Genomic DNA, 42,520 nt, shown 5'->3' on the forward strand with positions numbered 1-42,520 from the left:
CCCCCACTGCTTCCGATGGACGCCTGTCATGCCGTAGTTCGCGCGCTGTTGCCCCGCTGCCATCCTCATTGATCCGTGAGGACGCGACATGAATCAAAAAAACACCTCCGATGCCATGGCCACGCTTTACCAGGAAGGCCGCCATACGTTTGTCGAACTCGTACCCGATGGCGGGGCCAGGCTCGACGCCCTGTTCCAAACCGTTCCCGCATTGGGCCAACTGGCCGTCGGCGTGGTGTACGGACATTTACACTCGCGGCCTGGTCTTGATCCGCGATTGCGTGAAGCGGTGTCCTTTGCCGCCATTGTCGCCTCGGGCATGGTCGGACCTCCGTTGAGCGTGCACCTCAAAACCGGTCTGGCATCGGGCCTCGCATCAGGTGAACTGGCTGAAATACTGCTGCAAACTTCGGCCTTCGCCGGTTTCCCCCGAGCGGTCAGTGCGGCGGAGCAACTCAATCATCTGTTTGCAGACGCGGGCCTTGAATCACCACCGCCCCCCACCCCGAGAGAAGTCACTTTGAGATTTTGCGCAGACGTTCGCGCGGGCCATCCACCGATTCCGCTGAGTGCCGCAGTGAAACGCCAGTTACGTCAGGCAGACCGTTTGGCGCTGCAAGCCTGCACAGCGCAGGCTGTAATCGTCGAGTGTTTTCAAAGCCCCGAGACGCAACCCAAAGCCCTGCTGTATGCGACGGTGGTCGATGACACTGTTGTCGCCGTGAAACTGTTCAAGGGCCAATGAACGGTTTCATGGTTATGGATCGGGGCGGTTTTATCGCAAAACGATAGCGCCGACCTGTCAGATCTGACAGGCGACAAGCGCTGCGCGCAGGCCCACAGTAAGCCCCAAGGGATCCATCGTTCCCGGGGGGACGATCATGAAAGGGACTTCACTCATTCACCTCATTTTCGCTATCTGTCTGGCCATCGCCACGGCGACAGCGGCGATGGCCGGCGTTCGCAACGGCAGCGGCACAGAGATCATGCTGCAAGGCTTTCACTGGAATTCCAGCCGCAATCAAACGCCCTGGTATTCAGTGCTGGCACAACAGGCGCCAACTATTGGCAAAGACGGATTTACCCTTGCCTGGTTACCGCCAGCCTGGACGGACAACTCAAGCTGGACCGACAGCCAGGCCCAGACCTCAGGTGGTGGCGAAGGCTACTTCTGGAGCAGCTTCGACAAGAACAGTCGTTACGGCAGTGATCAGCAACTCAAACAAGCAGTGCTGGCGCTCAACAACGCAGGTGTGAAAGTCGTCTACGACGTGGTGCCCAATCACATGAACGATAAAGCGGTCTATTCGATGTTCCCGAGAGGGAGCAACGAGTGGCGGCAAGACTGCGCGCAATGTGACGAAGGTGACGCATTCATGGATGGCTCAGCGGATCTGAACACCGACAGTGCGCGAGTCTTCGACACCTTCAAAAAAGAATTCATCAATCTGCGCGACAACTACGGTGCTCAAGGCCTGCGCTTTGACTTCGTCCGAGGCTACGCTCCGGAAACCGTGGATCGCTGGATGAACGCCTTCGGCAACCTGAAATTCTGCGTCGGCGAAAACTGGAAAGGCCCCAACGAATACCCGCCGGGCGACTGGCGACACAATGCGAGCTGGCAGGATGTGCTCAAGGACTGGTCGGATCGCTCGCACTGCACGGTGTTTGATTTTGCCCTCAAGGAGCGTATGCAAAATGGCTCGCTCGCCGAGTGGCGCCACGGCTTGAATGGCAATCCGGATCCTGCCTGGCGCGCAATCGCAGTGACCTTCGTCGACAATCATGACACCGGTTATTCGCCTGGGGCCTATGGTGGCCAACATCACTGGGCGTTGCCCGATCCACTGGTCAATCTGGCTTACGCCTACATCCTCAGCAGTCCCGGCACGCCGACCGTGTACTGGCCGCACATGTATGACTGGCAGCGCGATCAACTGATCCGGCAATTGATCAAACTGCGCAAGGGCGCTGGTATCCGCGCCGATTCGCCGATTCGCTTCAACACCGCCTATTCGGGCTTGGTTGCCACCACCTCGGGCGTGAGCGGGACATTGGTGATTGCGCTGAAATCCGATCTGCAACAGTTGCCGCAGGGCCTGGGCACGCCGACCTTGAGCTGGGACAACGGCGATATCCGGATCTGGAGCACAGCGGTCGAACCGGCAGCACTCAACGTCAATGTCCACTGCGACAATGCCAATCCACAATCCGGTGAACGCGTCTATGCCGTCGGATCGTCGCTGGAGTTCGGCGCCTGGGATCCACAACATGCAATTGCGCTGACGCTGAACAATAACCGCTGGAGCGCAACGGTCGAGGTGCCGGGCCAGCAAAGACTGGAGTGGAAATGCATCGTCCGTGGCCAGACTCCGGCAGCGGTGTACTGGCAGGCGGGTGCGAACAACGTATTCACCAGCGGAGCCGTGAGCGATACGGTCGGGCGCTTCTGACCCTCAGCTATGTTTCATTTCGCATTGCCGTGCCGAACAGGCGCACGCCGGCCAACTCGCCATCGCGCTCCTCCAGCAAAATCGGCGCGGTACCGCCCGGCATCACCACCTGCACCTCTCCCGCCGACACCCAACCCACCCGCCACGCCGCACTCGCCACCGCACTGGCGCTGGTGCCTGAGGAAGCGGTCGGCCCCTCGCCCCGTTCGAACACCCGCGCCACGATGCGCTGATCCCCGGCGCGCGTCGCCCATTGCAGGTTGACCCCGGCCGGGCACGGCTTGCCGGCGCCGGTGGGCATGGCGTAGGCGATAGCGGTCAGACTGTCCGCCAGCGGCGGTTCAAGCATCTGCGCGTTGCTCGGCAATGCGGCTTCATCCTGCACCAGCGTCACGCAATGTGGATTACCGATCCGCACGAACTGGCTGTGCGCCCAGGCGGGATCGAGTTGCGCCAACGGCCGAACACGGTTGACCTCCACACCGTTGAACGGCACCGGTTCAACCCCGAGCGCACCGACGGCCACCGGGCCGAAACCGGGCTGGCCGAGGTCCAGCCAAAAGCCGTGCACGCCCGCTACTTGCGCCGGTTTCACCGAGGTCGGCACTGGCGATTGCGAGTCCTGTTTATCGTGATGCACCCGCAGCGTCGCGCCCTCCTCCGGCATCAGCCCTTGTTCAAGCAGCGCCCGGGAGAAAATCGTCAGGCCGTTGCCGCTGCGCTCGGCCAGCGTACCGTCGGTGTTGACGATCAGCAGGTCGAAGGGTGGCAAGGCCTGAAACGGGCCGATCAACAAGCCATCGCTGCGGTGGGATTTGCTGCCGACGGGACGTTGACCGTCGGGCCAATCGCAACACTGCGCGATGGCTGCGGTACTCCACGTCTGGCGCGACGACGCGCACTGTGCGGCGCTGGTCGGTAAATCGATACCGGCATCGCGTAGCGCCCGAGGCGAAACGACCCCGTAGATATTGCCCCGTGCATCGTAGAACTGCGTCATGAACCCGCCCTTGTTTTTCCCGTCGACAGGGACGCCACTGTAAATCGCAACGCCCTGCAGACGCGAGCGGGCTCGCTCCATCGAAAGAGCTGTGCAAGGATGTCCGCTGCTGAAACGTTTTTTGCCAAGGATCGTTATGACCAGCCTCACCCCTCAAGACACGTTCGTTCCCGGACGCCTCGAACAGATGTCCACGCGCATCGCCTTCTTCATCGCCGGGCTCGGCATCGCCGCGTGGGCGCCGCTGGTGCCCTACGCCAAGGCGCGGGCCGGGCTCGATGAAGGGACGCTGGGGTTGCTGTTGCTGTGCCTGGGCGTCGGTTCGATTCTGGCAATGCCGCTGGCGGGTATTCTGGCCACCCGGTTCGGCTGTCGGAAGGTGGCCACCGGCGGCACGCTGCTGATCTGCGCGGCATTGCCGTTGCTGGCGACGGTGTCGTCGATTCCGGCGTTGATTGCCACGTTGTTCATGTTTGGCGCCGGGCTCGGTACGGTGGATTCGACGGTGAACCTGCAAGCGGTGATCGTCGAGCGGGCCAGCGGCAAGAACATGATGTCGGGGTTCCACGGCCTGTTCAGCCTCGGCGGGATCGTAGGTGCAGCGGGCGTGAGCGCCCTGCTCGGTCTCGGGCTGTCGCCATTGGCGGCGATGCTGGTGGTGGTCGTGGTGCTGATCGCGGCGCTGTTCAAGGCGGTGCCGCACATGTTGCCTTACGGCAGTGAAAGCTCGGGCCCGGCGTTCGCGGTGCCCCACGGGATCGTGCTGTTCATCGGCGGCATGTGCTTCATCGTGTTCCTCACCGAAGGCGCAGCGCTGGACTGGAGCGCGGTGTTTCTGGCGCAGGAGCGCGGAATCGACACGGCCTATGCGGGATTGGGTTACGCAGCGTTCGCATTGACCATGACGGCCGGTCGTTTGACCGGTGACCGGATTGTCCGGGCATTGGGTGCGACCCGGATCATTCTGTTTGGCGGTCTGCTGGCGGCGGCGGGATTGTTTCTGGCGACCTTCGCCCCGAGCTGGCAAGCCGCGCTGCTCGGTTATGCGCTGGTCGGTGCTGGCTGTTCGAATATCGTGCCAGTGCTGTACACGGCGGTGGGCAAGCAGACGGTGATGCCGGAAAGCATCGCGGTGCCGGCAATCACTACGCTGGGTTATGCGGGGATTCTGGCGGGGCCGGCGGTGATCGGGTTTGTCGCCCATGCCAGCAGCCTGAGTTTTGCCTTCGGGTTGATGGCGACGTTGCTGGTGGCGGTGGCGATTGGCGGGAAAGCTCTGAAGGTCTGAGGCGGATTGTTCCCACGTCGGGACGTGGGAACAATCAGTGCAGATCAGAAACCGACGCTGGCCTGCACGAAGAACGTCCGTGGCGTACCCACGTAGATCCCCGAGTTGTTGTCGCTGGAGCGGGTGAAGTACTGCTTGTCGAAGATGTTCTTCACCCCGGCGCCGAGCTTCAGGTTCGACAGCTGCGAACCGAAGTCATAGCCGCCGCGCACGTTCCAGGTCACGTAGCCCGGAATGTCGCCGTACTGCCCGTCTGCCGTGCCTTCGGTGATGTAGTTGCCATTGAAGCTGCCGTCAGCATTTACGCCGGTGCCCGGCGAGCGCTGTTTGGACTGGGCGAAACCGTCGATGTTGTAAGTCCAGCGGTTGATGTCGTAACGCAGGCCGACGGTCGCCACCTGGCGCGAGTAGAACGGCAGGTCGCGGCCCTTGAAGCCCGGAATCTCGCCTTCATAGGTGGCGCGGGTGTAGGTGAAACCGGCGTTGGCGGTCAGGCCATCAAGGCGCGGATCAAGCGCCGCCATGTCGTAGTGCACCGACGCTTCGATACCCTGGTGCTTGGTCGCGCCGAGGTTGGTCCAGCCCACGTCGTTGCTGATGTATTGCAGTTCGTCATCGAAGTCGATGTAGAACAGCGTCACTTCCCCGCCCCACACGTCATCGTTGTAGCGCGTGCCGATTTCGTAGGTCTTGGCTTTCTCCGGCTCCAGGCCATTGGCGGTCTGGTCACCCGAGCCGCCCTGGCCGAGCTGGAAGTACTGCAGGCTGCCGAACGACGTCTCGTAGTTGGCGAACAGTTTCCACGCGTCGGACAGGTGATACATCACGCTCAGGGCCGGCAGCGGCTCATTGCTTTCGATGCTGCGGTTTTTTTCCGGCACGCGTTTGCCTGCGGTATCGAGCACGGCGCGATCATGCCAGTCGGTGCTGATGTGTTCAAAGCGAATGCCCGGGGTCACGGTCCAGCTGCCGACGTCGATCTTGTTGTCGATGTACACCGAGTTGGCCTCGGTGCCGCCAGTGCGATCCTGGAACACATGCCCGTCGGAGGTCTTGGTGACCACTGGCACATTGTTGACCAGCGCCAGACGGCTCGACTGCTCGTGCATCGCCTCTTTCAGATAACGGTAACCGACGCTGACTTCCTGGGTGGTCGGGCCGACGTCGAACACACGCGAGACACGCGGTTCGATGCCCAGCGTGTAGTAGGAACGCGGGAACGAGCTGAGGGTTTTCTGATCGCGAGCGGCGATGGTGCTGCCGCGAAAGCTGTCGGAGTAATAGGTCAGCACTTCTGCCTGAGTGCGCTCATCGATCTGCCGGATCCACTTGAACGACACGTCCTTGCGGCGGCCGCTGAAGCCGTCGTAGTCGCGGTCGGACTGGAACGGTTTGTCGTCGTACTGCTTCTGCGTCAGGCCGCCGGGCATGTCGGCGCTGGCGTCGTAGTAGTGGAAGTTGAGGCTGAAATCGTCCTGCTCGGTCGGCGCCCAGTGGGTCTTGAGGATCACGTCGTCGATGTCGTTGCCATTGTTGCGCTCGCGGTAACCGTTGCCGTTGACGCCCGAGTACAACAGCGCCATGCCGATGCCGTTGTCGGCAGTGCCGCCGAGGAACGCGGTGTCGATATGTTTCCAGCCACCGTGCTGCGAAGTTTCCAGGGTCGTGCCGATTTCACCGGTGGTTTTTTCCGGGATCGCGCGGGTCACGAAGTTGATCACACCGCCGACGTTCTGCGGCCCGTAACGCACGGAGCCGGCACCACGGACCACGTCGATGCTGTCGAGGTTGCCGGAAGAGATCGGCGCCATCGACAGTTGTGGCTGGCCATACGGGGCGAACGCGGCCGGCACGCCGTCGATCAACACCGTGGAGCGTGGCGACAGGCGCGACGTCAAACCCCGCACGCCGACGTTCAGCGAAATATCGCTGCCGCCGGTGCCGTTGGCTTCCTGCACCTGCACGCCCGGTACGCGGCGCAGCACATCGCCGACGTTCATCGCGCCCTGCTCGACCATCGCTTCGCGGCGGATCACGGTACGCGCGCCGGGGTGGTTCTGCACCACGGCGGCGTCGGCGTCACCAAGCCAGTCGCCGACAACCTTGATGTCGGTCACGCCCAACTCCAGCGGGCCGTTGGCGGCGGAAGTCGGGGCCGGTGACAAGGTCACCGAGCCTTCATTGATCTGATAATCCAGACCGCTGCCTTGCAGCAATTGGCGCAGGGCCTGCTCCGGAGAAAGGTTGCCGTCCACGGCCGGCGCCTGTTTGCCGGCGACCAGGTCCGGGCTGAAAAACACCTGCAACGAGGTTTGCTGACCCAGTTCGCTCAGGGCCTGGCCCAGCGGCTGGGCGCGGATGTGAATGGCTTCGGCGGCAAAAGCCAACGGCACGGCGGCGTTGACCGCCAGCGCAAGCGCCAGCGGTAACCAAGGGGATTTATTGTTTTTGGCGGTGGAGTTTTTCACGTCGAACGGAGTCCTGTGGATCGCAAGAGTGTGCGGCTGTTAATGCAAACCAGTTGCAGTTGAACAGGAAGACGACGAACTCGAAAAAAACCTGAATTTTATTTTGAAATTATTTCCTGGCTGCCGTCGGCAAGGGTGCGCACGGCCACCGGAAGGATGCTTGGCAACGCCTTGAGCAAGGCCTCGGTGTTGTCGGATTTGAACACGCTGGTCAGGCGCAAACTGGCCACCGCCGGATTGGCGACTCTCAGCGGCTTGTCGCGATAACGCGACACTTCCTCGGCGACTTCGCTGAGGCTGGCGTTGTTGAACACCAGTTTGCCGCTGCGCCAGGCCGTCAGTTCCGCCGGGTTGACCGCATAGGCCGGCGCCACTTTTCCCTGGGCATCGATCCGCGTGCCGAGGCCGGCAGTGAGGCTGATGAAATCGGCATCGGCCGCATCCCGGCCCTGCACCTTGACGGTGCCTTGCTCCACCGCGACCCGAGTCTGGGTCACGTCGCGCCGCACATCGAAACGGGTGCCGGTGACCGTGACCTTGCCGCTGCCGGCCTCGACCACGAACGGGCGAGAAGTATCGTGCTCGACGCTGAACATCGCCTCGCCTTCAGTCAATTCGATGAGCCGCCGATCCTTCTCGAAACGCACCTGCAAGCGGCTGCGGCTGTTGAGGTCGATCACCGAACCGTCCGGCAGCGCCACATGCTTGCGCTCGCCCAGCGCGGTGGCGAATTCGGCGCTGTAACCCGCCGGGTGATTCAGACCGCTGAACAGACCGAGCCCGAGGGCCACCGCGACCACGCTGGCCGCCACGGCATAACGCAACAACGGACGGCGCTCGCGCCTCGCCGGCGGGGTTTCGCACAGGGCCTTGAGCCGTGGCGCCGGCAGCAGATCCGCCGCCGTCCACAAGCCTTGCAGCAACTGGAATTCGTCACGGTGCTGCGGATGTTCGTTCAGCCACGCATCGAAGCGCTGCTGATCGTCGACACTGACGGCCGGCTCCTGCAAACGCACAAACCAGCGTGCCGCGTCATCGCGCACCGTTGTTTGCCCGCACGCGCAATCACGAGTATCCGTCATGGAATGTCCTGTTTGGCTGGGGGTGAAAAGATGCCGCGGCTCATGATTGCGCCCCGTCCAGGCGATCACGCAGATGCCGCAGGGTGCGGATCATATACTTTTCCACCATGTTCCTGGACAGGCCCAGGCGTTCGGCGATTTCCGCCTGGGTCAGGCCTTCGATCTTCTGCCAGACGAAGATTCGTCGGCAGTTGACCGGCAGCTCCGTGAGCGCACGTTCGATCGAATCGGCCAGCTGGATCGCATGCATGTAATGCTCCGGGTCGCCGGTCGGCGACTCACTGAGATTGATTGCCTCCGACTCCATGGCGCCCCGCCGGTCCTCACGCCGATAGCCGTCCACCGCGATGTTGCGCGCGGTCTGGTGCAAATACGCCCGAGGTTGCTGCACCGCCGACGAATCGGATTCGAGCACTCGCACAAAGGTGTCGTGCGCCAGATCCTCGGCCTGCGAGCGATTGCGCAGGCGACGGGTCCAGGTGCCGATCAACTCTTCGTAATGCTCGAGAAAGCCGGGTCTGCGGGGCAGCATGGGGGTCATTGCGGCGTGCTGAGGAAAGGGGCGTGAATAGTAATGCTTCCTATTAAGCCGAAGCAATGGATTCCTCGGGTGTGCCGACGAAGCTGTTTTCCTCTATCCCTTCGGCGCTCTAATTCGCGGCAATCCCTGCCTTGCGTGGGCAGAACCACCCGCGTACCAAGCCCCCTGGTATTCACCATCCATGGTTCTAATGAAAAGCACCGCGACAGTCGCGGTGCAGTTTCCATCCCGCCAGGCTGCCAAGCCGCTCTGGCTGAACAGCCCTTAATGCATGGCGGCTCAGCCTTTTTCGTCAATACCCGCTTGAGTTGCCTGGCTGTCGAAATGACCGCTCAGGGTCACCGGGCCGACTTTCAGGTTGCCGTTTTCAAGGGACACCTTCGGTGCGCTTTCTTCGGTTTTGTGTGGCAGCTCCAGACCGGCTTTTACGCCGTAGTCGAGGTTGCTCAGATCGCTGCTGCTGACCTTCGAGTCGCCCAGATCGACCTTGCCTTCGGCGGCAGAAATCCGTGCGCCGGTCAGCTGGGTAGCGCCGCCGACAGTGAGGTTCACACCCTGACCAGCGCTGATGCCGGAGGCCTGTTTCACGCTGTCCTTGTGCGCGTATTCGCCTCCGGCTTTCAGCGTTGGCTTGTAGTCGGTGCCAGCCAGTTTGCCCTTGTCATCCGCAGGAGTCTTCTTGGCGGTCAGGCCCAGATCCACATCAACCTTGGCATGAGTGCTGGTGTCCTGACGGCTCTCAACCGACAGATCACCCGCCACCTTGCCACTGACATTGCGCGCATCAATCCGCGCACCGTTCAGGCTCGCATCACCGGCGCTGTTCAACACCACCGTGTCAGCCTTGATCTGGCTGTTCTGCTGGGTGACGCCTTGCAGGTAATCCACGCCCACCTTGGCCCCGGCATTGAAGCCGTGATCACTGCTGACTTTTTCATCGGCGGCGGTCGGTGTGCTTTTGCTCAGGTTGCCGCCGGCATTCAACGCGACGTTCCAGTTGTTGCGGTTGTCGGTGGACTGCGCGGACTCCTGAACGAAGCCGCCCTTCTGCGCGTCGATGTTGACGTTTGGCGCGCTGACCTGAGTGCCTTGCAGGCGCACCGAATCGCCGCTCAAGGCGATGCCGTTCTGGCTGTTGAGCTGGCCACCGCTGAGGGTCTGGGTGTTCTCGTTGACCCGACCGATGTTGAAGTTGCCGCTGAGGTTGCCGCCCTGATCGCGGCTCTTCTCGCTGCTGGTCTTGCTGCCGCCGGCCTTCAGACCGCCGCCGAGATTGCTGCCGGTGGCGACGTGGGTGTCGGTGGCCGCTTGCAGGTCGAGCTTGCCGTCGGCCTTCAGGTCGATAGCACCAGCGCTGTCGATCTTCGTGCCCTGCTGCACCTGATTGCCTCCGCTGCTCAATCGCACCGGGCCGTTGCCGCTGATACTGGCGACGTGCGCCTGGCTGTCGGTGGTCTGGTTGCCTTTGTGATCGAGCTGGAAGCCGGCGCCGAGATCGACATTGGTGCCGTCGGTGCCCGGCAAGGTGCCGACGGTCAGCGAACCGTTGCCGCGCAGGCTGGAGCTGTCGCTGCTCTGCCGGTCGTTGGCCTGATTCAGGGCCAGATCACCGCCGGTCTTGACGCTGACACCGCCCTGCCCGCCGTCGAAACGACTGCCTTCGAACTGTGCGTCGCGGGCGACATTGATGTTCACGCCCTGATTGCCAGCGTGACCACCGACCACCGCCGTGGAGCTGTTCTTGCTCGACTGGCTGCTGCCACCCGCGCCGCTGCCGGCCACGTTCACGTCTTCACCGGTCTTGGTATAGACGCGCACATCGACCTTGGCATCCACAGCGTTATCGGTGCTGCTGCGGGTGTTGCTGGCCGCATCGGCCACCAGTTTGTCGGCGCTGATGTTCACTTTGCCGGCGCTGGCGTTGTACTGGGTGCCCTGGTCGTGCAGCGTGCCGCCGACCTTCACGTCCACGGTCTGGCCGTCGAACCGACTGACCACCGCGTTGCTGCTCTGCTCGGTTTTATCGGCGCCGGCATGACCGACCGCCACGTCGATACCGACGTTCGGCTGACCGAGATTGGCCAGTGCGTCCTTGTCCGGCACCTTGCCGTCGAGCACTTCTTTCACCGCGCCGGCAATCGGCCGGGCGATGTCTTTGTACTCGACGTTGGCGCCAATGTCCGCCGACCAGTTGCTCTCGCTGTGAGTGCTGCTCTCGGTGTTGCTGGCGGCACGGTTGTCGACTTCGTTGGCGGCGACGTTCAGACCGTTGCCGGCCTTGAGTTGCGCGCCCTCGGTGGCGAGTTTGTCAGCGTTGATGTTCAGGCTGCCGCTGCTCTGCACGCCGGTGGTTTGCGCAGTGGTTTTGCCGGTGGTGTCGTGCGAGGTGCTGTGCGAGAAATCCACGCCGCTGCCCGCACGGTCGAGGCCGCCGGTGTAGTAGAAACCGCCGCCCGTGCTGCGGGTTTCGGTCGAGGTGCTGTGGCTGTCCTGCTCGGCCAGCAGCGAGACGTTCTTGCCGCTCAGGCTGGTGTCGCCGGCGGTGGACTTCACCTCGGTGCCCTTGAGCGTCACGTCGCCGCCCGCCTTCACTTGCACAGTGCCGCCGCTGAGGCTGGAGCCCTGCTGGGTAACGTCGCTGGCGGTGACGGTTTGGGATTTGTCTTCGTAATGCACGCCGGCGCGATACTGCTCTGCCGTTTGCTCCTTGGCGTAGGCGTCGAAACCACGGGGCTGCGTGCTGTTGCTGCTGTCGTGGGTGTTCTGCGTCGAATGCACATTCACATCACCCGCTGCATCCGCCGTCAGCGAACCGCCAGCCTTGACCGTGGCACCGGCGACTTCGATGTCCTTGGCGCTCTTGAGCTTGAGGTTGCTGTCGGAAGCCAGCTCGCTGCGCACCGTGGTGCTGTCCTTGCTGTTCTGGCGCGACTCGTCCTTGGTGATGCCGAAAAACTTGCTGTCCTTGTCGTGGTTGTTGCTGTGCGAGGTGTCCTGCACGCCGTCGATGGTCAGCGAACCGTTGTCGCTGATTACGCTGGCGTCTTTGCCGCCGCGCACCTGGCTGCCGCTGATGCGCACGTCGTCGGCCTTGACCACCAGTTTGCCGGCCGCGTTGATCTTGCTGCCCTGATGCTGGGTCTGGCCCTTGTCGGCGTCGCCGGTCTTGCCGAAGAAACCGCCGCCGACCAGGTCACCGGAATAGCGGTTGTCGCTGCTGCGGTTGGTACGGGTCGCGGTGGTGATTTCCACTTGTTTGCCGGCCAGTTGCAGATCGCCGGCGCTGTTCAGTTCAGCGCCTTCGGAGCGCAACAGTGCCGCGGTTTGCAGGGCGATGTTGCCGGCCTTCAACTGGCTGGTGACGCTGCGCTGCTCTTCGCTGCTGCTGTCCCAATCGGCTTTCCACAGGTGTTTGCGGTGCTTGCCCTGATCGGTCTGGGTGTGGCTTTCAGTGGCAGCGGTCAGGCGCAGGTCGCCGCCGCTTTGCACCCTGAGATTGTTCTTCGCTTCGACCTTGGCGGCTTTCAGTTCGCTGTCTTTGCCGGAGGACAATTGCGCGTCGCGGCTGGCGATGATCTGGCTGCCGTGCTGACGCGAATCGCTGTCGGTCTTGGTGCGCTCGTAAGTTTCCCAGGTGATGCCGATGGTGCTGTTGTTCCAGTTCTCGCGCTGTTCCTGGAGCTTGCGGCTTTCGACGGTGGTCAGGGTCAGATTGCGTTTGGCCTCGACCTTCACGTCACGACCGCTGACATCGGTGGCGGCCAGCGTCAGGTCGTTGCCGCTGTGCAGGCCGACGTCGCCCTGACTGCTGCGAATGCCGGCGCGGGTCAGGTCGAGGCTGTCCGGAATCGCCTGACCGCTGACGCTCAGGTCGCCCGCCGAATGGATCTGCACGCCGTCACGCCCGGCGACTTGCACCGCGCCGACCTTCACGCCGGCACCTTCAGCGGTGCTGACAATGTTGATGCGCCCGGCCTGCATCGCGCCGAACAGGCTGGCGTCGATCCGTTGATCGGTGGTGTTGCCCGCCGGGTCCACGGCTTTTACCTGGCCGCTGGCGTAATCGATCTGATTGCGCCCGACGGTGAGGTTCAGTTGATCACGCGCAGTGATTGCGCCCTGGCTGTCGATACGCGGCGCGATCAGGTTGATCGAGCCTTCGCCGTTGCGCAGGCCGCCGCCCTGAATCTGCAACTGGCCGGTGGCGTCGCGGGTGCTCAGGGCTTGCAGTTTGCCGTCGTTCAGCTCGGGACGGCCGACCAGCAGATTGGCGTTCGGCGTGTTGATGAAACTGCCGCCGTTCACCGAAATGCCGTTCGGGTTGGCGAGTACGTAGTCGGCGGCGCGACCGAAGATTTCCTGGGCGCCGTTGATGGCCGACGGATTGCGGCTGATCACTTCGTTGAGGATCACGCTCGCGGCCTGGCCCTGCAATTGCGGGTTGGCCGCCAGTTGCCCGGCGAGCTGCGATTGCCCGGCCTGCAAGGCGTTGTTCAACACCAGCCCCTGACGGTCGACGTTGTAGTCGAGGAACTGGTTGTGCGACAGGCCCGAGCCGTTCGGCGCGACGATGTTGACGATCGGGACGCCGCCCTGGGTTTGCAGTTGCGCGGTGCCGCCGGGGCCGGGTGCGACCACCACGCCGCCGGCCATGGCGCCCGGCAGGTGAGCGACCAGGAACAGGCTGGCAATCGCCCAGCGCAGTTTGCCCCGTGGGGAAAGATGAAACGCAAAGGTATTCATTGGCATAAAAAACTCTCCATGTAGTGCGGCATCACGTTGCGCGTTGAGTTAAAGGCCACGGCTGTCGCGCTCAGGTCCGATGGCTGTTGTTCACTGACGTTCATAGCTGTAATCCGACCCGCATCAACCAGGTGTCAGGCTCGCGGTGCAGGCCGGTCGGGGTGTTAAGGCTGCGTTGGTAATCGACATCCACTTGCAGGTTTTTCCAGCCCAGATTGAGGCCGATGCTGGCGCCGCTCAGGCGTTTGCCCGAGGCGCCGTGATCGGCCTTGATCCAGCCGTGGTCGAGGCCGACACGCGGGGTGAGCTGCACCGGCAAATCGGTGCGCAGCGGCAGGCGCAAGGTGTTGCGCCAGATCGCGCCGCTGGCCCCGGACGCGCTGCTGACCCGGTAACCGCGCACGGCGGAATCATCGGTGCCGAGCAACTGTTCGATCGCCGGCAGCGGATCCGGGCTGTACTGCAAATTGAGTTGGCTCTGCCATTGCCAGGCTTGCGCGCCGAGCTGGCCGTTGCGCCACTGGCTGAGGCCGGCGCGGTACTTGCGAAACTGCGCCTTGGGCAGGTTGTTGACCTGGCGATCGGCATCGTCGTCGGCGCCAAACCAACGCATACCTTGGGCGTAATTGACGTCGAGGTTCCACACCGCGCGGTCGAGCCAGAACAGATTGAGCCCGGCTTCGGCCACAGTCAGGGTCGGGCTCTGAATGCCGAGGTGGAGGTTTTCCAGATAGCTGTCAACGTCCTTGTGCGCCAGTTGCAGGTTGGCGCTGAGCTGATGGCTCTGGTCGCGCCACAACACGCGGTCGGCACGCAGACTGAGCTGATCGGTGATGCCGGTGCTGTACAGGGTCGCCGTGCTGAGCTTGAACGGCGCGCGGTATTCGGCGTGGCTGGCGAAGGTGCTGAACGTCCAGTAACCGTAGGGAATCGCGTAGTAGAAGCTGGCGTTGCGGCTGTAGCGGTCGCCCTGATTGAGGGTGTCGCTGGCGCTGAGGCTCAACAGGTCGTTGAGTTCGAGCGGGCTGTCGAGGGTCAGGCTCAGGGTGTCGCGATCACGACCGGTGCTGGCACTGCCGAGGTTGTCGAAACCGGCGCCGAGGGCCCAGCGTGACTGCCCCGAGGTCCGCGAGCGCAAGATGATTTTTGACGCGCCGGGCTGACTGCCGGGGGCGATGTCGGCGGTCAGATCAAGCGAGCGCAGACGGTTCAACTGATCCAGCCCCTGCTCCAGATCCCGAAGATTCAGCGGCTTGCCGAGCATTCCGGGGAACGCCCCGCCGAGCGACACCGGCAGGCTTTGGTCGGCCAGCTCGATGGACTCGATGTAGCCTTCCTCGATCAGGATATCCAGCGATTGCCCCGCCGCCGGCGCGCTGCTCAGGTATGGCCGACTGGCGATATAGCCCTTCTCCACATACAGCGCGGTGATGGTCGCCAGCAAATGGTTGATCTGGCCGACGCCCATGCACGGCGCCAACAGCGGTTTGATCCGGGCGTTGAGTTGGTCTTTATCGATCAGCGTCACACCGCCGATGCGCGTGCCGCTCAAGGGCCAGCAGCGCTCATCAGGTTTGATCGACTCAGGAATGGCCGGGGTGGCCGGCGTCGGGCCGAACGCGCCGCGCTCCAGTTGGCGTTTGCGCTGTTCGAGTTGCAGTTGTTGCAGGTCACGCTGTTGCAGTTGCTGCTGGCGCAGCACTTCCTGGCCAGGGGCTGGAGTTTCGGCGGCGAGAACGCTGGGCGCGCACACACTCAACAACAAGGCCGACAACAGCGGGCGCGGCAGGGAACGACAACGAGAAACAACGCAAAGCGAATACGGCACTCAACATCCTTGCAATCAACTGGCGTAATGCCACCCCATCAATTGCGGTGATAGTCAGAGCCTTCCTACACAAATGCAAGACGCTTCCTACAGCGCTTACATTTCTTAAACAAATGATCAGCTTTTGCTTTCAACAAGACTCATCTGACGACCGGCGATAAAAATCAATTGCCACAAAATATTACTAACGTCATATTACAGCCGTAATAACCACTTCGCTTTCCCAGGTATTACGCCATGACCAGCATGCCCACCGTAGAACCCGATCTCGCCGCTCCGGTCAGCGCTCCCAAATCGCCCCTGCTCAAACGCCTGCTGTTGCCTACCGCGGGACTGGCTGCGCTGGTATTCGCCGGGTTGTATGCCGTGCATTGGTGGGGTACGGGGCGGTTTCTAGAGGAAACCGACGATGCCTACATCGGCGGCGACGTCACGGTGATCGGGCCGAAAGTCGCCGGTTACATCGAGGAAGTGCTGGTCAGCGACAACCAGCCAGTGAAGGCCGGCGACGTGCTGATTCGCCTCGACGCCCGCGACTACCGCGCCAATCTGGCCAAGGCCGAAGGCGCGGTCGCCGCCGAGGAAGCGCTACTGGCCAACCTCGACGCCACCGAACAACTGCAGCAAGCGGTGATCGGTCAGGCCCGCGCCGGCATCGATGCCGCCAGCGCCGAAACCGCCCGTTCGCGGGATGACAACGCGCGCTACAAACGTCTGGTGACCACCAATGCAGTCTCGGTGGAAAGCGCGCAACGGGCCGACGCCACCTTCAAGACCGCACAAGCCTTGAGCGCCAAGGCCCAGGCCGAACTGCTGGCCGCGCAACGCCAACTCGCAGTGATCGAAACCCAGAAACAACAGGCCCGCGCCGCCCTCCAGCAAGCCCGGGCCGAGCGTGATCTGGCGCAACTCAACCTCGGCTACACCGAACTGCGCGCCCCGGTCGACGGCGTTATCGGCAACCGCCGCGCGCGGGTCGGCGCTTATGCCCAGGCCGGCTCGCAACAGTTGTCAGTAGTGCCGGCCAGTGGTCTGTGGGTCGATGCCAATTTCAAGGAAGATCAACTGGCGCGAATGAAACCCGGCCAGCGCGTAAGCATCCGCGCCGACGTGTTGTCCGGCCAGGAATTCCACGGTCGCCTCGACAGCCTCGCCCCCGCCACCGGCTCGCAATTCAGCGTACTGCCGCCGGAAAACGCCACCGGCAACTTCACCAAGATCGTTCAGCGCGTGCCGGTGCGGATCCTGCTCGACCCGGCGGACGGCGTGCTCGGCCATTTGCGTCCGGGCCTGTCGGTGACCGCTGAAGTCGACACCCGCGCCCAACCTGAAACCACTGCCGTGGCCAGCGCGCCATGAGCACCGCCCTCACCGCCTCCGCGCAGCCATTCAATGCCGCCGAGATGGCGACGGCGACCAAGGTGTTCGCCTTCGCCACGATGTGCATCGGCATGTTCATCGCGCTGCTGGACATCCAGATCGTCTCGGCCTCGCTGCGCGATATCGGCGGCGGGTTGTCCGCCGGCACCGATGAAACGGCGTGGGTGCAGACAAGTTACCTGATCGCCGAAATCATCGTGATTCCGCTGTCCGGATGGCTGTCCCGAGTGTTCTCCACGCGTTGGCTGTTCTGCGCGTCAGCAGTCGGTTTCACCCTCGCCAGCCTGCTTTGCGGAATCGCCTGGAACATCCAGAGCATGATCGCTTTCCGCGCACTGCAAGGGTTTCTCGGCGGCTCGATGATTCCGCTGGTGTTCACCACCGCGTTCTTTTTCTTCACCGGCAAACAGCGGGTGATCGCCGCTGCCACCATCGGCGCCGTGGCTTCGCTGGCGCCGACATTGGGCCCGGTGATCGGCGGCTGGATCACCGACATTTCGTCGTGGCACTGGCTGTTCTACATCAACCTGGTGCCGGGGATTTTCGTTGCCGTGGCGGTGCCGATGCTGGTCAAGATCGATCAGCCGGAACTGTCGCTGCTCAAGGGCGCGGACTATTTGAGCATGGTGTTTCTGGCGCTGTTTCTCGGCTGCCTGGAATACACCCTCGAAGAAGGCCCGCGCTGGAACTGGCTCAGCGACCAGACCATCCTCACCACCGCGTGGATCAGTGGCCTCGCGGGGCTGGCATTCATCGGCCGCACGTTGCATGTAGCCAATCCGATCGTCGATCTGCGCGCGCTCAAGGATCGCAATTTCGCCCTCGGCTGCTTCTTTTCCTTCGTCACCGGGATCGGCCTGTTCGCGACGATTTACCTGACGCCGCTGTTTCTCGGCCGGGTTCGCGGCTACAGCGCGCTGGACATTGGTCTGGCAGTTTTCTCCACCGGGGTGTTCCAGATCATGGCGATTCCGCTGTATGCCTTTCTCGCCAACCGCATCGATCTGCGCTGGATCATGATGGCGGGCCTGGCGTTGTTCGCCTTGTCGATGTGGGAATTCAGTCCGATCACCCACGATTGGGGTGCCGGGGAATTGCTGCTGCCACAAGCCCTGCGCGGGATTGCCCAGCAACTGGCGGTGCCGCCGGCGGTAACGTTGACGTTGGGTGGCCTGGCACCGGCGCGCCTGAAGCATGCGTCGGGCCTGTTCAACCTGATGCGCAATCTGGGCGGTGCAATCGGGATTGCTGCGTGCGCGACCATTCTCAACGACCGCACCAACCTGCATTTCACCCGGTTGGCGGAGCATCTGAACAGCAGCAACGAAGCGGTGAATCAGTGGCTGGCCCAGGTCGGCGGCAACTTTGCCGCGCTGGGTCAGAGCGGCGACGTCGGCCTTACCGCCAGCCTGCGTCAGCTATGGCTGCTGACCTACCGTGAAGCGCAGACGCAAACCTACGGCGACACGTTCCTGATGATCATGGTGTGCTTCGGCATCGCCACGGCGATGGTGCCCTTGATGCGCAAGGTGCAACCACCGGCCGCGCCGAGTGCCGATGCACATTGATCGATCAGGCTTGCGGGGTTTTACGAAAGCCCACGGCCATGCGGTTCCAGCTGTTGATGGTGCTGATCGCCAAGCTCAGGTCGACCATTTCCTTGGGTGAGAATTGGGCGGCGACCGCTTCGTAGTCTTCGTCCGGGGCGTGGGTCAGGCTCAGTTGGGTCAGGGATTCGGTCCACAGCAGTGCGGCGCGTTCACGTTCGGTGAAGAACGGCGCTTCACGCCATGCGGTCACGGCAAACAACCGGCGCGGGGTTTCGCCGCCCTTGATCGCGTCGGCGGTGTGCATGTCGATGCAGAACGCGCAGCCGTTGATCTGCGAAGCGCGCAGCTTGACCAGTTCGATCAGGGTCTTTTCCAGCGGCAGTTTCGAGACGGCGGTTTCCAGGGCAATCATCGCTTTCAGGGCATCTGGGGACGCGGTGTAGAAATCGATACGAGGTTTCATGGCGACTCTCCGGGGCAAGTGAATGTGTGGCTACGTTAGTCCCGGGGCGGGGCCAGGCAAATAGCCAATCTCCCGGAAGACGGGTAGGCCACTCCCCGGACATCAACAAAGAAAGTGTGAATGGGCAATTGCCAGCACTCGTGCCGCGCCACTAGAATGCGATCAATTCTTAATTGCACCCTAATCGCACTCTCGATTGCATCTCTGGCAACGGACGCCCGAAACGAGTATCTGCCCTCCATGTCGTCCCTCGATCAGCCGTTGAATCAGCAAGTCCAGACGCTCTACAGCGAACACCACGGGTGGCTGCAGGGCTGGCTGCAGCGCAAGTTGGGCAACCGCTGCGAGGCGGCCGATCTGGCGCACGACACGTTTTTGCGCCTGCTCACCCGCCAGGTGATCAAGCCGCTGGGCAGCGAACCCCGGGCACTGTTGACGCACATTGCCAAAGGCCTGGTGATCGACCGCTGGCGGCGACAGGACCTGGAGCGCGCGTATCTCGTAACCATTGCGCACCTGCCCGCCGCCGAAGTGCCGTCGCCGGAAACCCGCTACCTGATTCTCGAAACCCTGTGGCGCATCGAAGCGCTGCTGCGCGAACTGCCCGAGCAGACCCGCGACACCTTCCTGCTGTCGCAGATCGAAGGCCTGACCTACGCGCAGATCGCCACACGCCTGGGGGTTTCGCTGATCACCGTCAAACGGCACATGCGTGCTGCGTTCATTGCCTGCCTGAGTGTCGCCTGATGAATTCGTCGATGATCAACCCGCAGATTCTCGACGAAGCCGCCGACTGGCTGGTGCAGCTGCATTCCGGCACCGCGACCCCGTCCGACCATCAGGCCATCGCCCAATGGCGCAGCCGCAGCGCCGAGCACGCCATGGCCTGGCAACGGGCCGAGGCGCTGTTGGGGGATTTGCGCAGCGTGCCGGCCAACGTCGCGATCCAGACCTTGAAACGCGCCTCGCGCAAAGAAGGCCTGAGCCGTCGCCAGACCCTCACCCGCCTCGGCCTGCTGTTGATGGCCGGGCCGCTGGGCATCGCTTCGCAGCATGTACAGTGGCAGCAATGGACCGCCGACCAGCGCACCGCCGTCGGCGAACAAAAGAACCTGCAACTGCCGGACGGCACGCAACTGGTGCTCAACACCGACAGCGCCGTGGACATCACTTTCAGCCCAATGGAGCGTCGGGTCCTGCTGCTCAACGGCGAAGTGCTGATCAACACCGCCGCAGACGCCAGCGCCCGCCCGTTCATTGTCGAAACCCCGCAAGGTGTGGCCCGCGCACTGGGCACGCGATTCTGCGTGCGCACCGAGGGTTCGCGCAGCCTGGTGTCGGTGCTCGAAGGCCAGGTCCAGATCACCCCGCAACTGCTCAAGCAGAGCGCGATTCTCAAGGCCGGCGAACGGCAGCGCTTCAAGCTCAACAGCTTCGACAGCAGCGAAACCTTCGACACCGCGTCCCTGGCCTGGGACAAGGGCATGCTGCTGGCCAGCAACATGCGCCTGGATGAATTGCTCGGCGAACTGAGCCGCTATCGCCGGGGCGTGCTGCGTTGCCATCCGGACGTGGCGGCGATGCGCGTGTCCGGGGCGTTTTCCCTGCGCGACACCGACGCCAGCCTGCGTTTGCTCAGCGATACCCTGCCGCTGAACATCAACAGCCTGACCCGCTATTGGCTGTCGGTGGAACCGCGTGTCTGAGCCCTCGGAAAATATTTTCAATATTCCCTGATACCTTTTCGCGACTCGTCCGGTGAGTGGATAGACCTTCCGATTCCACGCCCCCGACAGGAACACCGAATGACCGCAATGCCATCGCCCCGCCCCGCCACGTTTGCGCTCAAGGCCCTGAACCTGAGCCTGGCCCTGGCCTTCAGCGCACTGCTGCCGAGCGCCGCCCACGCCGCCGACAGCGCCAGTGAAAGCGCCAGCCGCAGCGTCAACATCGGCCCCGGCCTGCTCAGCCATGTGCTGGCGCAATTTGCGGTCAGCGTCGGCGTGCCGCTGTCGTTCGATCCTGCGCAACTGGGCAATCGCCAGAGCCCCGGCCTGCAAGGCAGTTACACCGCCCAGAGCGGTTTTGCCCGGTTGCTGGAAGGCAGCGGTTTCGAGCTGATCAGCACCGGCCACAACGGTTACACCGTGGCCCCGAAAGTCCCGGCGGACGGCGCGCTGGAACTGGGTGCCACCAACGTCAGCGCCGTGCACGACGACAGCGGCGCCACCTACGGCGGCGAACAGGTCGCCCGCCGCGCGCAGATCGGCATGCTCGGCAACCAGGAGGTCAACGACCTGCCCTTCAGCGTCACCAGCTATACCGCCAAGACCATGGCCGATCAGCAGGCCCAGACCGTCGGCGATGTGTTGCTCAACGATGCTTCGGTGCGCCAGTCCAACGGCTTCGGCAACTTCTCGCAGATGTTCATGATCCGTGGCCTGCCGCTGGCCTCCGATGACATTTCCTATAACGGTCTGTACGGCGTACTGCCCCGGCAGATCATCGCCGTCGAAGCGTTGGATCGAGTGGAACTGTTCAAGGGCCCGAACGCGTTCGTCAACGGCGTGACCCCGAGCGGCAGCGGCATCGGTGGCGGGATCAACCTGCAACCCAAACGCGCGATGGACACCCCGACCCGCAGCGTCACCCTCGATTACAGCGCCGACGGCCGTGTCGGCGGGCATCTGGATCTGGGCCAGCGCTTTGGCGAGGACAACCGTTTCGGCGCGCGGGTCAACCTGATGCAGCGCGAAGGCGACACCGCCGTCGATGACGAGGACCAACGCTCGTCGCTGTTCAGCGTCGGCCTGGACTATCGCGGCGATCGCCTGCGGGTCTCGACCGATTTCGGTTATCAGAAGCAGGTCATCAACCAGGGCCGCTCGGTGATCTATGTCGATTCGAGCCTGACCAAAGCCCCCAAGGTGCCGCACGCCGACGCCAGCTACGCCCAGAGCTGGAGTTATTCGCAACTCGAAGACACCTTCGGCATGGCCCGCGCCGAATACGACCTGAACGACAACTGGACGGCCTACGTGTCCGGCGGCGCCAAGCACACCCGCGAGAACGGCGTGTACTCGTCGCTGACCGTCACCGACCTCAACGGCAACGCCCGTGGCGGCATGCTTTATTCACCCCACGACGAAGACAACCAAAGCGCCATGGCCGGGCTCAACGGCCGTTTCGATACCGGCCCTGTCACGCACCAGTTGAACCTCGGCTGGGCGGGCATCTGGGGCGAGCAGCGCTCGGCGTTCGAAACCGTCGGCGCGGCCGGGCGCTACAGCACCAACCTGTACAACGTCACCGACAAGCCGCGCCCGGCGCCAACCTCATTCGCCAGCGACATCAGCGACCCGCGCATCACCGGCAAGAACATCCTGCGCAGCGAGGCGATTTCCGACACCCTCGGCTTCGTCGATGACCGCATCCTGCTGACCCTCGGCGTGCGTCGCCAGGAATTGAAAGTCGACGGCTGGAGCACCGCCACCGGCGCCCGCACCTCGAGTTATGAAGAGTCGATTACTACTCCGGTCTACGGCCTGGTGATCAAGCCGTGGGAACACGTGTCGTTCTACGCCAACCGTATCGAAGGCCTGGCCAAAGGCCCGACGCCGCCGACCACTGCGATCAACCGAGACGAAACCTTCGCCCCGGTGCGCAGCAAGCAGATCGAGGCCGGCGTGCGCCTGGACATGGGCAGCTACGGCGCCAACCTCGGCGTCTATCGCATCGAGCAACCGTCGAGCTACACCCAGGACGGAATCTTCCGGGTCGACGGTCAGCAGACCAACAAAGGCGTAGAACTCAACGTCTACGGCGAACCGCTCGACGGCCTGCGCCTGCTCAGCGGCGCAACCGTGATGAAGACTGAACTGGAAGGCAGCAGCAACGGTGTGAATGACGGCAACCGCGCCGTCGGGGTGCCGCGCTTCCAGTTCAACCTCGGCGCCGACTGGGACATTCCGGGCCTCGAAGGCGCGGCCCTCAGCGCGCGGATGTTGCGCACCGGCGGCCAGTACCTGAATGCGGCGAATACTCAAAGCATTCCAGCGTGGAACCGCTTCGACCTCGGCTCGCGCTACGCCTTCAAACTGGATGAAAAGCAGATCACGCTGCGGGCCAATCTGGAGAACGTCGCCAACGAAGCCTATTGGGCCTCGGCCAACGGCGGTTACCTGACCCAGGGCACGCCGCGCACGCTGAAGGTGTCGGCGACCGTGGACTTCTGACCGCTCGTCATCCGGCCGGCACCAAGGGTTCGGCGCGTCTGACCAATATCAGGTAAATCCCCTTTCCGGAGACAAACCATGATGACGCGCAAACTCACTTCGCTGTTGCTGATCGGCCTGCTGGCCACAGGCTCAGCTGCGACGTTCGCCGCCAATGACGGCGCCGATGCCACGGGCACCAAATCCGGCTCCACCAACAGCTCGCCCATGCCACCGGACAACACGCCGGGCTCGCCGTCTGGCGGCAGCGGCGCAGGCAGTGGCACCGGCACCAATGGCGGCGCCAGCGGTTCGGGTTCGGGAGCTGGGGGTGGCACCGGTTCGGCCGGTGGCGGCACGGGCGGTGCCGGCGGTGGCACGGGCGGCTGAACGAACAAGAGCAGGTCATGGTGAAGGCCATGGCCTGTGTCTGAACCGATTCGATTTTGTCAGCGATCCGAACGCATCAGTTCGCCAACGCCAACGTCCATTGACAGCACGGCCGCGCGGTTGCGGCCGGCGTTCTTGGCCTGATACAGCGCCGCATCCGCGCGTTGAATGAACAGTTCCGGGCTGTCGTTGCCGGTCGGAATAAACGCATAGCAACCCAGGCTCACCGTGAGATACCCGGTGGGCGAACCGCTGTGGGTGATGTGCTTGTCCATGACGCTGCGGCGGATCTGCCCGGCAATTGCCAGTGCGCCGTTGATGTCGGTGTCCGGCAGCAACACCGCGAACTCTTCACCGCCATAGCGCACCGCCAGATCGGACTTGCGCTGGCAGCAGTTTTTCACCACCTGCGCGACCTGCGTCAGGCAATGGTCGCCGGCCACGTGGCCGTAGGCATCGTTGTAGCGTTTGAAAAAATCGATATCGAGCATGATCAGGCTGACCGGGCTCGACTGCCGCGCGCCCCGGGCAAATTCCACCTCCAGCGAACGCTCGAACAGACGCCGGTTGGCCAGCCCGGTCAGGCTGTCGTGGGTGGCGATCTGCTCCAGCGCCTGCTGGGCCTTGCGCAGGTTTTTTTCGATCCGCTCGCCATCGCGCACCTGATGAATGAACACCCAGCCGAACAGCCCCACGCCGAGCATCACCAGCGCCACGATCACGCTGGACTGAAACGCCCGGTCATACCAGCCCTGGAGAATCGTGTCCCGGGACGAAGACGCCGCGACCACCAACGGGTAGCTTTCCAGCTGCCGGTAACCATAAAGACGCGTCACACCGTCGACCACCGAATCGATCATCGCGGTGCCGGCGGAGGCGTTGGGCAGCAGCTTCTGATAGATCTCGCCCTTGGCCAGCGAGGTGCCGATCAGAGACTCGTCGAACGGCCGACGGGCGAGCAACGTGCCGTCAGTCATGCCGAGAAACATCGTGCCGTTGTCATCCAGGCTGAAGCTTTTGAAGAACTTGTCGAAGTACGACATCTTGATCCCGGCCAGCAGCACGCCCTGAAAATTGCCGGCGTGGTCGTTGACCCGTTTCGAGATCGGGATGATCCACTCACCATTCTCACGGCTGCGGATCGCCGGGCCGATGTGCGCCACGGCCGAGACGTTCTGCTGGTGAAACTTGAAGTACTCGCGATCCGCCACACCATTACCGCGCGGCAGATCCGCGAACGAGGTAATCACCCACTGCCCTTCGCGGTCGAACAGGAACATGCCGTGCAACTGCTCCAGTTGCTGCACCCGCCGCGCCAGGGTTTTCTGCAAACGCGGCTTCTGCGCCGCGCCATAACCATCGTCCTGAACCCAGTCGACCAGGCTGGTCAGCACCAGATCCGCTGCCAGAAAAGTGTCTTCAGCCTGCTGTGCCATGGCCCGGGTCAGGTTGGCCGACGACACCTGTGCGTTGGCCAGATCCTGGCGCCGCGACTGTTCGATCTGCAAATACAACAGGCCGGACAGGCTCAGACAAACAGCCACGATGAACAACACCGCCGCCTTGCGCAGGGGCAAACGCTTGAGGGTGCCGCCGGGGGCCTGATGCGGATCGTGAATGGGGATAGGCAAAAGCGTGTCCTGGGCAGGTACGACAGGGGCAAAAGCCCGAAACCCTTGTTCTTGTGAGCGTAGCCCACCGGGTTGTGTGGGGCAACCAAGTGCCCTCGCGACGATCCCGACCCAGTTGCTATCGGCGCGCAGGGCAATTGGATGACCTGCGACGCAAATTATTTTTGCCTGCCCGTTTTTGCCCGCATCAGCCCTGACGGGCCAACCGCCGCATCGCACTGTGCAGATGCGCCCGCGCACTTTCCGGATCGCCCTCGCGCATCTGCTCGTACGCCCGCTGCGCCACCGCGTGCGGCACCGGTTTCAACACCCGTTGCGTGGCCATCGCCAGCAGTTGCACTTGCGCGGCACGCTCCAGGTAATACAGATCGTCCCAGGCTTCGGCGATGGTCGGCGCCGCAACAATCACCCCGTGATTTTTCAGGAACAGAATGTCGGCCTCGCCCATCACCCCGGCAATCCGGTCGCCCTCGCGTTCGTCCAGCGCCAGCCCGTTGTAATGCTCGTCCACCGCCGTGCGCCCGTAGAACTTCAGCGCGGTCTGGCTAAGCCACAACAGCGGCGGCCCCTCCAGCAGGCACAACGCCGTCGCGTTCGGCATATGGGTGTGAAACGCGACTTTTACTCGGGGCAGTCGCTGATGCAGGCGCGCATGAATATAGAAAGCAGTGGCCTCCGGTTGGCCCTCGCCGTCCACCACGTTGCCGTCGAAGTCGCAGACCAGCAGGTTGTGCGCCGTGACTTCGGAAAACGCATAGCCGTACGGATTGACCAGAAACAGGTCAGCATGCCCCGGCAACATCGCCGAAAAGTGATTGCAGATCCCCTCTTCCAACCCGTGCAGCGCCGCCAGTTGAAAGCACGCCGCCAGCTCTTGGCGAGCGGTGATGATAGCTTCGCTGTCGAGGTTCAACGAGCCGCAACGCGCGGGTCGGGCGCTGCCGGTCAGGGTATGGGCCATGGCGAGACTCCTTTATGACCAGCCAAGGGATGCGAACAGCGGCAGCACTTCGTCCAGCGTGTTGAGGATCGCGTCGGGTCGATAGTCCGGCAGCAACTGACGCCCGGTGCCGCGATCGATCCAGACGCAGCGAAAATGCATGTCGCGGGCCGCCGTGTGGTCGAGCATCGGGCTGGCGCAGATGTGTACCACCTGATCGCGGCTGACACCCAGTTGCTCATGAGCGTAGTCGAACAGCCGCGGCGCCGGCTTGTAGGCGCCGGCCTGCTGCGCGGTGATTACCCGGTCGATGTGGCCGCCGAGTTGAGCGACGTTGCCGGCGATGATGTCGTCATCGGTGTTGGAGACGATGCACAGCTTGAAACCCTGGGCCTTGAGCTGCGCAAGGGTCTCGACGACTTCGGGAAACGGCGGCATCTGCGGGATCGCGGCGGCCAGGCGCTGACTGTCCTGGCTGGCACTCGCCAGCCCCAGTTCCTCCAGCGCCAGTTGCAGGCCGAGGGTGCTCAGCTCGCGAAACGAGCGGTGCGGCGGCGTCTGCTCCAGGCGATGTTCGTGGCGATCGTAGACCTCGATCAGGCGCCCGGCGTCGATCCGGTGTTCGCCCTTCTCGCTCAGGATCCGCTCGGCCACGGCGCGCAGGCCTTCGTCCCATTGAATCAAGGTGCCGTAGCAATCGAAGGTCAGCCATTGCGGGCGCGGTGTGTTGATCAAGGTCATGGGGCATTCCTCTGCAAGTGAGGACTTCAGCTTATGAACTCGGGGTGATAGTGTGAAATTAAATAAATAGCCGACCGTCAGTTGCAAAACCAATATCGAGAGCGCCGCCATGCTGGATCTGGAACTGCTGAAAACCTTCGTCTGCGTGGTTGATGAAGGCAGCTTCACCCGCGCCGCCGAACGCGTCCACCGCACCCAATCCACGGTCAGCCAACAGGTGCGCAAACTGGAAGACCTGGTCGGCCACCCCCTGCTGCTGCGTGATCGCACCGGGCTGAATGTCAGCGTCACCGAGCACGGCGAACTGCTGATCCACTATGCCCGTCGATTACTGGCCTTGTCCGCCGAGGCCAGCGAAGCCCTGGCCAGCGATCTGGATCTGGAAATCCTGCGCATCGGCATGCCGGAAGACTTCGACGCCCGACGCATGGCGCTGATCCTCGCCGGCTTCACCCGCAGCCACCCGCAAGCACGGCTGGAAACCGTCAGCGGCATGAGCCTCGACCTGCGCCAACGCCTCGACAGCGGCGAAATCGACATCGCCCTGATCAAACGCGAACCCGACAGCGGCCCCGCCTGGGCGACTTGGCCGGAGCGACTGGTGTGGGTCAAGGGTGCTGAGTTCGACTCTTCCAGTGGCGTGTTACCGCTGGCGCTGTTTCCCCAGGGCTGCCTTTACCGGCAACGGGCAATCCGCCTGCTCGACGTGGCGCAACGCCCCTGGCGCGTGGCCTTCGGCAGCCACAGCCTGACCGGCATTCAAGCGGCGGTGGCTTCAGGGCTTGGGGTTTCGGTGCTGCCGACGTCGGCGGTGTTGCCGGAGCATCGGATGTGCACGGACTTGCCGCCGCTGCCGCCGACGGAGCTGGCGCTGGTCAGCCGCGAAGGGGTGTTGAGTGGATTGCAGCGGGGTTTGGTGGAGTTTCTGCGGGGGGAATTGGGGGTGGATGCGGGGGGATTTGCTTGATCCCCCCAAATGGCGCTGAGCTCAGGGCTTGTTGACTTCGCGCAGCAGGTCGGCGACCGGGAGGTTCATGGTGTTTGAGTAGTAGGGTTTGTAGCCGTAAGCGGTGACGACGACTTTGCAGGGGATTTGTTGTTTGCCTGAGAGGAGTTGGTTCAGTTCGGCCGCTGATAATTGTCGTTGTGAACTACGGTTGCTGGACGTTTCGACCAGAAACGCGTTGGTAAGGTAGGAAAATCCGGCGCTTTCTCCCCGTCCCTTGTCAGAGTCAACCAAACCAACTGCGGAAAACTGGATGGCCTTGCCCACCGAAAAATCCACATCATCTGCCAAAGCACAGTTAAGAGTTCCCGAAACCATCCCTACTCTTTCACCTCTACCAAAAAGATCTAAAACATCAATATCAGACTCGTATCTAATGTCGTACAGAAGCGATCCGCTTTCTCTACCAACAGATATAAAACTTAAAGTGGCCGGGGGTTTTGCATGATCTTTGGCGCACCCCGCACAAGCAGCTAAAAACACGCAAAGGATAAACTTATACATTAGGAAAACTCTTCCATGATGGAGTCATACAACAAATCACTCGCTGATTTTGTTCCAGCTATCTGCGCAGTAAATAGCCCCAAAGCATTTGCATGATTCGTGTCGACATTAACATTGAGTGATGGCCCGCAGGAGATAAGCCATTTTTCTCCAAAGTCAGCCACACCGTCTGATGGATTTCTTTGGCTAGGTGTCGCCTTTATGTTAATCCAGTCGGCGGTGATGGGTTCAGGACGCTCGCGATATATATCTGACCCCAACCAAACCAACGTACCTTCACCTACGGGATCGAGCGTAATCAACATCTCGACTCTATAGCCCCACTCCGACATGATTTTTGTCAGATGCGCGCCATTCCATCCGCCAAGGCTATGACCCACGATATAGACAGGGCAACTTTTATAGGGAATTAGACTTAGAACATATCTCTGAATATCCCGTTTTCCTCTGACCTCGTTGTAGCCTAACCACTCTGATCGATACCTGCCTTCTTTCAACAGTTTTTCAGTTCGTTTATCAAAGCGCCGTCGTGCCTCCTGGATGTTTCCATATGGCCCTGAAAAGTAATAACTCTCCTTATCCCCAGCGCCTCCCACAAACACAACAACCGCCTTGGTGCTCTCCACCGGCACAGCCTTCACACTGACATCCTTCTTGTCCGTCAGCGTATGTTCCTTGTGCAGCTTGTAATTGTTGCCTTTCTCGCACGTAACCGTTTCCGCACCCATGCCTCATTCCTCCAGAAACAGTTTGATGGTTTCAGGAAGATGCGAACTGATCGTGTGGGTAAAACCGGCGGCGTCAGACACGCCATGCTCCATCCGACCGTCCGCGCGCTGAATCATATATGGATGATTCGGCATCGGTTCGCCGGTCGTGTCATTCACCAACTGCAACTTGTCGGTGAAATGCACCGGCATTGGCAGCAGGCCGCTGAAGGGGGCGTTCACCACGGTATCGCCGATGATCACGGTGCCAGATCCACCGATGACCACATTCCCATGCCCACCGGTGCTGTCCAGGGTGGCGGCGTTCAGGCCATTGATAAAAACCGTCGAGGCAACGCCACCGGTAATCGGACTGCCGCACGCCGACTTGTCGGTCATTCGCGCAGCGGGCAGCCCGTCGAAATTCACATTCGGCGAACCACTGACAATCGGGTTGGTGCCATGCCCCGGCAATGGGCAAGCGGTCGGGTCGGTCACTCGGGCAGCGGGTTTCCCGCTCATGAAAAGCTCCTTGCGGTGTCGCGTCATCATCCATTGGCGCGCAAGCATGAACAAAGTCGCGGCGTTGTTCAAACCCGCACGCAAAAAAACAGGCGCCTGAAAAGGCGCCTGTTTTTTGTGGACGGTAACCGCTCCGGTCAACGCGACGGCGGTACTCGAATATCCCCCGCCCGGCACTGGGTTTTCACACCCTTGCCGCAGGCGCCGAATTGCAGGTCCTTGCCCATGCACACGCGCACTTCAGAGAGTTCCGGGCCGTTGCAGATGACGGCGATGCCGTCTGACGGGATGCCCGGATTGCTCCTGCGGAACAGGTCGGCGATTTCCTGCGCTTCGAAGTAATAAGAGCTACTGAACGGCTGCAACTCTTGCGGGATTTTCACCGCGCCCACCGCTTTGTCCGCTTCGTCCAGATAGCCCATCGCGCCGAGGCCGCTGCAGGTGCCGTGCTTGCTCCATTCGTGGTCGAGGAGTTTTTTGGTCGGGAACAGCGTCAGGCCTTTGGCCGTTTCGGCGGCCGACAGGTTAGTCAGCGGCGGACAGGATTCCGGCCAGCCGCCCTTGGCGTATTGCGGCCAGAGGCCATGCAGGACAAAACCGTAACCCTTGCCGGTGCATTGCGGGTCGTCCTTGTGGGTCAGGCAAAAGGTCGGCGACCAGGACAACGTCAGCAGGTAGTAATCGAACACCCCCGCCACCGATTCCGCCTTGTTGGCAGAAGACTGGCGTGCCGAACTCAGGCCGATGCTACCGACCGTCAGCGCAATCAGCGCCATAATTGTAAAAAGCTTTTTCATGTTCCCGTTCCTTGGGACGCGTGCGTCCGTGGTTTCTGTGGTCTGACCGTCACGTGGTCAGGGGCTGATTGAGTCACGCTTGTGTTGCAGACGCATGACGCAGGGCAAAACCTGCATTACTTTGAAAGGACTACGATGTTGTTGAACTCAACACAGGGAACCGACATGAGTAAAGCAGACGAACTCGCCGCGAAACTCAAACAAACCCGGCACACCCATGCTGACGAAATCACCTGCGCGGAACTGGAGATCGATTGCTGGCCGGCTCAGGTCTACGCCTTGTATCACCGCATCGAGGGCTGGTTGCAACCGGTGACCGAGGTAGGACTGAAGATTCGGCGCAATCCTACCCATGTTTGCGAAACTTCGCCGGATGGCGAGTCCCACGACTACGCCATCGACCAGTTGATCATCGAAGCCAACCACCACAGCCTGACGTTCGACCCCATCGCCCGCTTCACCGAAGACGGCGCAGGGCGTGTGCAAATCGTCCTGCCGGGCCGCGAAGCATCGCTGCTGCGCACGGTCGATGAACACGGCGAAAGCCATTGGTGGTTGCAGACGCTTGAGACCGGGCAACAGCTGGATGCGATTGCGTTGACGGAAAACAACCTGTTGTTGGTGGTCCAGGAAGGGCTCGGTTTGTAGGAACCGTTACTGCCGCCGCGCCGAGCAATAGTCGACGATCACCCGGGAAACCGCTTCGATCATCTGCGGGTCCGCATGATTGGCCGTGAACAGGCGAAACTCGGCGTCCGGCAACGTCGGTAAACCCAACTCCGTACCGAGTGCCGCCAGCCCCGGCCCCAACTGGTTGGCGGCCATCGGCGCCACGGCGAACCCAGCTAAAGCGGCGGCACGCAAACCGGCAGTGCTGGTGCAAAGCATGGCGGTGCGCTGGGCGATGCCGGCCTGGGCCAGGCGAGTCAGCGCCGCTTCACGATACGGGCAAGGCTCGGGGAACAGCGCCAGCGGCAACGGTGTCGGCAACTGGACGATCGGTTGCGCCGACCACGCCCACACCAGCGGTTCCTGCCAGAGCAACAACCCCGAATCGTGCGTCTCGCATAGCGAACCGATGACCAGCTCCAGATCGCCTTGTTTCATCTTGCTCAGCAACGTGCCGGGAATATTCACCTGCACATCGATCTGCATCCCTGGATGCTGCGCCGCGCAATCCTGCAACGCCCGCAACAGTCGTTGCTCGACAAAATCCTCCGATACGCCAATCCGCACCCGCCCCTCAAACGGCGTGCGCGTGAGCTGCGCCCAGGCATCGCGATTCAGCGCCAGAATCGTGCGCGCGTAGGCGATCAAACGTTCGCCATCCGCCGTCAATTGCTGGGAGCGCGTCGTGCGCTTGAGTAGCGGCTTACCGATCTGTTCTTCCAGCCGCCGCAGATGACCGCTGACTGCCGATTGGGTCAGGTGCAGCTTTTCGGCGGCACGACTGAAGCCGTCCTCGTCGACAACAGTGACAAAAGTCTTCAACAACAAAGCATCGAACATAGTTTGATTCGTAATCAATGGCTGACTTATTTACGATTTATAGTGAGAAGCAAGCTATGTTGCAATGCTTGGCCTACCCCACCGGAATGTCGAGGCCCACCGTGACCACCCTCCTGCACATCGAATGCTCCCCCCGCAAACAGCGCTCAGCGTCCATGGAAGTGGCGCAGCGTTTCATCGAGCGTTATCGGCAAAATGCACCGAATACCCATGTCCGCACGCTCGATTTATGGAGCCTGCAACTGCCGGAATTCGACGAAGACGCGATGAACGCCAAGTATGCGGGCCTCAATGGAACGCCGCTGACACCCTCGCAACAATCGGCCTGGCGAATCCTCGAAGACCTCGCCGCCCACCTGTACCGGGCCGACGTGCTGGTGTTTTCGGTGCCGCTGTGGAATTTCAGCATTCCCTACAAGCTCAAGCATTTCATCGATCTGGTGTCGCAGAAAGACATCCTCTTCAGCTTCGATCCGGAGCGCGGGTTGCGCGGTTTGTTGCAAGGCAAGCAAGCCATTGTGGCCTATGCAAGGGGGATGGATTTTTCCGCGCAGTCGAGCACGCCGGCCGAGCGTTTCGACTTTCAGAAACCATACGTGGAAGCGTGGCTGGAATTCATCGGCGTGAGCGATGTGCACGCGCTGATTGTCGAGAAAACGATCTTCGGTGAAGAAGTGGATCGTGATTCGCGGGATGCGGCGTTACTTCAAGCCCGGAAACTGGCCGATCAATTACGTGGTTGAAAGTACTGGACAGGTAGCCACCCGTCAGATCTGACAGTAGACGGACAAGTGCCTTAGTCCTAAGTTGGCTCCAGCGGTGTGTTTCCTCAGGAATGCCCGCTGCTCAAATGGGAGACTCGACTCATGGATCTGTTCACGTGGCTAGCACTGACGAATTACGGCGCGGCTTTTCTGATTACTACCGCGTTCGCGTGCGCCTATCTAAGCCGCACCATGTACATGCCCTATCACGAAATTGCGGTAGGCCGCTCATGGAGTGAAGTTGATCCGCCTATGCAGTTATTGCTGCTGGCCCTGATTAAAGTGGTGGGCGCAACCAGTCTGGCTTTGTCCGTCGGTGGGTATTTTCAGCTGTATTTGCTGCTTTCGCGAGAATGGGCATTGGTTGTGCTGTTCGTTTTTCAAGGTTACTGCCTGATCGCAATCGCACCGCCAATCGTGGTGGCCATGTATGTGCGCCGCAAATCGAATGCCCATCCTCCGATCGTGAGCGGTTACTTCGCTCTACTGCTGACGTTGACGGGGTTCATGTTTGCTTGGCTGTCCGGACGTTTTTCATAACCCGCTCAGCAAAGAGGCTACTGTCATGAATCACGATTCTCTGTTCTGGAAAGTCGTCAATGGTCAGCTTCCTATGCCCAAGGCAGCGACCCTGCTGGGCTGGAAATTCATTGAATACGACCATGCCAATAGAGCGGCTCATATCGAGTTCGAAGCCACGACTTCTCTGACCAATCCTATGGGAAATATTCAAGGAGGAATGTTGTCGGCGATGCTGGACGACTGTATGGGTCCAGCAATTTACGCCAAACTGGCGCCAAATCAGATTGCGGTGACCGTTGAATCGAAAACCTGCTTTGTCAGTCCAGCCGTGCCTGGAAAAATTCTTGGTACGGGTCGAATTGATCATTTGAAGGGGGCAATTTGTTTTACCTCCGGCCAGCTCACAGATGAAGCTGGCAAGGTATTGGCCACTGCAACAGCCACCTTCCGTATCGGTAATCTTCGATGGCGTGGCCTTGCTGTCCCGAACGTGATCGCTAGAAACCTGTTAAAACGAGAAATATCCAAACAGATGAAATGACTCTTTTAAACCAGGTCAATCAACATCGACAACGGTGCGCAGATCCAAATCGTTGTCTTCACCACCTCGCTCAACCTGACACAACTGTAATCCGCCCCTCAGCCAGCTGAAAGCTGCCGCTGGTTAGCCTCCCCGTCATTGGTCAAACGGGGACTTCCAGCGCATGCCTTCCACCACCTCAAGACGCACCTTCGTCAAAGGCCTCGCCGCCGGCAGTCTACTCGGCGGCCTCGGCCTGTGGCGCACGCCGGTCTGGGCCTTGAACAGCCCTGGCCAGATAAATGAACTGAGCGGCACCGACTTCGAGCTGTTTATCGGCGAAACCCCGGTCAATTTCACCGGCCAGCCCCGCACCGCCATGACCATCAACGGCAGCCTGCCCGGCCCGCTGCTGCGCTGGCGCGAGGGCGACACCGTGACGCTGCGGGTGCGCAACCGGCTCAAGGACAGCACGTCGATTCACTGGCACGGCATTCTGCTGCCGGCCAACATGGACGGCGTGCCCGGCCTGAGTTTCCAGGGCATCGAGCCGGGTGGCGTGTACGTTTACCAGTTCAAGGTTCGCCAGCACGGCACCTACTGGTATCACAGCCATTCCGGCTTGCAGGAACAGGCCGGGGTCTACGGGCCGCTGGTGATCGACGCCCAGGAACCGGAGCCGTTCCAGTACGACCGCGACTACGTGGTGATGCTCAGCGACTGGACCGACGAAGATCCGACCAGCCTGATGAAGACCCTGAAAAAACAGTCCGACTACTACAACTTCCACAAACGCACCGTCGGCGATTTCATCCACGATGTCGGCGAAAAAGGCTGGGGCGCCACCGTTGCCGATCGCACGATGTGGGCGCAGATGAAGATGAACCCCACCGACATCGCCGACGTCAGCGGCGCCACGTACACCTTCCTGATGAACGGCCACGCCCCGGATAACAACTGGACCGGCCTGTTCCGCCCCGGCGAAAAATTGCGGCTGCGGCTGATCAACGGCTCGGCCATGAGCTACTTCGACGTGCGCATCCCCGGATTGAAAATGACCGTAGTCGCCGCTGATGGCTTGCACGTCAAACCGGTCCGCGTCGACGAGTTGCGCATCGCCGTGGCGGAAACCTATGACGTGATCGTCGAACCCGCCGCCGACGCCTACACCCTGTTCGCCCAGGCCATGGACCGCACCGGTTACGCCCGAGGCACCCTCGCCACCCGCGCCGGTTTGTCGGCCCCGGTGCCGGCGCTGGATCCGCGCCCGCTGGTGACCATGGACGACATGGGTATGGGCGGCATGGGCTCTGGTGGAATGAATCATGGTTCGATGGACATGAGCAGCATGGATCACTCGAGCATGAACATGGGCCCGATGCAGTCGCACCCCGACAGCGAAAAGGACAACCCGCTGGTGGACATGCAAGCCATGACCACCGCCGCGAAACTCGACGACCCCGGCCTCGGCCTGCGCAACAACGGTCGCTGCGTGCTGACCTACGCCGACCTGCGCAGCACGTTCGAAGACCCGGACGGCCGCGACCCGAGCCGCACCATCGAGTTGCACCTCACCGGCCACATGGAGAAATTCGCCTGGTCGTTCAACGGCATCAAGTTCTCCGACGCCGAGCCTCTGCTGTTGAAGTACGGCGAGCGGATTCGCCTGGTGCTGGTCAACGACACGATGATGACTCACCCCATCCACCTGCACGGCATGTGGAGCGATCTGGAAGACGAAAACGGCAATTTCCAGGTGCGCAAACACACCATCGACATGCCGCCCGGCTCCCGCCGCAGCTACCGCGTGACCGCCGACGCGCTCGGCCGTTGGGCCTATCACTGCCATCTCCTGTACCACATGGAAATGGGCATGTTTCGCGAAGTGCGGGTGGAAGAATGAGGACGCCGACCATGACTCGATTTGCCGCGTTTTCGTTGTCACTCCTGTCGATGGCTCCGGCCTTCGCCGCCAGCGACATGCAGGGCATGGATCACAGCCGGATGGCTGACATGCAGGGCATGGATCACAGCCAGATGGCTGATATGCAAAGCATGGACGACGGCATGATGCAGCCAGCCGCGCCGACCGAAAGCCGCACGCCGATCCCGGCACTGACCGACGCCGACCGCGCCGCCGTGTTCACCAGCCACGCCGGGCATCAAGTCCACGACAGCGCCATCAACACTTACTTCCTCGCCGACAAACTCGAATGGCAGGACGCCGACGACGCCAGCACCCTGGCCTGGGATTTGTCCGGCTGGATCGGCGGCGACATCGATCGGCTGTGGCTGCGCTCCGAGGGCGAACGCAGCAACGGCAAGACCGAAGACGCAGAAATCCAGGCGCTGTGGGGCCACGCGATTTCGCCATGGTGGGACGTGGTCAGCGGCGTGCGCCAGGACTTCAAACCCGGCGCCCCGCAAACCTGGGCCGCGTTCGGTCTGCAAGGCATGGCGCTATACAACTTCGAAGCCGAAGCCACGGCGTTCCTCGGCGAAAACGGCCAGAGCGCGATGCGGCTGGAGGGCGACTACGACATCCTGCTGACCAATCGCCTGATCCTGCAGCCGACCGCCGAACTCAACGTCTACGGCAAAAACGACCCGCAACGCGGGATCGGCTCGGGCCTCGCGAACACCGAAGCCGGGCTGCGCCTGCGCTATGAAATCCGCCGCGAATTCGCGCCCTATATCGGCGTGACCTGGAACCGCACCTACGGCCACACCGCCGATTACGCACGGGAAGAAGGCGAGGATCGCAGCGAAGCGCGACTCGTCCTCGGCGTACGGCTGTGGTTCTGAATCCCATCAAAAAACAACACCGAGGTCTTGCATGCGCACACTGAAAATCTCCCTTGCCCTCGCCAGCGGTTTGCTCCTGAGCACCCTGGCCCAGGCCCATCCGAAACTGCTGTCGTCGACCCCGGCCGAAGGTGCCGACGGCGCAGCGCCCGGCAAGATCGAACTGCGGTTTTCGGAGGATCTGCTGACCCAGTTCTCCGGCGCCAAACTGGTGATGACCGAAATGCCCGGCATGGCTCATTCGCCGATGCCGATGAAGGCCAAAGTCAGCGCCGGCAGTGACCCGAAAACCATGCTCGTCACCCCGCTCGCGCCCTTGCCGGCCGGCAGCTACAAGGTCGAATGGCGCGCGGTGTCATCGGACACGCACCCGATCACCGGCAACGTCACGTTCAAAGTGAAATGAGCGATGGCTGAACTGATCAACATCCTCCTGCGTCTGGTGCTGTATGTGGATTTGTTGCTGTTGTTCGGGCTGGCGTTGTTCGGGCTGTACAGCGTTGACGCGGTGCTGCGGTTTCGGCCGATGCTGCGCGGGATGGCGTTGATCGGGGCACTGCTGTCAGTGGCGGGACTGGTGCTGATGACCCGCGCCATGAGTGGCGAAACGGAGTTCGCGGCGCTGTGGCCGCACCTGCAAATGATGGTTTTGGAAACGAACCTCGGGCTGGCGTGGGCGCTGCGGATGATTGCGCTGATCGCCGTGGTGATCTGGCCGGGATTAAGGCTGACATCGATGGCCGGCGCCGTCGCCCTCGCCTCCCTGGCCTGGAGCGGACACGGCGCGATGGATAACGCGTGGCATCTGCTCAGCGACATCCTGCACCTGCTCGCGGCGGGTGCGTGGCTGGGCGCGATGCTCGCGTTGATCTTGATGGCGCGGCTCGACGCACTGTGCAGCGAGGCGCGCATTCGTTCCCTGGCGGATTCCGTCAAACGCTTCGAAGGCGTCGGCGCGGCGATTGTGCTCATCCTCTCGATCAGCGGCGTGGCGAATTACCTGTTCATCGTCGGCCCGACACTGGGCGAATTCCTGCTCGGCACTTACGGCATTCTGCTGGCGATCAAAGTTGTGTTGTTCGCGGGCATGCTGGTGTTGGCCGCGTTGAACCGATTCCACCTCGGGCCGTTGCTCGAACAGTCGCTGCGCGCCGGGCAACATCAAGTGGCGGCCAATGCATTGCGCCGCAGCGTGGCATTGGAGCTGGTGATTGCGCTGTTGATCGTGGGACTGGTGGCGTGGCTGGGTACGTTGAGCCCGGAACCGGGATGACACCCGGCAAACCCATTCACTACACTGGCCCGCACCTCCACTGCACAAGCCCGATCACAATGACAATTCGAAAAAGCACGATGATCTTCTGCGGCCTGCTGGCCATCGCCGGCGCCGCCCAGGCACAAGAACCGGCCTCGCACCTCGACACCATTCAGCAACAGGGCCAGTTGCGCGTCTGCACCACCGGCGACTACAAGCCCTACACCTTCAAACGCCCGGACGGCGGATTCGAAGGCATCGACATCGCCATGGCGCAATCCCTGGCCGACAGCCTCGGCGTCAAGGTCGAATGGGTGCAGACCACCTGGAAAACCCTGATGCCGGACATGCAGGCCGGCAAATGCGACATCGGCGTCGGCGGCATCTCGGTAACCCTGGAACGCCAGAAAAAAGCCTTCTTCAGCAACACCCTCGACGTCGACGGCAAGATCCCGCTGGTGCGCTGCGCCGACCAGTCCAAATACCAGACCATCGAACAGATCAACCAGCCGAACGTGCGTCTGGTCGAACCCGCTGGCGGCACCAACGAAGCCTTCGTCCACGCCTTCCTGCCCAAGGCGCAACTGGCGTTGCACGACAACGTGACCATCTTCGAGCAACTGCTCGACAACAAGGCCGACGTGATGATCACCGACGCCTCCGAAGCCCTCTACCAACAAAAACTCAAACCCGGCCTGTGCGCCGTCAACCCGAGCCAGTTCATGCAATACGGCGAAAAAGCCTACCTGCTGCCGCGCGACGACATCAGCTGGAAACTCTACGTCGACCAGTGGCTGCACCTGAGCAAAGTCACCGGCAAATACCAGAAAGTCCTGAGCGAATGGATCGCCGTACCCGCGGCTCAGTAAACCTCAGTCGTCATGCATCAGGCCGGAGCTGTACTGGTTGAAACTATTACCGATATTGCTCCCGCCGAACTTCAACGTATTCACGTTCCGCGCCTCCGGCGACTGACAGTCGCTGGAGAAACAACGGGTGGTGGTCAAGCCACCGGAGCCGGAGCAGGCGCTTAGAACCGAGACAGTTGCGACGATCAACAGCGCTTTGAGTGGGTTGTTCATGGTGTGTGGCGCTCGGGTGGGGTCGGGATCTTGTAGAGGGATCGTAGGCCTGCGCGGGGGGCGGGAAGATGAAACTTGCGGGGGTTTCAGCGTGGGTTCAGGTTGAACCCACGCCTGAAGATCAACCCTCCACCGCAGAGGGTTGCCCGAACCTACTTCGGCTCGACGTTATCCAGCGCCTGATTCACCGCCAACGACCCCAACATCACCAACTGCGCAATGCCGATGGCGGTTTTGCGGTGGGCGGGTTCCAGGGTGGCGGCGAAGTTGTTGAGCATTTCGGAGGCTGATCCCAGGGATTCGCTGGCGTTGGCGAGCAGGGATTCGGTGTCGTAGGCCGGGTTGGCGAAGTACATCGGGTCATGTTGGGTGTGGCTGCCCATGATCCGTTGCTGTGGGGTGAGGTAGTGATCGAGGGCGCGCTCGGCGGCTTCGTTCAGGGTTCGTGAATCGGGGAATTTGTAGGGGGAGACTGGATCGGTTTCTGGTGGGTTGGGTGTTGGTTTGAACATAGAGTAACTCCCGACGGATAAGAGGTTAGGAGCCGCCACCTTCGCTACCAAACTAGGGTGGAGGCCATACGCAGGTTGGTAGACCGGCCGTCAGGAACCCCGGCGCATCCGAAGATGCCCTGCGCATGACCACCATAAAACGAAGGCAATGAAAGCCTCCGCAAGACAGTAGTCTTGTGCTTCTGACGGAATCCGGGCTACCAAACCCGATCACTGTTTTTCAGTGACCCAGGAACGATAGAACCCCCGCGCTAGAGGCACAAGCCGGCGGATTCTGTCTTAGGTGTAGGGGGTGGCGCAAGGTTGTGTAGGGCCGAAGTAGTGTCAGATAGCTTCGTTTAAACACACTCAAATTTTGCTGTTTAAATTGACAGCCAACACCGGGCACGTCGCCGTCAGGCAACCACCAAAGCAACTCTGATACAGTCGGTGCCAGCTAATCCGTTGACAGGGAGTCAAACATGGCCAAGCCCGCCGCACGCATCACCGATCCCACCAGTTGCCCCATCCCCGGACACGGCCCCAAAGCCATTGCCTCCGGATCCCCCGACGTATTCTTCGACGGACTCGCCGCCGCCCGAAAAGACGACACCTGCACCTGCGGCAGCGCACTGGCCTCCGCCGTGTCCAGCACCGTATTCATCAACGGCAAAAATGCCGCGCTGGTTGGCACAGTCGGTTCACATGGAGACGTCGTGATCGGAGGATCGGGAACTGTGATTATTGGAGACTCACATACGCCTGCGCCGTTTACGCCACCGACGCCGATGATTATTCATCCTGGATGGATCAGCTTCACCATTCCCGGTTCTGAGTCCTATTTGGGCATGAACTGCATTGCTCACTTCGAAGATGGTTCGACCCAATCCGGAAATTTTGATATCACCAACACTGTGAAATTTCTCAACATCCGTGGAAAAGTCTGCCAAAAGCTAGAGTTCGGCTCTCAAGAAGAACTACCGACCGGCTCAATTTTCGACACGCTATTCAATGCATCATTGAAATAAGGATTGTTTCATGACTGAGCCATTGCTCGTAACGGGAAGCTACGTTGTCCAGAAAGCACACGAGCTTGAAAATTCGCCATTGGACATGGCGATTGCGGGTATGGAGGGGGCCGCCACAAGATTCTCTTTAGATGCCATATCAGATGCAAAAGTACGCAGCAACTACATGAGCAATATCAAGCGCATGTCAGTGGAAACCAAAGCCGAAGTCGCCGCAGGAAGGCTGAGTGCCCAAGAGGGTGCAGCATTTTGCCAAGAGATGCGAAATAGAATCCTGGTCGAGCATCGAAAATTCACCTCGGCACAAGGTGTGGCCTTCGCCGAGCGGAAGAAACGATTACCTCCGACGTTACAGGACACACTGGACAAGTACGCACTGAAAACGGCAAACGTCGAATACAACAAATTGACCCCAGAACAAAAGAGCAAAGTCTATTACGAGATGCTGGATTCAGCCGGCCGTGACAACGCACCGGTAAGCAAGGGAACTCAGAAATTAAGAATAATGGGAAAGGTCGGCTTACTAGTCACTGCGACCTTCGCCGTATATGAAATCATGAACGCTGACAACAAAGTAAAGGAAACAGCCCGACAAGGCATTATCATCGGCGGCGGCGCCGCTGGCGGTGGACTCGCAGGCTTGGGCGTTTCCGCATTCTGCGGCCCAGGCGCACTTGCTTGCGCGGTGGCAATCGTTCTGGCGGGAAGTATTGTGGGAGGAATTGCTGGTAGCGCAGTAGCCGACACCTTTGATGAAGAACTGGAGGAATTTTCCAAATGGGAAGTTCTATGACAAAGCAACAAAAAGCGGATGTGCGCTGGGCGTTGTCGGATGCCTTTGTTGATAACGAAGTCGACTATGCTGCAATTGCACGAAGGACAAGAGAATTCGATCGAGATGAAGTGAAGCGCATACTCTTCGAGGAGGTTGCTCCGATTTGCCATTCCAATCTTGAAAGCACGCTTCCGACTATATGGCTTTGTTTCAACAGACAGGAATTGGAAGATGACATTAAAAAAATGCTGGGAGCAAAAGAGAACAGCTGGTTCAAAAGAAAAGCCAACGCCTTATTGGTGACATGGCTGAAGAGCAGATACAAATATATCTGGACAGAAATAGAAAGGCAGTATCAAAACATAAGCTAATAACAAAGCGTCGCAACTCAAAACACTGGTGACCAAAACAATGGGGACAGATTTATTTACCACCTAGAAGTGAAAAACAAACCAATCCGTCCCTTTTGTCGTCCCTTTTGTCCGGACAAAACGCCGTGCTGGAGCTGACCGTTTAAAAAAGGCTTCACGTATGCAATCCGTCTGGACCTTCACTTCCACTCTCATGTTTTTTCATAGGCCGTCGATACCCTGCTAATTCAGACGTTCAAGGAATGACGACATGCCCCTTTCAATCAATTCTGTATTTATCCGGCCATCAACCGCTCAGCTGAGCCAAACCAGCCAGCCATTGACCACCAAATCCCTTAGTGAAAACTTGCTGAAAACCACGGTCAACATCAATCCGGCTGCAATTTACCATCCAAAAAATGAACCCCCCGCGCCGAGCCCGGAAACGGAATCGATCGAGAGCATGATCGCGCGCACCCAGTCGCCGGATTACCCGCAAATTGCCGAAGGGCACAAAAGCGCCCATCAATCGCTGAAACTCTCTTTCGAGGAGTTCCAATCAGCGTTGGCTCACAGCGATCCGGATCTCGCCGACAAGAAATTTGGCTTCACCATCGAAGCGGATGGCAGCCTCAAGGTTCTCGACAGTTCACGCCAGCTCAGCGCTTCCGACATGGATCGGCTGAACGAGCTGTTGAATGCTTCCAGTGAATTGAAATCGGCAGCGAGCAGCTACCGCGACGCCTCCATCGCCCTGGTGGCCGCCGACGCTACGTGGGGTGGTAACTTTACGGGCGGGTATATTCTGAACAAGGACAACTTCGCCAACACAATCGATCTGGGTGCCCTATTCCTTAAAAAAGGGACAACCCCAAACGCTGATACCCTGAACGGTTTCTTCTCCTCCCAGTTGTGGAGCAAGGGCGCGCGAATGACGCATGAAACAGTCACCCAGATGCCCGTAGGCGCCAATAAGGTCGACGTGACGGTTTGACTGGCAAGTTCTTGGAACTCACGCTACTTCACAGGAGAATAATGGACGAATAATGGGGACAGATTTGAATGGCACTTACTTAACAGCTAACCGATTGAGCTGAAAGCAAAAAATGAAGAAAAGCTGGCCTTGGTCTACGGTGATAGTTGCGAACACACACCAGAAAACCAAGGACAC

Annotated in this window: 40 protein-coding genes; 23 read left to right on the forward strand and 17 right to left on the reverse strand. The window is 61.1% G+C overall.

Annotated elements, in window-relative coordinates; translation table 11 throughout:
• The first annotated feature begins 88 nt into the window (after positions 1-88).
• Together QLG12_RS06335 and QLG12_RS06340 are read left to right on the forward strand one after the other, a co-directional pair.
• A complete protein-coding gene (locus tag QLG12_RS06335) occupies positions 89-745 on the forward strand; it encodes a carboxymuconolactone decarboxylase family protein (RefSeq protein ID WP_282474142.1) in 657 nt (218 codons plus the stop codon).
• 136 nt (positions 746-881) lie between these two features.
• The gene (locus QLG12_RS06340) at positions 882-2,453 is read left to right on the forward strand and encodes a glucan 1,4-alpha-maltotetraohydrolase domain-containing protein (RefSeq protein ID WP_197870011.1); all 1,572 of its coding nucleotides are present in this window, start codon (positions 882-884) and stop codon (positions 2,451-2,453) included.
• 7 nt (positions 2,454-2,460) lie between these two features.
• Here QLG12_RS06340 and QLG12_RS06345 read toward each other — a convergent pair whose 3' ends face one another.
• Positions 2,461-3,453: a diaminopimelate epimerase gene (locus QLG12_RS06345; protein ID WP_197870010.1), complete on the reverse strand. Its 993-nt coding sequence runs from the start codon at positions 3,451-3,453 to the stop codon at positions 2,461-2,463.
• Between the two features lie 136 nt (positions 3,454-3,589).
• Here QLG12_RS06345 and QLG12_RS06350 point away from each other — a divergent pair, with 136 nt between their 5' ends.
• Positions 3,590-4,741 (forward strand): MFS transporter, encoded by a 1,152-nt coding sequence (locus QLG12_RS06350; protein WP_007955928.1) that lies wholly within the window; start codon positions 3,590-3,592, stop codon positions 4,739-4,741.
• A 44-nt stretch (positions 4,742-4,785) separates the two neighbouring features.
• On the opposite strand, the gene QLG12_RS06355 is transcribed toward QLG12_RS06350, so the two are convergent.
• The 5 genes from QLG12_RS06355 to QLG12_RS06375 all read right to left on the reverse strand — a co-directional run bounded on the left by QLG12_RS06355 (position 4,786) and on the right by QLG12_RS06375 (position 15,403).
• Complete coding sequence (locus QLG12_RS06355) at positions 4,786-7,209, reverse strand: TonB-dependent receptor (RefSeq protein WP_282474143.1); 2,424 nt, start codon at positions 7,207-7,209, stop codon at positions 4,786-4,788.
• A gap of 98 nt (positions 7,210-7,307) precedes the next feature.
• Positions 7,308-8,291, reverse strand: a complete 984-nt coding sequence (locus QLG12_RS06360) for a FecR family protein (RefSeq protein WP_282474144.1) — start codon at positions 8,289-8,291, stop codon at positions 7,308-7,310.
• Between the two features lie 40 nt (positions 8,292-8,331).
• Positions 8,332-8,832, reverse strand: coding sequence for a sigma-70 family RNA polymerase sigma factor (locus QLG12_RS06365; RefSeq protein WP_282474145.1), 501 nt, complete (start codon positions 8,830-8,832; stop codon positions 8,332-8,334).
• A gap of 279 nt (positions 8,833-9,111) precedes the next feature.
• The gene (locus QLG12_RS06370; RefSeq protein ID WP_282474146.1) at positions 9,112-13,581 is read right to left on the reverse strand and encodes a hemagglutinin repeat-containing protein; all 4,470 of its coding nucleotides are present in this window, start codon (positions 13,579-13,581) and stop codon (positions 9,112-9,114) included.
• Between the two features lie 94 nt (positions 13,582-13,675).
• Complete coding sequence (locus tag QLG12_RS06375; protein ID WP_282474147.1) at positions 13,676-15,403, reverse strand: ShlB/FhaC/HecB family hemolysin secretion/activation protein; 1,728 nt, start codon at positions 15,401-15,403, stop codon at positions 13,676-13,678.
• Between the two features lie 237 nt (positions 15,404-15,640).
• Here QLG12_RS06375 and QLG12_RS06380 point away from each other — a divergent pair, with 237 nt between their 5' ends.
• Together QLG12_RS06380 and QLG12_RS06385 are read left to right on the forward strand one after the other, a co-directional pair.
• Positions 15,641-16,762 (forward strand): HlyD family secretion protein, encoded by a 1,122-nt coding sequence (locus tag QLG12_RS06380; protein ID WP_282474148.1) that lies wholly within the window; start codon positions 15,641-15,643, stop codon positions 16,760-16,762.
• Complete coding sequence (locus QLG12_RS06385) at positions 16,759-18,351, forward strand: DHA2 family efflux MFS transporter permease subunit (RefSeq protein ID WP_282474149.1); 1,593 nt, start codon at positions 16,759-16,761, stop codon at positions 18,349-18,351. Before QLG12_RS06380 ends, QLG12_RS06385 begins: the two co-directional genes overlap by 4 nt.
• A gap of 4 nt (positions 18,352-18,355) precedes the next feature.
• Here QLG12_RS06385 and QLG12_RS06390 read toward each other — a convergent pair whose 3' ends face one another.
• Complete coding sequence (locus QLG12_RS06390; RefSeq protein WP_282474150.1) at positions 18,356-18,796, reverse strand: carboxymuconolactone decarboxylase family protein; 441 nt, start codon at positions 18,794-18,796, stop codon at positions 18,356-18,358.
• 240 nt (positions 18,797-19,036) lie between these two features.
• Here QLG12_RS06390 and QLG12_RS06395 point away from each other — a divergent pair, with 240 nt between their 5' ends.
• The 4 genes from QLG12_RS06395 to QLG12_RS06410 all read left to right on the forward strand — a co-directional run bounded on the left by QLG12_RS06395 (position 19,037) and on the right by QLG12_RS06410 (position 23,400).
• Positions 19,037-19,543, forward strand: a complete 507-nt coding sequence (locus tag QLG12_RS06395; protein WP_282474151.1) for a sigma-70 family RNA polymerase sigma factor — start codon at positions 19,037-19,039, stop codon at positions 19,541-19,543.
• Positions 19,543-20,502: a FecR domain-containing protein gene (locus QLG12_RS06400; RefSeq protein WP_282474152.1), complete on the forward strand. Its 960-nt coding sequence runs from the start codon at positions 19,543-19,545 to the stop codon at positions 20,500-20,502. The genes QLG12_RS06395 and QLG12_RS06400 overlap by 1 nt, the downstream gene beginning before the upstream one ends.
• A 99-nt stretch (positions 20,503-20,601) precedes the next feature.
• Positions 20,602-23,031: a TonB-dependent receptor gene (locus tag QLG12_RS06405; protein WP_282474153.1), complete on the forward strand. Its 2,430-nt coding sequence runs from the start codon at positions 20,602-20,604 to the stop codon at positions 23,029-23,031.
• A 78-nt stretch (positions 23,032-23,109) separates the two neighbouring features.
• Positions 23,110-23,400, forward strand: a complete 291-nt coding sequence (locus QLG12_RS06410) for a hypothetical protein (protein WP_282474154.1) — start codon at positions 23,110-23,112, stop codon at positions 23,398-23,400.
• Positions 23,401-23,459: 59 nt separating this feature from the next.
• Here the strand turns inward: QLG12_RS06410 and QLG12_RS06415 are convergent, their stop codons facing one another.
• From QLG12_RS06415 to QLG12_RS06425, 3 genes are all read right to left on the reverse strand, one after another.
• On the reverse strand, positions 23,460-25,031 hold the full coding sequence (locus tag QLG12_RS06415; protein ID WP_282474155.1) for a GGDEF domain-containing protein: 1,572 nt from the start codon (positions 25,029-25,031) through the stop codon (positions 23,460-23,462).
• Between the two features lie 187 nt (positions 25,032-25,218).
• The gene (locus QLG12_RS06420; protein ID WP_282474156.1) at positions 25,219-25,992 is read right to left on the reverse strand and encodes an aldolase; all 774 of its coding nucleotides are present in this window, start codon (positions 25,990-25,992) and stop codon (positions 25,219-25,221) included.
• Positions 25,993-26,004: 12 nt separating this feature from the next.
• Positions 26,005-26,712, reverse strand: coding sequence for a haloacid dehalogenase type II (locus QLG12_RS06425; RefSeq protein WP_197869996.1), 708 nt, complete (start codon positions 26,710-26,712; stop codon positions 26,005-26,007).
• 109 nt (positions 26,713-26,821) lie between these two features.
• On the opposite strand from QLG12_RS06425, the gene QLG12_RS06430 reads away from it, so the two are divergent.
• Positions 26,822-27,679 carry a LysR substrate-binding domain-containing protein gene (locus QLG12_RS06430; RefSeq protein ID WP_197869995.1) on the forward strand — a complete coding sequence of 286 codons (858 nt, stop codon included), beginning with the start codon at positions 26,822-26,824 and terminating at the stop codon, positions 27,677-27,679.
• 21 nt (positions 27,680-27,700) lie between these two features.
• On the opposite strand, the gene QLG12_RS06435 is transcribed toward QLG12_RS06430, so the two are convergent.
• The 4 genes from QLG12_RS06435 to QLG12_RS06450 form a co-directional block, all read right to left on the reverse strand.
• Positions 27,701-28,222 (reverse strand): hypothetical protein, encoded by a 522-nt coding sequence (locus tag QLG12_RS06435; protein WP_197869994.1) that lies wholly within the window; start codon positions 28,220-28,222, stop codon positions 27,701-27,703.
• Positions 28,222-28,950, reverse strand: a complete 729-nt coding sequence (locus tag QLG12_RS06440; RefSeq protein ID WP_197869993.1) for an alpha/beta hydrolase — start codon at positions 28,948-28,950, stop codon at positions 28,222-28,224. Before QLG12_RS06440 ends, QLG12_RS06435 begins: the two co-directional genes overlap by 1 nt.
• A 3-nt stretch (positions 28,951-28,953) precedes the next feature.
• Positions 28,954-29,451 carry a PAAR domain-containing protein gene (locus tag QLG12_RS06445; protein WP_011335137.1) on the reverse strand — a complete coding sequence of 166 codons (498 nt, stop codon included), beginning with the start codon at positions 29,449-29,451 and terminating at the stop codon, positions 28,954-28,956.
• Positions 29,452-29,588: 137 nt separating this feature from the next.
• Positions 29,589-30,248, reverse strand: coding sequence for a ribonuclease T2 (locus tag QLG12_RS06450; protein ID WP_282474157.1), 660 nt, complete (start codon positions 30,246-30,248; stop codon positions 29,589-29,591).
• 165 nt (positions 30,249-30,413) lie between these two features.
• Here QLG12_RS06450 and QLG12_RS06455 point away from each other — a divergent pair, with 165 nt between their 5' ends.
• Positions 30,414-30,896: a hypothetical protein gene (locus QLG12_RS06455; protein ID WP_236195482.1), complete on the forward strand. Its 483-nt coding sequence runs from the start codon at positions 30,414-30,416 to the stop codon at positions 30,894-30,896.
• Positions 30,897-30,902: 6 nt separating this feature from the next.
• On the opposite strand, the gene QLG12_RS06460 is transcribed toward QLG12_RS06455, so the two are convergent.
• Complete coding sequence (locus QLG12_RS06460; RefSeq protein ID WP_197869989.1) at positions 30,903-31,757, reverse strand: LysR family transcriptional regulator; 855 nt, start codon at positions 31,755-31,757, stop codon at positions 30,903-30,905.
• A gap of 101 nt (positions 31,758-31,858) precedes the next feature.
• Here QLG12_RS06460 and QLG12_RS06465 point away from each other — a divergent pair, with 101 nt between their 5' ends.
• From QLG12_RS06465 to QLG12_RS06500, 8 genes are all read left to right on the forward strand, one after another.
• The gene (locus QLG12_RS06465) at positions 31,859-32,500 is read left to right on the forward strand and encodes an NAD(P)H-dependent oxidoreductase (RefSeq protein ID WP_197869988.1); all 642 of its coding nucleotides are present in this window, start codon (positions 31,859-31,861) and stop codon (positions 32,498-32,500) included.
• A gap of 123 nt (positions 32,501-32,623) precedes the next feature.
• Entirely contained in the window at positions 32,624-33,061 is a 438-nt protein-coding gene (locus tag QLG12_RS06470; protein ID WP_197869987.1) for a hypothetical protein, read from the forward strand.
• A gap of 25 nt (positions 33,062-33,086) precedes the next feature.
• A complete protein-coding gene (locus QLG12_RS06475) occupies positions 33,087-33,584 on the forward strand; it encodes a PaaI family thioesterase (protein WP_236195484.1) in 498 nt (165 codons plus the stop codon).
• Positions 33,585-33,747: 163 nt separating this feature from the next.
• Positions 33,748-35,466: a copper resistance system multicopper oxidase gene (locus tag QLG12_RS06480; protein WP_282474158.1), complete on the forward strand. Its 1,719-nt coding sequence runs from the start codon at positions 33,748-33,750 to the stop codon at positions 35,464-35,466.
• A gap of 11 nt (positions 35,467-35,477) precedes the next feature.
• The gene (locus tag QLG12_RS06485; protein ID WP_282474159.1) at positions 35,478-36,368 is read left to right on the forward strand and encodes a copper resistance protein B; all 891 of its coding nucleotides are present in this window, start codon (positions 35,478-35,480) and stop codon (positions 36,366-36,368) included.
• A gap of 31 nt (positions 36,369-36,399) precedes the next feature.
• The gene (copC, locus tag QLG12_RS06490; protein ID WP_197869983.1) at positions 36,400-36,774 is read left to right on the forward strand and encodes a copper homeostasis periplasmic binding protein CopC; all 375 of its coding nucleotides are present in this window, start codon (positions 36,400-36,402) and stop codon (positions 36,772-36,774) included.
• Positions 36,775-36,777: 3 nt separating this feature from the next.
• Entirely contained in the window at positions 36,778-37,641 is an 864-nt protein-coding gene (copD, locus tag QLG12_RS06495; protein WP_282474160.1) for a copper homeostasis membrane protein CopD, read from the forward strand.
• Between the two features lie 59 nt (positions 37,642-37,700).
• Complete coding sequence (locus QLG12_RS06500) at positions 37,701-38,492, forward strand: transporter substrate-binding domain-containing protein (RefSeq protein ID WP_282474161.1); 792 nt, start codon at positions 37,701-37,703, stop codon at positions 38,490-38,492.
• A gap of 3 nt (positions 38,493-38,495) precedes the next feature.
• On the opposite strand, the gene QLG12_RS06505 is transcribed toward QLG12_RS06500, so the two are convergent.
• The gene (locus QLG12_RS06505; RefSeq protein WP_197869981.1) at positions 38,496-38,705 is read right to left on the reverse strand and encodes a hypothetical protein; all 210 of its coding nucleotides are present in this window, start codon (positions 38,703-38,705) and stop codon (positions 38,496-38,498) included.
• A 152-nt stretch (positions 38,706-38,857) separates the two neighbouring features.
• Positions 38,858-39,217 (reverse strand): DUF6124 family protein, encoded by a 360-nt coding sequence (locus tag QLG12_RS06510; protein ID WP_007955862.1) that lies wholly within the window; start codon positions 39,215-39,217, stop codon positions 38,858-38,860.
• Between the two features lie 461 nt (positions 39,218-39,678).
• Here QLG12_RS06510 and QLG12_RS06515 point away from each other — a divergent pair, with 461 nt between their 5' ends.
• The 4 genes from QLG12_RS06515 to QLG12_RS06530 all read left to right on the forward strand — a co-directional run bounded on the left by QLG12_RS06515 (position 39,679) and on the right by QLG12_RS06530 (position 42,343).
• Positions 39,679-40,224: a PAAR domain-containing protein gene (locus QLG12_RS06515; RefSeq protein WP_197869980.1), complete on the forward strand. Its 546-nt coding sequence runs from the start codon at positions 39,679-39,681 to the stop codon at positions 40,222-40,224.
• 10 nt (positions 40,225-40,234) lie between these two features.
• Entirely contained in the window at positions 40,235-41,017 is a 783-nt protein-coding gene (locus QLG12_RS06520) for a hypothetical protein (protein WP_282474162.1), read from the forward strand.
• Complete coding sequence (locus QLG12_RS06525; protein ID WP_282474163.1) at positions 41,014-41,370, forward strand: hypothetical protein; 357 nt, start codon at positions 41,014-41,016, stop codon at positions 41,368-41,370. Before QLG12_RS06520 ends, QLG12_RS06525 begins: the two co-directional genes overlap by 4 nt.
• Positions 41,371-41,620: 250 nt before the next feature.
• Positions 41,621-42,343 (forward strand): hypothetical protein, encoded by a 723-nt coding sequence (locus QLG12_RS06530; protein WP_282474164.1) that lies wholly within the window; start codon positions 41,621-41,623, stop codon positions 42,341-42,343.
• Positions 42,344-42,520: the final 177 nt, after the last annotated feature.

The organism is Pseudomonas sp. V88_4 (assembly GCF_029967985.1).
In the GTDB taxonomy this organism is placed as follows: domain Bacteria; phylum Pseudomonadota; class Gammaproteobacteria; order Pseudomonadales; family Pseudomonadaceae; genus Aquipseudomonas; species Aquipseudomonas glycinae.

Excerpts from the sequence above, each read along its gene's own strand:
- QLG12_RS06525 (WP_282474163.1), top strand. The coding sequence starts at position 41,014 with ATGACAAAGCAACAAAAAGCGGATGTGCGCTGGGCGTTGTCGGATGCC.
- QLG12_RS06390 (WP_282474150.1), bottom strand. The coding sequence starts at position 18,796 with ATGAAACCTCGTATCGATTTCTACACCGCGTCCCCAGATGCCCTGAAA.
- QLG12_RS06480 (WP_282474158.1), top strand. The coding sequence starts at position 33,748 with ATGCCTTCCACCACCTCAAGACGCACCTTCGTCAAAGGCCTCGCCGCC.
- QLG12_RS06500 (WP_282474161.1), top strand. The coding sequence starts at position 37,701 with ATGACAATTCGAAAAAGCACGATGATCTTCTGCGGCCTGCTGGCCATC.
- QLG12_RS06395 (WP_282474151.1), top strand. The coding sequence starts at position 19,037 with ATGTCGTCCCTCGATCAGCCGTTGAATCAGCAAGTCCAGACGCTCTAC.
- QLG12_RS06340 (WP_197870011.1), top strand. The coding sequence starts at position 882 with ATGAAAGGGACTTCACTCATTCACCTCATTTTCGCTATCTGTCTGGCC.
- QLG12_RS06450 (WP_282474157.1), bottom strand. The coding sequence starts at position 30,248 with ATGAAAAAGCTTTTTACAATTATGGCGCTGATTGCGCTGACGGTCGGT.
- QLG12_RS06350 (WP_007955928.1), top strand. The coding sequence starts at position 3,590 with ATGACCAGCCTCACCCCTCAAGACACGTTCGTTCCCGGACGCCTCGAA.
- copC (WP_197869983.1), top strand. The coding sequence starts at position 36,400 with ATGCGCACACTGAAAATCTCCCTTGCCCTCGCCAGCGGTTTGCTCCTG.
- QLG12_RS06420 (WP_282474156.1), bottom strand. The coding sequence starts at position 25,992 with ATGGCCCATACCCTGACCGGCAGCGCCCGACCCGCGCGTTGCGGCTCG.
- QLG12_RS06460 (WP_197869989.1), bottom strand. The coding sequence starts at position 31,757 with ATGTTCGATGCTTTGTTGTTGAAGACTTTTGTCACTGTTGTCGACGAG.
- QLG12_RS06475 (WP_236195484.1), top strand. The coding sequence starts at position 33,087 with ATGAATCACGATTCTCTGTTCTGGAAAGTCGTCAATGGTCAGCTTCCT.
- QLG12_RS06520 (WP_282474162.1), top strand. The coding sequence starts at position 40,235 with ATGACTGAGCCATTGCTCGTAACGGGAAGCTACGTTGTCCAGAAAGCA.
- QLG12_RS06385 (WP_282474149.1), top strand. The coding sequence starts at position 16,759 with ATGAGCACCGCCCTCACCGCCTCCGCGCAGCCATTCAATGCCGCCGAG.
- QLG12_RS06455 (WP_236195482.1), top strand. The coding sequence starts at position 30,414 with ATGAGTAAAGCAGACGAACTCGCCGCGAAACTCAAACAAACCCGGCAC.
- QLG12_RS06380 (WP_282474148.1), top strand. The coding sequence starts at position 15,641 with ATGACCAGCATGCCCACCGTAGAACCCGATCTCGCCGCTCCGGTCAGC.
- QLG12_RS06445 (WP_011335137.1), bottom strand. The coding sequence starts at position 29,451 with ATGAGCGGGAAACCCGCTGCCCGAGTGACCGACCCGACCGCTTGCCCA.
- QLG12_RS06515 (WP_197869980.1), top strand. The coding sequence starts at position 39,679 with ATGGCCAAGCCCGCCGCACGCATCACCGATCCCACCAGTTGCCCCATC.
- QLG12_RS06510 (WP_007955862.1), bottom strand. The coding sequence starts at position 39,217 with ATGTTCAAACCAACACCCAACCCACCAGAAACCGATCCAGTCTCCCCC.
- QLG12_RS06335 (WP_282474142.1), top strand. The coding sequence starts at position 89 with ATGAATCAAAAAAACACCTCCGATGCCATGGCCACGCTTTACCAGGAA.
- QLG12_RS06430 (WP_197869995.1), top strand. The coding sequence starts at position 26,822 with ATGCTGGATCTGGAACTGCTGAAAACCTTCGTCTGCGTGGTTGATGAA.
- QLG12_RS06365 (WP_282474145.1), bottom strand. The coding sequence starts at position 8,832 with ATGACCCCCATGCTGCCCCGCAGACCCGGCTTTCTCGAGCATTACGAA.
- QLG12_RS06370 (WP_282474146.1), bottom strand. The coding sequence starts at position 13,581 with ATGCCAATGAATACCTTTGCGTTTCATCTTTCCCCACGGGGCAAACTG.
- QLG12_RS06440 (WP_197869993.1), bottom strand. The coding sequence starts at position 28,950 with ATGGGTGCGGAAACGGTTACGTGCGAGAAAGGCAACAATTACAAGCTG.
- QLG12_RS06505 (WP_197869981.1), bottom strand. The coding sequence starts at position 38,705 with ATGAACAACCCACTCAAAGCGCTGTTGATCGTCGCAACTGTCTCGGTT.
- QLG12_RS06405 (WP_282474153.1), top strand. The coding sequence starts at position 20,602 with ATGACCGCAATGCCATCGCCCCGCCCCGCCACGTTTGCGCTCAAGGCC.
- QLG12_RS06435 (WP_197869994.1), bottom strand. The coding sequence starts at position 28,222 with ATGTATAAGTTTATCCTTTGCGTGTTTTTAGCTGCTTGTGCGGGGTGC.
- QLG12_RS06485 (WP_282474159.1), top strand. The coding sequence starts at position 35,478 with ATGACTCGATTTGCCGCGTTTTCGTTGTCACTCCTGTCGATGGCTCCG.
- QLG12_RS06410 (WP_282474154.1), top strand. The coding sequence starts at position 23,110 with ATGATGACGCGCAAACTCACTTCGCTGTTGCTGATCGGCCTGCTGGCC.
- QLG12_RS06425 (WP_197869996.1), bottom strand. The coding sequence starts at position 26,712 with ATGACCTTGATCAACACACCGCGCCCGCAATGGCTGACCTTCGATTGC.
- QLG12_RS06470 (WP_197869987.1), top strand. The coding sequence starts at position 32,624 with ATGGATCTGTTCACGTGGCTAGCACTGACGAATTACGGCGCGGCTTTT.
- QLG12_RS06360 (WP_282474144.1), bottom strand. The coding sequence starts at position 8,291 with ATGACGGATACTCGTGATTGCGCGTGCGGGCAAACAACGGTGCGCGAT.
- QLG12_RS06345 (WP_197870010.1), bottom strand. The coding sequence starts at position 3,453 with ATGACGCAGTTCTACGATGCACGGGGCAATATCTACGGGGTCGTTTCG.
- copD (WP_282474160.1), top strand. The coding sequence starts at position 36,778 with ATGGCTGAACTGATCAACATCCTCCTGCGTCTGGTGCTGTATGTGGAT.
- QLG12_RS06530 (WP_282474164.1), top strand. The coding sequence starts at position 41,621 with ATGCCCCTTTCAATCAATTCTGTATTTATCCGGCCATCAACCGCTCAG.
- QLG12_RS06400 (WP_282474152.1), top strand. The coding sequence starts at position 19,543 with ATGAATTCGTCGATGATCAACCCGCAGATTCTCGACGAAGCCGCCGAC.